Source organism: Desulfosarcina alkanivorans (assembly GCF_009688945.1).
Lineage (GTDB): Bacteria > Desulfobacterota > Desulfobacteria > Desulfobacterales > Desulfosarcinaceae > Desulfosarcina > Desulfosarcina alkanivorans.
The window spans coordinates 343,702-399,840 of record NZ_AP021874.1; the positions used below are offsets into that span (position 1 = coordinate 343,702).

Here is a 56,139-nt window from a genome sequence, read left to right on the forward strand (position 1 = left end):
GTATTCTTCCTGCTCATAGACCACGGTAGGGTAGAATATCCGGTCGACTTTTTTTCCAACAAGGCCGAAAACGTGACCATGGGCAAGCTTGGCGGGAAAACAGATGTTTTCCGACATGACAGTGGCAGATCCCTTTTCGTAAAGCTTGAAACCGGATTCAGAAGAGAGAACCACTCTGAACCCGCACGTGATCAAAAAGGCACACCAAAAGGGAAAGTTTTCATACATGTTCAGGCAGCGGGGAATGCCGTAGGTGAGAATCGGCTCGCCCTCGGGTTCCATGTCTCGTTCAAACAAGAGCTTTATCTGATCATCGATCAGGTTCTTTCCTTTGCGTTGTACATCCGGATTGTTGCTGAAACACCGCTCGCATCGGTTCCCCGTATAAAAATGGTTTCCGTTGTTGAAAGTCAGCTTCAACACAGTACACTTGTTTTCGCAGCCCTTGCAGCGGATCTCCTTTTTTGAAAAATCACTTCCCATCACCAACTTTTCGAGGAACAAACTATTTGCCTCCTGCAACACGATTGGCGTCTCTGAATTCTTAAGTGGTGTTTGATGTAGAGCGGCAGGTTTCACAAGATTCGCACGATGATTTGAAAGGGCTGTCAAGGCCGCACCATATGCTCCCATCAGCTCGGAAATATCCGGCCTTATAACCTCCTTGTTCAGCAGTACCTCCAATGCTCGTAATACGGCTGGATTCCTAAATGTTCCGCCCTGAACCACGATTTTGTTCCCCAGGACATCGACGTCCTTTAGCTTCAGCACCTTGTACATGGCGTTTTTAATAACCGAATACGCCAAACCGGCCGAAATATCGGAGACGGTCGCTCCTTCCCGAAGGGCCTGCTTAACTTTGGAGTTCATGAAGACGGTGCAGCGAGTTCCCAGATCAAAGGGTGCATTGTTATCACATGCAATCTCTGCGAATTCCTGGACACTATACCCAAGCGAACGGGCAAACGTCTCAATAAAGGAACCGCATCCTGATGAACAGGCTTCATTGACCTGAATTTCAGCCACGGCGTGATCATGAATATAGATCGCCTTCATGTCCTGCCCGCCGATATCCAGAATAAAGGAGACATCCGGTTCAAAGCGCCGCGCCGCCCGGTAATGCGCCATGGTCTCAACCACGCCGTCATTCAACCCAAAGGCGGCTCTTATAAGGCTTTCACCATAGCCGGTGGCAGCCGTTCTGACGATCCGCGGGTGAAAGCCGACAGAAACAAACTTTTCCCTGAATTCGGCCAATCCCTTTTTTACCGCCTGAACGGGATCGCCATTGTTGGAGCCGTAATAGCCCAGAACCAGTTTGCCTTCCTCATCGACAAGGACGATCTTGGTGGTGGTTGATCCCGAATCCACACCTAAAAAAAGATCTTTTCCCTTTGCTTCAGGCAGGTCAATCCTGGAAATCTGCTTCCGCGCATGCCTTTTTTGCCATATCTCAAATTCGCATTTGTCCGCAAACAGGGTGGGCAGCCTTTTGGCGATGCTGTTGGTTACACGTCTGATGCCGTTCTCGGACATGGATAAAAAGCTGCTGATCCGGTTTCGGCATGGTTTGCCATTGCGCACCATGGCCGCTCCCATGGCAGGAAGCAGTTCCGGATGATCCGGAATGACCAGGTCATTCGGATCCTCAATGCCAAGCAGATTTGTAAAGGCTTTCCGCAGATTCCGGTTAAAAGTCAGCGGACCACCTCCCATAAGTATTTTTCTTTCCATTTTCCGTCCACGGGACAATGCGGTGATCACCTGAAGGGCAACCGCATGAAATATTGAAGCCGCAATATCTTCTCTGGATACATGACGGCTTAGCAGGGCCTGAATATCGGTTTTGGCAAAAACGCCGCACCGGGATGCAATGGGATAAATATTCGAAGATGTTTCAGCCAGGGCATTCAGTTCCGATACATCGACATCCAGAAGAACCGCCATTTGATCAATGAAAGCGCCGGTGCCCCCGGCGCAACTTCCGTTCATCCGGATATCGGGACGACCAGTATCGTCGAAAAATATGATTTTGGAGTCTTCGCCGCCGATTTCTATAAAAGTTCTGACTCCGGGAAAAAACTTTTCAATGAAGTGCGCAGAGGCCACCACTTCCTGCACAAATGGCAGCCCGAAGACTTCGGCCGCGCCCATCCCGGCAGATCCGGTAACCGCCAAATCAAGTTCCACGTCGCCCAGTTCCTCAAGGGCATCATTGAAAATACGGCGTGTTGTTTCCACGGTTTTGCCCTGATGACGACAGTAGCGGAAAAACACCATGCCGCCTTCTTTATCCAGGACGACCGCCTTGGCCGTTGTTGAACCTATGTCAATCCCGGTAAAATAGAGATTGTTCGCCTTTTCTGTCATCTCTTTTTATCTCCTGATTCCGAACCAACGCAAACGGCGGCTGCCTTTGCGTGTTTGTCTTGTTTCTTCACGCTCAAATAATCTCTTGCAGAGCAAAATGTATCCACCAGTGAAACGACAAGCGACTCCCTATAACGCGGTGGAACAATAGTAAGCGGCCACATGTGTTTTTTGATAATATCCGCTTCTTTTTCGGTAAGGCTGGTAATTTGGCGAGCATTCTTAAGCGCGATATTGTGGTGCCGGAAACCGTGTAACCTTGGTCCTTCATGCAGCCAGTCATAATAGAAAAGATCGTGCAACAGAGCACCCCGGACAATCGCTTCACTGTCCAGGGAAAGTCGTTTGCCCCAGAGAAAGCTCAGGTATGCTACCTCTTTGACATGCTCCAATCTGGTCTTTCCCCTGTGATGTTCATACTGCGACAGTTTGGCAACCTCAGGCAGCTCAAGAAGCGGCCTTGCCGTGTCGATGAATTGTGTCTCCAGCAAGGTTTTCTCTTTCGGTGCCAGGCAGAGGAAATGCCTGATTGCCACCGCCAGGAAATCCATCAACATTATTGAAACCGTCACTCCCGCAAATAAGCCTTTGAAAGCCGGTGAAAACAGGATGAGCATGCTTTGATACGGGGGTAATAAAAGATATTCAAAGGCAAAGGCCAGCAATATCCAGTAGATGGAAAATTTGAGGCAGATGTGCCCCCTATAGTTAAAGCGTTGATCCGAATAGTCCCAAAGACGGGGCTGAGAAAAATATTCTCCAATAAGTCCGCAACCGAGTTCAAGTCCGGTGGTGATGATTAAATAGGCAAGTGCTTTAGTCAACACATAGGAACCCTGCAGCATGGAAACCGCCACCATGAGTATCAGGGCACCCGTACCGTAAAGAGGAAGATACGGTCCCTTCAAGAGGCCGGGGTTGACGAACCGTTTGTCACGCACGGAACGATAGGAGACCTCCAGCATCCATCCAAGAATGGAAAAAAAGGAGAAAGAAAAGAACATGTTTACAACATCGGCCGTCATTTTGCTCTACCTCGGTGAACCAGCGAATACACTAACGGCACCAGAATCAATGTTACAAGGCCACTAACTAATAATCCCCCGATGACCGTGATGCCCAGCGCGTTCCAGATTTCAGAGCCTTCCCCCCTGGAAAGAGCCAATGGGACCATGCCGAATATTGTGGTCAAACTCGTCATGAGCACCGGCCTCAGGCGTGTTCTTCCTCCCATGACCACCGCTTCGTTTAGCGTCATGCCCTGCGCTCTCAGTTGCTTGGTATAGTCCACGAGCACAATGGCGTTCTTTACAACAATGCCCATGAGCATGATCACCCCTATGAAGCTCATCAGGTTGAGCGGGGTGGCCGTAAAAACGAAGGCCCAGATCACTCCGACAAAGGCGAAAGGAACCGAAAACATGATGATGAATGGATCAACGAAATCCTCGAATTCCCCTGCCATGACCATATATACAAGGACTATTCCCAGAATCAAAAGGAGGGTCAGATCACGGAACGCTTTTCGCTGTTCCTCCACCTCCCCGCCCCATTCGGTGGAAACGCCGGGAGGCAGGTCAAGAGAGGCCATCTTTTCTCGAACATCCCGTACCACATCCCCCAGAACCCTCCCCTGGACGCCCGCCTGAACCTTTGTGACGCGGGTCCTGTTTTTCCGGTCGATCTCCACAGGCCCGAAGGTTTCACGAACAGACGCGACGTTTCGGAGCTTAATGGTCTGGCCGGTCAGGGTGGAGATGGGGGTTTCCCCGATTTCACGAATCGTTTCCCGCTGGTCCTTTTTTAGTCGCAACTCAATGTCGAAGTCGTCACCCGCCTCCCGGAACTTCGTATCATCGAATCCATAGTAGTTGGTCCTCAATGCGTCGGCGACAAGCGCCACATTCAATCCCAGCGATGCCGCCTTGTCCCGGTCAAGAAAAAGCCGTACTTCCGGCCGTGGTCTCTTTCTGCTGACAGAGACATCCACTGCGCCGGGTGTGGCTTCCACGATGCGTTGTATTTCTGCGGCGGCTTTGTCGGTCGCTTCGATATCATGGCCCAGAATATCAATGCTGATAGGCCGGCCGCCTCCCAGGAACGCCTTTTGGATGGCGCTTACGGCACTGGCGGAAAATTTCTCAACGTCCGGCAGTTTTATGACCTGCTCACGAAGCTCCGAAGCGATCTCCTTGGCATGGCGACTCCGTTCTTTCTTATCAATGAGACGCCCTCCGATGCGACCGATGCCGGCTCCCTCTTCAAAACCGAGGGCCGTTAAAAAACCTTTCTTGGTCTGACCCGCCAGGGCATAAGTTGCTTCCATTTCCGGAATGGCGTTCACCGCTTTGAGCATTTCTTCCGTGGTTCCGGCCGTGACCTCCACTCGGGTACCCTGCGCCATCTCCAGGACCACCTCCACTTCCCCGGAATCCACTTCCGGAAAAAATTCCGTACCGACCAAAGGAATCAGGGCCAGACTGCCGAAAAACACAATAATTATAAGTGAAAGCAAAACGGTGCGGTGCCTTAGTCCCCATCCCAGGATGTGAGAATATTTGGCTTCGATTTCATTCAGCAAACGCTCGCTCCATACAAATACCAGATTGAGCTTTCTTTGGTCGCGTGAACGGAGCAAACGGGAAGCAGCCATGGGGGTCAACGTCAATGAAATGAAAAGCGAGGCCAGAATCGTGATCAAGATTATGAACGCCAACTGCCCGAAGATGATGCCGGCGATCCCTTTCACCAAGAGAAGAGGGGCGAAGACAGCCACGATGGTCAATGTTGATGCAGCTACCGCCATACCCACTTCTGATGTTCCCTCCACGGCGGCCAACATCGGAGGCTTGCCATCGTCCACATGCCGTACGATGTTTTCAAGCACTACGATGGCATCGTCCACCACCATTCCCACGGCAATGGCAAGGCTCATCAGGGAAATGACATTGATGGTGTATCCCATGATAAAGAGCCCAATAAAGGCAACGATGATGGAGAATGGAATTGCCATTGTGACAACCAGGCTGGTACGAAACCGCCGGAGAAACAGGAAACAGACGACAATAACCAAAAGACCTCCGGCGACGGCGGCTTCGGTCAAACTATTGATCATTGCATAAATATGATCGGAGTTATCCAGAATCCCGTGGATTTCGATGTCCGCCGGCACCTCTGTTTTCAGTGTTTTGAGGCGATTTTTTATGCCTTCGATCACGTTGACGGTGTTGGCGCCGGACTGCTTCTGAATAATCAAGGCAACCGCAGGAAGCTTGCCGGACCGCGCCCACTCCTGCGGCTCCTCGAAGGCATCGGTGACCGTGGCCACATCCCTGAGTCGCACAAGCGCGTCGCCGTTGCTTCCGATCACCGTATTGGCGATCTCCGCTGTATCCCGATAGCGACCCGCCACCCTGATCTGGAGTTCGTTCCTCCCGATCTTGGCGGTGCCCACCGGAAGGTTTAGGTTTTCAGCGGCAAGAACATTTCTGATCTGCTGGACGGAAATGTGATAAGCCTCTATTGCTTCGCGATCGAAATGCACATTGATCTGTCTTTCCTGACCACCGATATAAACGACAGCGCCCACACCAGGCACGCGCTTCAACGGATCGGCGATCTGCTTGTCCACAATCCTGTAAAGATCGGGACTGCTTTCTTCCGCCGTCACCGTCATGACGAGCACCGGCACCATGGAACTGCTGAACTTGAAGATAAAGGGGTCTTTCGCTCCATCGGCAAGGTCCGGCTTGGCGAGATCGATCTTCTCCCGGATATCGTTGACCGCGACATCCAGGTCGGTGCCCCATTCGAATATGCAATTGACGATGGCGATGTTGTCTTTTGACTTTGACTCCAGCCGGTCGAGATTCGGTGTGGTTGAAAGCTGGTCTTCCAGGTATTTGGTCACCTCCGACTCAACATCCGTGGCGGAAGCCCCCGGATAGGGTGTGATTACACTCACCGCTGGTGGTTCGATATCAGGCAATAAGTCAAGGTTGAGTTTGAAAAAGGCGACGCAACCCAGCAATGTAATGGCAGCGAAAACCATAACGGTCGTGACCGGCCGGCGGACGGATATCTCCGGTAATTTCATTTCTGTTCCCCTTGCTTGTCGTCACCGTCAGCTTCAAAAAAGTCGATTTCCATCTCAAGATCCCGAAGGCATTTGCCTTGCTCGTGCGAACATATCCTGGCCCAGGCAATAACGCTGATCCAACCTGCTGCGGTAAGAGAAAGGATAGTGGCGGTTTTTCCATGAAAATGGGTTGTGATGGCCCAGATTGCCAGCGCACCGGCTATGATCGCAACAATCAGCCAGACGAATAAATGACAGTTGCACGGATCACGATCAGGGACCGGAGGAGAGAACCAAATTTGTTCCCCGATTTCAGTTCGTTCGAATTCTGCGTCATCAAGGTTTGTTTCAATTATCCTGTTCTTGAACTTGACAACGACGATCTTCCTTTCGGGCCGACCACCGAATGATTCCATCCTTCTTTTCTCGATCACTTCTCCTTTGACCTTCAGAGAATGCAGACGATCAACGAGGCGTTTCTCTTGTAACGCGCAAATATTAATTCCCATCATCCGTCCTCCCCGAAAAAATATCTCTTGGCAAATCTCTCTTGACAGCACACTTCCATCTTTCTTTGAGTTGCGTCATGGTTTCCCGGTACCCCTCGGCAATGGCCTCCTCGGCCCGATGGAATTCCAGAAAACGGATATCTCCCAGCTTTGGCTGAATCAGCAGATCCGGCGGATCGGTTGCCAATCTTGTTGCGGTTATCTGCACTTCCATGATGTTGATTGCAGTCGTCAACACATCAAAGATGTTCGGCACAGGATCCTTGTGCAGCCACTGGCGCACTTGCGATAACGCGGGCGAACTGAATTCGTTGAACCTGTTGGTCAAATCCTGCAGGATTTTCCATTTTTGGGGAGGGGGTTGATCAACCACATTCTCCAACGATGGATCAACCGGAGCGATGCCGGTCGCACTCCTTTTATCGATAATGTCATGGTTCAAATCAACAGCGATGACGTAATCCGCTCCCATTTTCCTGACAGCGCTCACCGGCACGGGGTTGACCAGCCCCCCATCCACCAGAAATCTACCTTTTTTCTTAACCGGCGTAAAAATGCCTGGAACCGAGATGCTCGCGCGGATTGCATCGATTAGATCCTCTCCGCTTAAAGCGACCTCATTCCCCGTAGTCAAATCGGTGGCGACGGCACAATACGGAATGGTTAGTTCTTCAATGCTTATCTCCCGGACATGGGTACGAAAGAAATCGGTGATTTTTCCTCCATCAATGAGTCCGGACCTCGGGAAAGTCACATCCAGAAAGGAAACGATTTGTTTCCAGTTGAGTTGACGGGCAAAATCTTCCAGTACATCCAATTTGTTAAGGGCATGCGCGGCCCCTACCAAAGAGCCAATACTGGTACCGGCTACGCATTTGGTTTCTACCCCTGCGTCAGCCAATGCCCGTATCACACCGATATGGGCCCATCCTCGCGCGGAGCCGCTGCCCAGCGCCAGGCCGATATTCTTCGGAAAACCGGAGTTATGGCCTGGCATACTCACCACCGATCCACTTGAGAAGTTGTCCGCTGGGGCCTATCCGTTTCATTCTTGTTCCATATCCTTTTCTATTGCCTTCCTGACCCGTTCAACAAGTTTGTCCCTTGTTTCATATGTATATTCATTAACGGGAATGGGCTTATGGATTATCAATTTCATATCGCCCGGTAAGATCCGCAGGCTTTCCTTGGGTAATATCTTTCTTCCTCCCGTCACGGTTACGGGAAGTACCGGCACCCCTGTCTCCAATGCCATAACGAAACCACCTTTTTTAAAACTTTGGAGTTTGCCATCCGGACTCCTCGTGCCTTCGGGGAAGAAGACCACAGAAGAACCGGCCCGTATCTTCTCACTATCTTCTCGCAAGCAATCCCGAATACGGGTATCTTTCTGAGTTCCATCTTCATAACCCATTTCAGCGGCAGGGGCAGATACCCTATCAGTGCGAACACATCATAGTAACTCTGGTGATTCGCCATCGTTATATATGACTGATTTTCATCTATAAATTCATGTCCGCTCACTGACATGGAAACCCCCGACAGCGCGAGATTCAACCTGCCCCAGAATCTGCTTATATGGTCTGCCCCATTCTGAGAATTAAAATACGCGGCAACTGCGGCCATGGTGGAGGCAACGACGGTATTCAATGCAATCAACACGATATTAACCTGGCAATTAAATAGATAAAGATTAAGCAGCATAAGCAATCTTTGGATGCTTAAAGTATTTTTTAACACGGCCAGGGAGTTTTTGAAGTTTTCTCAAATGTGAAATCGCTTTTTGGCTGAGTTCTTTTTTAGTTCTGGCGGGAACACCGGAATGTACGCCAGCTTTCAGGTCACAGTTCAAATATTCATCAGGGTTCAGTTCTGGTGAATACGATGGAAGAAAGAAGAGTTCGATCTCGCTTTCATGTTCTTCGAGCCAGTCTTTAACGATGTAGCTATGATGAACCTTCAAATTATCTACAATCAGAAAGATTTTCCTGTCAGCGCCTTTGATCAACCGCTCCATGAACTTGATCATCGTTTGAGAGTTCATCTTGTTTTTGTAGACCATGAAGCGAACTTTCCCCTGATTGGTGACCGAAGAGATCAAATTGACACGCTGGCATCTTGGATGAAGCTTTATAGCGGGTGTTTCTCCACGAGGAGCATAGCTCCTGCCATGGTAGCTGTCGTTGCACAGGCCGGTTTCGTCTCCCCAATGGATCTCTGCTTTTTCTTTTTTGGCGCGCTTGGCAATTTCTGGATATTCAGTGTCCAGCCACGCTTTTACCGCCTTTGGATTTTGTTTGTACGCTGTTTTCAATGGCTTTTGGGGTGTAAAGCCCCATCTTTTCAAATAATGCCCTACAGTTCGGATCGGCATCTCAACGGCCCAAAGCTGCTTGATGAGTTGCTGAACGGCAATGCGTGTCCACAAAGCAAAGGGCAGTTTCATTTGATCCGGGCACCTATCTCGTATTGCTTTTTGCAGTTCTTTTTCCTGCTCTTGCGTCAATGTGCGGCAGCTGCCCTTGGGGCGGCCTCGCTTTTTTATGGTTACTGCCGATCTGCCGTTTCGAAGATACGCCTTGTACCATTTGCAAACGGTAGTTTCGTGAACACCGGTAATCTCAGCGATTTCGCAGTACTTTCTTCCGGCTTTCCTAAGCCGGATCGCCTGATTCCGGAGCTGTTGCTGGGCCTCTGTGCTAAGTTTTCTCGCATCTGTCTTTTCCATGCAAAACTACATAGCACATTTTACTAATATATTGGAGTATTAATTGGCCGGGTTAATAAGAATCGGGCGATAGGCAGAAAAAGCGAAACGACGCACCTTCTTTTTTGCCTGCTCTCCTGTAAATTTATAAGAGGCAAAATCAATACGCGGCGTGTTACACATCATTATTCTCCTCTTTGAACTCTTTCGGATTGGGGTTCATGTAACGCGCAGTAAGGCCATTGCTGGTGCCGGCTATGCCTTGACTTCTATGCCTGCGTCAGCCAGCGCCCGTATTACGCCGACATGGGCCCATCCCCGTGCAGAGCCGCTGCCCAGCGCCAGGCCGATATTCTTCGGAAAACCGGAGTTATTCCCTGACATACTCACCGCCGATCTACTTGAGAAGTTGTTCCCCTAGATTTATCCGTCTCATTCTTGTTCGGAATATCTTGCACGTTTACCTCCATGCCTGACTGCAAACGCCCCGCTCCGCTGGTAACAACTTTGTCATCCTCAACCAAGCCGTCTGTCACTTCGGCATATTGGTTATCCGTGGCACTAATTTCGACCGTTCGCTTATGGGCCTTATTTCCTTCCACAACAAAAACGTAATAGGTGCCGCTGCCGGGAAGTCGTTGTAAGGCGTCACGGGGGACGGCAAGGGACCTTCTTTTCTCTACCGAAAGCTTCACCCTGGCATACATTCCGTCCACCAACTTCCCGGACGGATTCGGCACCTCGATTCTCACGCGGAAAGTACGCGTCTTTCGGTCCACCATTGGATTGACAACGGTTACTTTTCCTGAATACTCATGCCCCGGGAAAGCGTCTATCGTAATCAGCGCTACAGTTCCAATGGCAAGCCGGCCAATGTCTGCTTCCGGCAAATCGACATCCAAGTTCAGAGATGTTTGGCCCACGATTAGCAGAAGTCGGCTACCGGGGGCGACCGCCTGACCGATTTCCACATTTCTCTCCACTACAGTGCCGCCGATAGGCGATCGGATATCTGCATCCTTGAGATGTTCCAGCGCTGTCTCCAAGGCGGCCTTTGCCCGGTCTCTCTGGGCTTTGGCGTAGAACACCGCTTCCTTGGCGCTTTTGAAGGCCGCTTCTGCCGCGTCAAAGCGACTTTGCGGAATCACCTTTTCTTCCAGCAGTTCGATCGCGCGGCGGTATTCTTTCTCGGCCTGTTCAAACTGGGCATCAGCCTGCGGGATTGCTGCTTGCGCAGCCGCAAGCGCTGCCTGCGCCTGTTTGACGCCAAGATCAAAGTTTGTTCTGTCCAATTTAATAACGACCTCACCGGCTACGACAGGGTCCCCGATATCAACCAGCACCTGGTTTACCGGCCCCGCCACTTTGGGACTTAGCAGACTTGTCTCTCGGGCTTTGAGGGTACCGACGGCGTCGGTATCATCCGTGAATTCGTGCTGGACAACAGCTGCAATTGTGACAGGTATCACTTTGTCGACCGTATCCACGGCCACGTCTTTTTGCCATTGTTTCTTGGAAACCTGGACAACCAGGAGCGCAATAACAGCCGCTGCAATAACAATCGAAACATGTGCTCCCCACCGTTTCATTCGGCAAACTCCTTTTCTTTGATATCAAGCCGTTCCACCATTACAACGACTGCGTTATTAAGGGCAGCCAATGCAATGTTGTAATCAGAAATAGCCTGGGTGTGATTCGCTTCAGCTCGACTTAAGGCCGTACTGGCGTCTAATACATAGGTATTTGTGCCTTCTCCTGCCCGGTATCCGGATCTTGCCTGGCGGTAAGCCTCCATGGCTGACTTGAGTGCACTCTCAGCCGCCTCGATATTTTTTTCCGCTTTCCCAAGATCCAGGAAAGCCCGGCGTATCTCAAGACGAATGTGATCTGTCATTTTATCTCGCTGGATTCTCGTCTGCTCTTGTTGTGATCTCACCTCTCGGGCGGCACTGACTTCGTCAGTAAATTCGTGCGAGGCAACAGCTGCTATTTTGACAGGCAACGTTTTATCGACCGTATCTATGTCCACGCCCTTTTGCCATTGCTTCCTGGAAATCTGGACAACCAGGAGCGCAATAACAGCAGCCGCAATAGCAATCGATATATAGACTCCTCTTCGTTTCATTTAGCAGACTCCTTTTCCTCGCTATCAGGCGGCTCTATCACAATTACGCCCACTGCTCGATGAAGGGCGGCAAGGGCAACGTTGTAATCAAAAAGAGCCTGCGTGTGATTCGCTTCAGCTCGACTTAAGGCCGTGCGGACGTCTAACACGTCGGTGTTTGTGCCTTCTCCTGCCCGGTATCTGGCTCTTGCCTGGCGGTAAGCCTCCTTGGCTGTCTTCAGTGCACTCTCAGCCGCATCGATATTCTTTTCTGCTTTCCCTATGTTCAGGAAAGCCTGGCGTACCTCAAGACGAATGCGATCTGTCGTTTTATCTCGCTGGATACTTACCTGAGCCCGTTGTGATCTCGCCTCTCTGACCTTGGCAGCGGTTTTCCCCCAATTCCAGAGGGGAAGCTGTGCCCCTATTCCGACCGTCCAGTGGTCACCGCCTTCCAGATCCCGAAAATCGCCTTCCATATATTCGTAACGCCCTTCCAAGGCAATTGTAGGCAGGTATTCGCCTTTGGCCGCCTTGAGCGCCTGTTCTGCCGCTGCTACCTTGGAATCGATTGCGGAAAGTTCAGGACGTTGTGAAAGGGCCAACTCGGTGAGAGACGAAAGATCCGCTTCCGGCCTGGGCGACAGCGCCAAGGCTTCCGTGAGCTTGACCGATTCAGTAAGGGGGATGCTCAGCAAATGCTTAAGTGCAGAGTATGCCAAGTCGACAGCGTTGTCAGCGCCATTCAGCTCCTTGCGGGCATTGGCAAGTTCCGTTCGGGTGCGAAGCAGGTCAATTTCCGGATTCGCCCCTTTCTCCACCAGAATCGCCACGTCATGTTCATGCATCTCAAGAAGATCGACGGCCTCCACGGCAACACCTTGAAACGCTTCGGCCAATTGTGCGGTTCGATAAGCGCGTGTGACTTGGAAAACGACTTCCTCTTCAAGCGCTCTGTTTTCTTGAGCTTGAGCGTCTCGTGAATACTGGGACGCCTTGCGCGCCGCATCTAATCGCCCTCCCGTGAAAATGGGCTGCCGGATGACAAGCCCCGCCTTGTATTGGTCACGATCCATGAAGGTCAATGATTGCGGCCCCATTGCAAAGCTCAACTCCTCGTCCAGTCGTGTATAGGAAGCCTCCGCCCCCAAAAATGGGAGCATAGCCGATCTGGCCTGAGTTATCTTTGTATCGGCTTGAGTCAGGACTTCCCGGGTAAGGCGGATATCGTAATTCTGTTGCAACGCTATTTTCAGGCAATCACTTAACGACAGGTGTATGTACCCATCCTTTTCGAGCTTGCGAAGCGCTTCAGCGGGAGCAGAAGGACGGTGGCCTTCTATTTCCTTCGATTGTGCTGCGATTGCATCGGAATAGCCGCGGGGCGGATCGGCGGCAGCACCAATAGAAACACAACCCGCTGTCAGCAGCAATCCACCCCCCGCAAAAAGCATAACGATGGTGCGAACTGTCGTCCTTAAGGCTTTTTTCATTCGGCCATCACCCCTTTGAGAAACATGTCCCCGATCACCGGGGCATTCGCCTCGTATGAATGCCGTTCCGGATCTTCCAGCCAACAGAGGAGAAAAGCGTTGGTGATTCCCTCCAGGGCCACGGCCATATAGTAGGGATTCAGATCGCGAAGCATATTTTTGCGGATACCCTTTTTCAGTGTCGAAGCCAGTTGCTCTATCAATTCGTCATAAAGATTGCGGATGTCCTGGTCGAGACCAGACTTGATGTTGAAACTCGCCCCCCGAGTTTCAGCAAAATAGAGCCGCAACGTGGCAACGTCATCAGCAAAGACACCCGCTTTAGCGGAAATGTAGTCTTTGAGAATAGTCAGAACGTCACCTTCCCGTGAAAGGACACCGCTCAGGGTATGGTGATATTCCGCTGCCTTTTCCATTATGAGGGCCTTGTAGAGGTGCTCCTTGTTTTTGAAGAATTTGTAAAGCGTTCCGATGGCAAACTCTGCTCTCTTTGCAATCTCGTGCATGGATACGTTGTGGTATCCCTTCTCCGAGAAAAGCTCGAGTGCAGCTGCAAGCATCTGGCGACGATACCGAAGTTTTTCCCTTTCACGACGTGTGAGATTCTTGTTTTGCATTACCAGACCTCCGTTTCCTTAGGGGTAGCACAGATAATACGTGACGTCATGATTAGCAATATGACGTCACGTTCACCATGTTAATAGTGAACACGTTGGCTCTTTTTGTCAAGCGGAAAAACCAATAATAATCCGGATAAGGTCGCAAAGGTCTGCTCACGGGCGTAACCACTGGCCACTGGCAACTCTCTCCGCGTAAGACGGGCATGGCATCCAGTAGGTCCAGGCTGGAATCGAGGTGCGCCCGCACAGCACCGCCACCATCACCCGCTGGTACATGCTATGTCCGCCGGGCCGAAATCCTTCCAGCCGGTCGATGGGCGGCAGGTCGCGCTGCGGATCGGTGAAAGTCATCAGTTCCCCATGGATCAGATCCCAGTCGCCGGTCGGGCGGCCGAAGCGCGGCGTGCCGATCTCCTGCTGTCTGCGGGCGTCGGCCAGTGGATCGGCGGTGCCCCGGCCCAGGATCAGGCCCTCTGGCACTTCGAGCGCCGGGAAACCGGCGTGGAGGTGGTAGAGCCTGCCCCAGACCACGGCCGGTTCGATGCTGCGAGCCTGGGCGCAGAAGCGTTGATGGTTCCAGTAGCCCCGTTTCAGGGTGCCGTAGACGAAGAGCCGCAACAATTGCTGATTGGGGATTTCGGATTGAGGATTGATTGAAAATGTCATATGTTGCCTCCATGGATGCTGATGAGTTCAAAAACAGAACCAGAACTTTCGCGATCAGGGTGATCCGGTTGGTGGAAGCGTTGCCGAAAAACCAGACCGCGAAAGTGATTGGAAACCAGTTGCTTCGCTGTGGCACCTCGGTTGGCGCGAACTATCGAGCATCCTGTCGCGCCAAATCCCCAGCCGACTTCATCGCTAAGATGGCCATCGTCGAGGAAGAATGCGATGAATCCATCTACTGGATGGAGCTGATCGCCGAAGCCGGATTAATGAACGAGAAGCGCTTGACCGATCTGAAAAACGAAGCAAATGAAATCCTTTCCATGGTCGTCGCCTCCATAAAAACCGCCCGCTCCCGCAAGTAATCCGCAGTCCGCAATCCGAAATCATCAATCAGCTCGTCCCTTTGCGCTCCTGGGGGATGAAGCGGAACTCGCTGTTTTCGATGGCCCGCACATCCGCGTGGTGGATGGTGAGCATGGTCATGGGCGGCACCTCCAGCTCGCGCCAGCCCTTCTCGTTGTCCACGGCGAAGTCGATGAAAGCGGCCTCCGAGGCGTAGAGCACCACCCGGTGCTGGCGGTGGATGCGCAGGCAGAGTGGCTTGTTGCCCTTGAGCACGGTGATGGTGCCGGGGTCGAGGCGTGAGGTCAGCACGGCGCTCATTTGGCCGCGACAGAGGGCAAGCGCCTTCTTCAGCCCCTCCTGGTCGATGGGGCCTTCTGGCGCGAAGCGGTCGGCCAGGCGGAAGATCAGCTCGCTGTCCACCTCTGCGTAGCGCGGCAGCCTAAGGCGGCGGAACAGATAATCGGCGTTGTAGATGGTGCCGTTGTGAGTGCCGATGACGATCCCGGACCGGATGGGATGGTTGTTGCGGTTGTTGAACTCGTTGCCCCGGGTGCGCCAGCGGGTATGTCCCATGAGGATGGTGGTCTCGTTGTCGACCTGTCCGAGCAGCTCCTGGAACGGCTTCTCGTAGACCAGCTCGTGCGCCCGCATCGGCCGCTTGAAGATGCGGTGGCGGCCGTCGGTCTTGAGCCAGGCCAGACCGGAGGCGTGTGGGCCGCGCTCCTCGCTGTGCAGCAGCATGCGGATAAAGACCTCGCGCAGGTAATCCCGCTCGTCGGGCCGTCTGCGCTTGCGGCCGAAGATGATGCCTACTTGTCCGCACATGGAGCCGGGTCCTCCTTGCCGCCGAAGTTCTTGCCGAGCGGTCTCGTCCCTTCGAGGACAAAGGCCGCGTATTCGCGCCGGTGGTCCGCCAGCCATTCGGCCACCTCCGGGTAACCAATCTCGGCGGTCAACCGGGTCACCTCCGGGTGGTCGAGCATGTTGGTGCGCCCGGAGAGCCGCACCGTCTCCAGGGCTTCGAGGAAGCGTTCCGGCCAGGGATCGCTGGCCTTGTCGTCGGGCAGAAACTCGATCAGGCCGTGCCGGGCCAGACGGGTAAGAAACTCGGCCGCCGCAGCGGCGGCGTTCTCCGGCAACGGCTGGGTCGGCCCACCTTCGATGCCGGAGAGCACCTCGGTCATGTAGTCCCGGGGTGCTCGGCTGGCGGTAAACGGCGTCTGGCCGCGCATCAGCTCGACAACTTCGAGGCAGTCGGCGGCTTGCAGGGTTTCCCCGCTGCCGGGGATCGGCTCGCCGTCCAGCGTGGTGGAGCGGATCAGAATCTTCATTGGGCACCTCCTTAAACAGTGAGGCCGGGAACTTGCCCGGCCTCGTTGGTGAGAGTGGTGGTTGTTTCGTCCGGAAGGACGTCCTGCGGCTTTGGGCGTCCGTTCTTGAAGGCTGCGTCGCCGGGCATGTTGGCCATCAGATGCTTGCGGGCGGTCTTGAACTCGTCGCCGATCAGGCCGAGGTGGAGCAGGAAGACCCGGAAGTCGTACTTGGCGCTCTGGGGATCGAAATCCCGCTTGCGGCTGGAGGCTGCCCGACCGTTGAGCGCCTTGGCGGCGACGGCGAGGCAGAATTGCAGGTAGGCCTTGATCCGCCCCGCGTGGAGGGTCGCCTCGAACCAGCGGAACTCCACCGTGCCCCGGTACCAGACGTTGTGCAGGTTGACCCCGTGGTAGCGGCTGTTGTCGTAGTGCTGGGGCTGGCGGTTGTGGTAGCCGTACCAGATGCGGTTGAGCTGGTCCTTGGTACGAGGGCGATGCTGTTCGATGCGCTGGATCAGCTCGTCGCTGACCGGTCGGGTGTAGCGGTTGAGCCGGTCGCGGCTGATGCCGAGGGCGTGGAGGATCAGCGGCTCCTGCTTGTAGATGATCTTGGCCAGGTTACCCAGGTGCCTGCCGTCGAAGGGCGCGGCGTCGATATGGATGTGGATGCCGCACTGGCTGTTGATCTTGCCACCGGCGCGGCGGACGGCCCGGACCACCTCCTGCAGTTGCGGGATGTCGTCGTAGCCGAGCACCGGACTCACCACCTCGGCCCGCAGATGGGCCGGGACGCTGGTCAGGGAGGCGTCCCCCACCACCTTCCAGACGCGGCCGCGCAGGTCCTCGACCTCCCAGGGGTCATAGCTGCTGGGGATGCCGACATGGCGGACCGTGCCGCCCACCACCGAGTGGATGGCCCAGGCGATCTGCTCCCGGGTGCGTTTTACAGTCTCGATCTCGATCCCGTAGTGGATCTCTTTCAGGTTCATGCGTGCCTCCGTCGTTCGTGGCGCTTATAAGTCGTTGTCTGGCAAGGCTTTTCAGCCTCCGATTACACCATGAATGAATGCTTCTTTCCGGACACAAATCAAGTAGAAGAACAGCCGAAGACGACATTTAACACGTTTTTTTCAATAACTTGCGAGCTTGGACGGATTGGGCGGCGCACAGGCGGCAGAAACCCCGGAACGGGCTGGCCGTATCCGGGGTTTCTGGGTTGGCGGTGGCAGTGAGCCGGTCAGCCGGAGGCGGTATCGGAGGTGATCAGGCTGGCGTGCAGCTCGAGGTTGCGCGACTCATCGGCCCGCATCCGCGCCAGCAGCGCCGTGAAGGCCTCCGCTTCGTCGGTCGGGAGCTTTGATGCCCGTTCCAGCCGCGCCAGGCGCTGGTGCAGATTCTCCAGCAGTCCCAGGGCGTGGTCGCGGATCAGGCCGTCGCGCTTCTCCTGCGGCGTGGGGATGAACTCGGTCAGGCCGCCTTTGCGTCGAACGATCATGGCCGTGCCTCCTTAGCTCAGGGTCGCGCCCAGCGAATGGATGCGCGGGTAGATCAGCGGCGTGCCGGTCATCTCGGCCTTGTAGCGGACCTTGTTGCCGGTGTTGTCCGTGAAGGTTCGCACCAGGGTGTACTCGGTCCAGTTCTCGTCGATGGGCCGGGTGTCCTGGATGGTCATCGCCTCCCAGGTCAGGCCGCCGTCGTTGCTGGCGAACCATTGCAGGGTGGTGCCGCTGGGGATTTGCATCTGCACATAGGCCTTGGTCGATTCCACCCCCTGGGTCAGCTCATTCTCGCGGGTCAGGTAGGCCCCGGTGGTCTTGTTGAGGTAGCCCACCAGGTTGACGTCGCGGAAGTTGATGGCCGGGGTGTCGTTGGAAAGCGAGCTGCTCAGACGCACGCGGATCTGGACCCGGGTGGCGAGGTTGGGCAGCCGTTCCTCCTCGGCGGGAACCATGGCGTCCCAGGTCACGCCGCCGTCGGTGGAGTATTCCCAGTCGAGGCCGGTGCCCTGGGGGATGGCCGAGTATTCGTCGAGGTTGATGTCGGAGAACTGCACGCCGGTGATCGGCTGGAAGCGGATCATCCCCTCGGATTGGAAGTTGTAGCCATAGATCTTCATCGCCAGGTCGGAGCCGTTGAGCGGCGTCCAGGTCTCGGCATTGGAGCTCTCCAGCAGCACACCTTCCATGTAGGTCTGCCGGGTGATGATGCCCCAGCGGCCCATCTTGCCGAGGGTGGCGGTGCGGACCTTGTAATTGGTGCTGTTGGTCAGCAGCACCACGGAATAGCTGGTGTTGGCCTCGGCGTAGAACGGGTCGTCGAAGCGAATGCGGGTCTCGCCGCTCAGGCTGATCTCGTTCGGGGCCAGCACCTTCTCGGCGAACACTACGCCGTTGGGCAGACCGGTGGTGACGCCGCGAATCTGCACGGTGACCGGGATGCTCGGGTCCCTGGCGGTGAACTGCAGCCCGATGCTGGAGATCACCTGGTTTTGGGTGAAACTGAAGGTCTGGGCCAGCGGATCGCGGGGTACGAAGATGGTCTGAGTGCGCCAGACCACCTGCACCACGGGCACGCGGATGATGCGGTTCTCGATGATGCGCTCGATGCGGGTAATGACCAGCGGATCGTTAATCTGCAGGCTGGCCCGGGCCGAGTAGACGCCGTCGGCCATCTCCACGATGCGGTTGCCGTTGCGGGCGTTGGTCGGAATGGTGAAGGAGGCGCTGACCCGACCGGCCTCGTCGCTGATCAGGTTGCTGGCCATCACCTGGCCGTCGCAGCGCAGCACGATGCCGGACTTGCTCGGGGTGAAGTTGATGCCGGTGACGGCGATGCCGGTCTGGCCGCGCCGCCCGAGGTTGGGCGTGATCTGCAGCATGGCCGGGGGCTTGTCGAACACCGCGTAGGGGTTGATGTTGCGCTCCTCGGACCAGTCGTTCTGCTCCACCAGCACGGTCTCGTTGCCCGGCAGCAGCGCCAGGCTGCCGAAGAAGCTCGCGTTGCTGCCCGCCTGATCGACCGAGAGCACGGTGGAGTGCGGAATGCGGTCCGGCGCGACGAAGCGAGCAATCTCGTTCACCCGGGCGTCCCATTCGGCGTGGTAGATGTCCGACTGGGCGGTGTTCGAGAAGTCGTCCGAGTAGATGCCTTTCTTGGTCTGGGCGTCCCGGTTCTGCAGCTCGTTGTTCATCTGGTACTGGGCATCGTTGTATTTCAGGTCCTCGACGTCCTGAATGATGTCGTGGATCTGGTCCATGGTGATGCGGGTCAGGCCGAAGTTGCGGATCTCCATGTCGGTGGAGTTGGGCGGGCAGTCGATGCTGCACAGCCCCAGGGCGTTTTCCGGGACGATGGGCAGCTTCGGGAAATCCGCCGGAGCCCCTTCGAGCCGCTTGATCTCGGTGGTGGTGGCGTAAACGATGTCGCGGCGGCCGAGGTAATAGTCGTAGTCCAGGCTGCAGTTGGAGCCGTTCACCGGTTGGTCGCCGAGGCTGCCTCGGCCGAAGTTGATCACGTTGAGGTTGCCCAGCTCGAGCTGGACCGGCGACATGGTGAGTCCGGCCGTGTTGGTGGCCGGAGGCGAAGCGGTGCCGATCTCCTCGACGCCGTCATCGACATAGGAGAGCGCCTCGCTGCCCAGTTCCATCAGTCGCTTGTAGTCGGTGCGTGCGCCGTTGGTGGCGGCCCGGTAGACGCGATAGCCGGTCGCGCCGCTGACCGGTAGCCAGGAGAGCTTGTTCATCTCCCCGGCGGTGGTGGCCCGGGCAACGACCGCAGCGGCGTTGAAGGCCGTCTCGCCGGTGGCGTTGTAGGCGGTCACCAGATAGAAATAGTTTCCGGCCGCCGGATGGTTGGCCTGTCCGAACCAGCCGCTGTCCACGTAGTCGGTGCCCTTGACCATCTGCTTGGTGTAGGTCCAGCGCACCGTGTAGGTGGTGCCGATGGCCGGTTCGTTACCGGAGCCGAGCCAGTCGACATGGTTGCCCGACTGCTGCCAGTCCACGCCCTCCTGGAAGATGGTCGCTCCCTGGCTGACCTCGAGGATGTCCACTACGGGATTGGGATCGAGCAGGTCTTCGCCGCCGCCCACCGAGCCGCGAGTGACGTTGCGGGTAATCTCGACGATGGCCTCCACCTGGGTCGTCTCCTTGAGCGGGGTGGAGTTGACCGGATAGCGGCGCTTGTTGATATCGAAGGTCTTCTGCTCGCCGCGCACCGACTTGGTGGCGATGGATTTGGGCACCAGGGTCGAGGTGGGCAGATCGCGCTGATGCCGGAAGCCCTGGATGTAGGCGCGTCCGGCGTTGGTGATCGCCTCCACGCTGTCTTCGTCGACGCCGCCGATAAAGGTGTCGAAGCCACGCACCAGGTAGCTTCCGGCCTGGTCGAAGGTGCGCTCGGCCAGGTTCTGAATCAGGGAATTGAGTCCCTCGGCGGCGGCGAAGGAGAGCTGGTCCTCGGTGATCGATGAGACGGTGATCCGGCTGCCCGGCAGCGTGCCCAGCAGATCCCGCAGGTAGAGGTTGGACTTCTCCTGCACCGTGGGCGTGACGTCGGCGCTCTCGCGGTCGAACTTGTAGATCGGGATCACCCGGCGCTCGGCCACGTTGTTGGGCAGCGTCTGGCCGCTGGTGTCCGTCGCCTTGAGGGAGAGCGCCCATTTTTCCCGCTCGGCGGTGGGCTCGCCGGTGGCCGGATTGATCAGGGCCGGGTCCTGGGTGTAGCCGTAGTTGTACTTCAGCAGCTCCACGTAAACGTAATCGGCCCCGCTGGTGGTGGCCGGATCATAGGTCAGAGTCGCGCCGCTCACCTGTTCCAGATGGCCGTCGATGTAGACCACGCCCGGAGCCAGGGTCAGGACGTTGGCGGCCGCGCTGACCTCGAGGCCCATGATGATGGAGCCTTCCTTGAACAGGATGTCGGCGATCTTGCGCCGCTCCAGGTTGATGATGTCCTGCTGCTCGTTGAGTTCGGAATCCAGCAGGTCGCGATCCTGATGGTAGCGGATGCGCTTGTAGTTCTTGGTCGGGTCGAATGTCTCGCGTGAGATGCTCATGATTGAATCCTCCAGTTAGATCTTGATGATCCCGACCAGCTCCACGCGGGTGTCGGAAATCTTGTTGAAGTCGGGAATGTTCTTCACCTCGTACAGGTAGCCCGGACGCAGCACCTCGCCGGTCGGGTTGGTGTCCTGATGGAACACGCCGCCCATGGCGAGATCCCCGGTGGTGCTGGCCACGTACTGCACGTCGCCGCCGAAGAAGCCGTATTCGCGGATGGTGATGCCGTTGGCCTCGGCCTCGTCGAAGCGAAAAAAGATGCCGATGGTGTTGGTCTCCTCGCCGGTTTCGATGTAGCGCACGCCGTTGACCAGCAGCGCCCCCTCGGCGTCCTCCTTGAGGAAGGTCCGCTTGTAGTAGCGCTTGCGGGCGCGTTCGTTTCTGAGGCCGGTCTGGCCTATGTCCGGCGCGGGCGGATTCTGCGGGTCGGTGAAGCTGGCATCCCCGTCGCCGATGGCGCAGTGGGTGATGCCGTCCACGGCCTGGCCGAGGAGGAGTTTGGCCGTCAGTATCCGGCCGGTTTTGACGATGAGTCCCAGTGCCATTGCTGTTCTCCTTTAGGTCTGAATTTCGTGGTCTTGATCGATGAGCACCGCGAACAGGATCTGGCGCGTGTCGGCCAGCAGCCCGGCCGGGATCGCGATGCGCTGAACGGTGTCGAATCGGCTGATGTGTGCGCCGGACGTCCGGACGCTGGTGTCGATACTCCGCAGCCAGGGGCGCGTCACCCGCACCGCCGCGTCAACATCGACGCCCAGACGGCCATGGATGACGAGCCACAGGTCGGCGCTCCGGTTCAGGTGGTTGTTCACGCGAAGCGCGAGGTCGGATCGACGTTCGAGCCGATGGGCGACCCGCACCGCGCTGTCGGCCTGGACCATCACCGTTCGCCTGGCCGGTGCCCCGGAAAACAGCTCGAAAAGCGCTCCGGGTTGCGCCGCTCCAATGGCGAGCAGTTCCGGTCGCCGGATGCCTCTGCGGGTGGTGATTGATGCCAGTTGTCCCTTATGCACGGCCACGGCGAATCCTCCCGCTGAGCTTGAGCGCCTGACCACGGTTCATGGACACAAGCGTTTCCGGACGACGCTGACCGGTGATCCTGGTGACGGCTTTGAGCTTTCCGCTATGCGTTGCCATGGCGTTACTCCTTCACCGCGCACCAGCCGCCGGTGGTCAGGTTGAACACGCGGTAGCTGTCCGTTCCGATCTGAATGGTGTCTTCCGAGGCGACGTTGCCGCCGCCCACGGCGAAGATCTCGATGAGTTCGCCACGCAGTTCCTGGTAGGCGGCGGAGCCTGACATCGAGGCGAGCCAGGGAAAGAGGATGGTGGTGCCGTAGCGCATCTCTGGATCGGTTTCGCCCTGGAGCCCACCGTGGGCCGCGCCGCAGCGGCCCTGCTGGCCGGACGCGGAGGTCCAGCCGTCGAACTTGTTCACGGCGTAGAAGGTGCCCGGCGCGTTGTAGTAGCTGTTGACGACCGGCTGCGGGTCCTCGCCGATCTTGGCTCCCGAGGCGTAATCCCGAACGAGGGTTTCGACGGTGATGGTGTTTGGCGTGACGGCGGTGTCGATGGCGCTTACCCGCACGCGTTCGATGCCCGCGTCGTCCTTGATCACATAGTCCTGTCCGGGCGTGACCACGGTGGCGTCGTTGACCTGAAGCACCACGCCGCTTCCGGCGGTGACCGCCGCCTGCGTGAGCGCGATGGCCCCGGACCAGAACCGTTTCAGCAAGCCGCTGTAATGGCCGTAGTAGGTGGAGACGAGCTTGGTCACCACAAAGACGTGATCCAGGTCGGCGAACAGCCAGAAGATGAAGTCGGCGCTGTCCTCCACCCGCAGGTAGGTGTAGCTGGTGTGCGAAGCCTCGTTGACGCCGGTGTGGGTGGCCGCGTCCCAATACTGGAATGCCGCGACGTGAATCCGCCCGGAGGTGGTGCTGATACGGAACTGCAGATAGACGTCCTCGGCCCCGGATTCCCCGTGAGACTTGAAGACGAAATACGGCTGCGGGTCGGCCGACTGGTCGTCATGCAGGGTCCAGCCGGTGGTGGTCACCAGGAAGGTCCGCAGTTGATTGAGCAGGTCGAGCCGACCGTGGGCGAGTCCTTGAATACTGTGGTATGCCATGGCGGCCTCCTTAGAGAATCGGGTTTTCCGTGCCGGTCAGGCGCAGCTTGATGTCGAGTTTGTTTTGCACTGGGGTGCCCGGGAGCACGGTGCAACGCCGCCAGAAAGACAGCGTCTGCTGGAAGGCCTTGTCACCGAGATTGAGCGGTGCGCCCTGGGTGGCGGTGTCGAGTCCGGCCTGGGTCAGGGCCAGGCGGTACCAGACCGATTCGTCGGTGCCGGTCTCATCAATGGGATCGAGCACCAGCCCGGTGTAGTCGTAGCCGGAATAGACGGTCGTTCCGGCGTCGTGCGCGGCCGGAGCGGTGTTGGCCACGCCCCGCTGCACGGTGAGATTGGCGGTGCCGCCGCCGCTTTCGATGAGCATCTGCTCGCCGTCGATGATGATGAGTTCGCCGTCGGCAAAGCGCGGTTCGGCCAGGGCGATGGCGGTCTGCGCCGCGTCTATGGCCGAGGCGAGGCTCGTCTGCTCGTTGGCGACGTAGAGCTGCCGATCCTTGATGTCGCCGTCGGTGCCGTTGTAGCTCTCGGCCTCGGGGCGGCTGAAATCCCCCTCGGAAATCTGCTGGGTCAGCGCTTCGTCAAGATAGAGGTGAATCGCCATGGGTTCTCCTTCAGGTGGGCCACTGGGTGGCGCGATAGTTATTGGTGGCGGCCTCGAACCCGGCCTGCGTGGGCGCGTGCAGGTCCTGCTGACGGAACAGCCAACGGTAGGACGGCCGCGACCAGCGGAATCCGGCCTGGTTGAGGCGCATGCGGCTGACGCGCATCGGGCGGGTCCGGTCCACGGAGAGGCGCAGGCCGGTGGTGTTGAGCGGGCTCGCGCCCAGCTTCATGGTCTCGACCCGATGGCGCTGGAGAGAGCCCGTGTCCACGTAGACTTCAAGCGAGGCCCGTTCGCCGGTCAGATTCGCATTGCTCAGATACCGGGTGTTCAGGGTGTTCGCGTTGAGCCGGAACACAGGCCCTCTCCGCCGCCATCGGTCGATCCGGTCGACGGCCAGGGTGACGTCCGCGTCGCAGCCAGCGGTGGAGGCGAGCAGCAGATTGCTGATGCCGCCCTGGTTGGCGGTGAGATCGAGACCGTCGTTGAGCCTGGCACGGCCAAGCTGGAAGCAGAGGCGGTGACGAGATTCCAGCGGCAGGCGCAGGTCGTACTTGGCCTCCGCCCGTTCGACCGGTTCCGCTTGCGTGTCGAAAAAGAAGTCCTTCTGCCGAAAGCAGTAGCGCAGCGCGGTCTCGCCATGGGTCAGCGGCTTGCGGTTGAGATGGCTCTCGCCCAGCCCGAAGCCACTTTCCAGCACATCCCCTTCGAAGTCGCGGCCGGTGTAGATGGGCGTGCAGAAGGAAACCCGATCCTCGCCGACACGGGTGTACGGCAGCCGCCAGTCGTTGAGGGCCTTGTGGTTCAGGCGCATCCGGTTCTGGCGGCCGTGAAAACGGGAGACCTTCACGGCGGCCTGGTCGATTTCCGGGACCATTTCCGTGGTACTGGTGAGCTGCAGCAGCTCCCAGGCCCTCTGCTTGTTGGTCAGGTGACGGCAGGAACCGAGCGAGGAGCGGCCAAGGACGAAGGTCTCGTCGAGAAACGCCAGCACGATCCGGCGCACGGCGTTGGCGTGCCCGAAGTCGAGCATTGCGCCGCCTTCGATCCATTCCAGGAGGAACTGGAACCAGAAACAGCGCGTGCCCGCCGGGTGGTGAAATACCAGAGCGTCGCGCAGCCCCTCGGTCTGGTTGAGACAAAGCACGCGAAAAGCGCCGAGGCTGAACACCAGCCCGGGTAGTTTGGCGCTGCTGAGTCGGGAGCGGGCATTGAGACGCAGCGCCGAGCGGAAGGTTTCCTGGAGTTCCCCCTGCCAACCGAGCGCGTTAAAGTCGCGTTCGATGGCCGGAATGGTGCCCTTGCGGCGATAGATTTCGACCGCCTCCCGCACGCGGCGGCGCTGGCAGTCCGGCGAACAGGTGCCGTCCACTTCGAGGCCGACCAGTCTCGCCAGCAGCGGCAGGAAGCGCTCGTCGCAGTGATCGACATCGAAAATGGTCGGGAAGTCGTCGATGGCCTGCTTGAGCTCGTCCAGCGTCCCGGCGGGAAGGCTCAGAAAGGTGCGCAGGTCACCGGCTTCGTCGTTGTGCTCGTAAAGCGGCGGCAGCAGGCCGAGCAGATTGTCCTTGAACCAATCAGACATCAACCGGCCCTCCGCAGATCGAGGTTGACGGTGCCGAGAACCGGGATTTCGCCGTGGCGCAGCTCGATATCCTGCTGCGGCGCGTAGAGATGCATGTGGCTGACGCCGCGCACTCCGTCGATCAGGGCGACGAGGTCGGAGAAGTGAATGGTCTGGCCGAAGGAGACCCGGTCGAAGGAAAAGAAATCGGTGAGCGAGGCTTCGATGCGGCTGCGCACGTTTTCCAGCGGTTCACCGGGCCAGACGTAGACCTCGGCGTCGATGGAAACGGGCCGGTAGATCGGGTCGAACAGGTTGATCTCGACCGTGATGACCTTGCGGCGTTCGAGAAACTCCGCGAGGTCCCGCTTGAGCAGCGCCGAGGGCATGCCGCCGCCATTGGGGGCGATGGCCAGTTGGACGTTGTAATAGCGGATGTTCTGACAGGCATTGGTGTCGAGCACCTTGGCCTTGGCGACGCCGGGGTAGCCCTCGGCGAGGGCCTGGTAATCCTCCAGGGTGACGGCCTTCCAGAGACTGCGCAGCTCCGCCGGTGCCTGTCGGCGGGCGTGTTCGAGTGCTTCCCGCGAAGCGCCACCGGTGGCGGGCACCGGGTTGGTGACGGTCAGGGAGACCTGGCCTCCGTCAAGGTAGATCGGGCTCAGCAGTTGAGTGATCCGGTTCGGACCGAGATTGCCCTGGTCCCCGATGGTCTGCAGATAGCTGACGGCGATGGCGCTTCCCTGAGCGGGTACAGCGCCGCTTTGCCCGTCGCCGAAAATCAGGGTGGAGATGTCGAGGGCGTCCAGGTCGGCCATGAAATGACGGCTGTCGGCCAGGCTGTCCTGAAAATGATCGACCTCGCTCCAGGCGTCGTCCCCCACCGTAACGGTGATGGTGCCCTGGGCGATGACGTCGCCGGTCAGGCGGATGCGCTGGAATGGCAGCCCCGTCGAAGTGAAGGTCTCGGTGCGGCGCACGCCTTGCCGACCTGGGATGTCCACCGAGAGTAGGCCTCGCGGGATCAAGCCGTCCTCGACCGTCTCGAAATCCGCCTCGCCGTCACTCAGCAATGCGCGGCAGGCCGTCCCCGCCGGAATGGTCAGATCCTTGCCAAGCGGGGCGGAGAGCCGGAAGCGCAGCGTGGTGGTGGAGGACACCGGCGAATCCAGCCGGTAGCCGATGAGTTTGCAGAGGTTGATGACGTTCTGGCGCTGGCGGGCCGTGGGCAGAAAGGCCTCCGCCGCCTGGGCGTCCAGGTAATAGGCCAGCATGTCGCCCACGCCGCAGAACAGATCGAGCAGGACGACGCCGAGATCGGAGTGATTGAAATCGGTCCAGCGGTCGGTGAGCTGCGGGATTTTCGCCAACAACTCCTGGCGGATCGATTCATAATCCTTGTTGATGTATCCGATGCTTGCGCGGCCCATGGTTTCTCCGGTTTTCGGCGGTTATGCGAGAGCGCCTGATGCTCTCGCCACGCCGGTTACTTACCGGAAGGGGCCTGGATGTGTCGGAGGCGGGATGCCTCAGAGCGGGCCGCGCAGTTGCCAGACGGGATTGGGCTGTCCGGAGGTGTTGTTGAGGTAGTGGGATTCTTTCTTGCCCTCGAAATAGAACAGACCGATGCGGCCCGGCTCCAACGTGGTGATCCGGTGAACGGTGCCAGCGGCGTTGTCTTCCGCCTGACTCTGTGTGTCGAATCCCAGACCGCTCGCGGCCAGATAGAGGGCGTGCTCGGCCTGGGGCGCTTCGGTTTCGAGCGCTCCCTCAAATGTCAGGTAATGGCCGTGGTTGTCACCTGGATCGCTGACGATCCACTTGCCGTTGCGGTCCTGATAGGCTCCCTCGATGTAGGCGACTTCGTATTCTCCCGCTGGCCAGATGAAGGAATCATCTGGATCAGGGCTCATCTCGGCTGCGTCGAACCAGAGCAGATTGAACAGCGAGCGAACGTCCGGCGACAGGCGCACGCTGCGCACCGGCGGCGGTTCCGGCTCGGGCTCCGGCTGGGGATAGCTGGGTGCGGGATTGTTCGGGTCTTCTCTGTAGAAGGGATAGACCAGGTTGCCGTCCACCTGGCTCTGGATCACCCGGTAGGCGATATGCACCAGCAGCAGGTTGCCGTCGATGTTCAGCGGCCGGTCGTCGAAGCGCACCTCAGTGATGATCACCCGCTTTTCCCAGCGCTTGATGGCGTCGATCACGTAATGGCGCAGCAGGCCCTTGAGCACCTCGTCGTTCTGTTCGAACACCAGATCCTTCAGCCGGGAGCCGAACTCCGGATTCATGAAACGTTCGCCGATCCGGGTGCCGAGGATCTGCAGGATGCTTTCGCGGATATGCTCGTGCTCACGTGAGGTGGCGGTCGAGACCTGGGTGCCGCCGGATAGCGACTGAAACCGGAACGGGTAACGCAACCCCTTGCCTAGAAAGTCGTAGCTCATCAGGCACGCTCCTCGCAGTCGATGCCGCACTGTCCCGAGCAGCCATTTTCCGGTGCGCCGTCGTCGACGGCTTCTCCCAGGAATCGGATCACCAGATCCAGTCCGCTCTTGAGTCCCAGATGGATGGTGCCGTCCGCCTCGATCAGTCCGCCGTGGCCGGACTGGCCGCACTGGAATCCCTTGGCTCCGCCGGAGAGCAGACGGACAGCGATGGTTTCGCCGATGCCCTCGATGCGGCCGATGCCGATGATGTCGATAGGTCCGGCCGGGTTGATCAGGGTGATGAACCGCTCCCGGTGATCGACGTCGAGGCGGATGCCCTCGGGCAGAACCACCGCGAAGCGTTCCGCGCCCATGGCGGTCGGCTCGATCCCGGCAGGCAGTCCGCTGATACCGGCTGCCTCCTGGGTCGAACGCAGATAGGACTCGACCAGGGTGTAAAGGCGTCCCGGGGCGACCTCGATTGCCGTGCCGGGTCCGGGAGTGACGACCTGCTGTTCCCCTGCGTCGATGACGCAGATTCGCTGATCGTCAGTGGTCCGCAGGATCATGCCGTCGGGCAAGGTGAATAGCCGGTTGCCGTCCGGCAGATCACGGGGCTCGGTGCCCGCTGGTAGTTCGACGAAGGGATAGAAATCGGGCTCCGGCTCGACCTGTACCTGATCCAAATACTCCTGGGTCTTGGCCTGCTGGGCTTCCAGATAGGCCTGGGCCTGGCCGCGCATCGCCTCCGAGGCAGCGTGACCGGCCTCCAGCAACGTGCGGATGCCGGAAAGTTCTTCACGGATGCCGGACAGGTGATCGCAGAGCGCTCGCAGCACATACTGCTGTTCGCCGGAATCGGTCTGTTCGATGGTGGCCTGCAAGTCGGCGGGTTCTTCGGAAATCATGGAAAACCTCCATTACATGCCGACATTGGCGGGTTGGGATTGATAGCTCATGGCGTTGACCGGCGTCACTGTCCCGGTCGCGCCGTCGATTTCGAATACGGTCCAGACCGTGCCCGGGGCGTTGGGAACGGTGAAGGTCTGCTCACGGCCATCGCTCAGGAACACTTTCACCGATGCTCCGGACTGCGCCAGGCCGGTGCTCGGATTGGCGTTGCGGTTGGTGTAGTCGTGGACCGCGTAACGGTAGACGCCGGGGATGAGCCGATGGATGGTGATGGTCTCCGGCCCGTAGGAACTGGTGTCGTCCACGTCCAATTCCGCCGCCTCGTTTTCGATGGTGTGGGAATAGAACACATGGAAGCGACTGCCCGATGGCGTCGGTCCGGTGAGATGGGAATCGAGATCCCGGGGGTTCAGGCCCCACTGCAACACGATGCGAGCGACCTGGCCGTCGAGCTCGGGCGAGAGAACGATCTGGATGTCGCCGGAGGTGTTGGGGTCGGCGTTCACCCAGCCATGCCAGGCGATGTATCCCGGCGCGGTGACCTCCACGTAATAGAACCCCTCGGGTACGGACAGCTCGAACCCGCCATAGGCGTTGGCGAAGGTCTGGTACGCAGCCGGGCCGGTTTCCGAGCGGCGGAATTCGATCAGCGCGTTGCCGACACCGCTGGTGTTGAGGGCGTTGACCACCGTGCCACTGAGGAAAACCGATGCTCCGCTGGCAAAGTCCGGGTGGTCGGCGAACCAGGACGGATCGCGGACCTCCACCAGTACATGGCGGAGGCTGTCCAGGACCGAGGATCGCCAGACCATGAGCACGGCGTTGCCGATGGTCCAGCCGCAGCGAATGACGCCATCCGGCCCGATCTCCGCGACCTCCGGATTGCTGGAGGCAAAGACCGGGACGTTCACGTCGCCGCGCAGGGAGAGCGGAATCCGTTGCTCGAACTCGCCAGCGGAGAGGCGGATGGAGCGAGGCTGTGCCTCCCAGTGGCTGAAGGCTGCCGGGGCATCCGTCATGAAGGTACCTCCACCGGTGCGGAGACGCCGCCGCCATAGACCTCGACCTGAACGTGCCGCAGGCTGAGCCGCTCGGGCGAATCCCAGACCAGAATCATGGCCGCTCCGGGAACGAAGCCGCATTCGACATTGCCGTCCTGATCGACACTGGCCACGTCGGGATTGGACGATTCGAACACCGGCGCTTCGGGCAGACCCCGGATCGAGAGCGGAATGCGCTGAACGAATGGGGATCGCGAGACCCGGATCAGTTTCGGGAAAACATCCCAGTAGTGCGGTTCCTGCGGCTGTTCGAGATTGTTCATCGCGTCCCCCTCAGTTGTCGATGGTGTCGGGACTGCCAGTGACGATGATGGCTCCGCAGGCGGTGATGTCGCCGATGCGGGCGTTGGGCAATCCTTCGGTGATGGTGTCGAAGCTACCGGTCACAATGGGCGTCACGCCATGCCCAGGGATGGGACAGACGTGCAGGTCCCCCATGCGGGCCACCGGCATGCCGTTGTCCAGCGTTCGGCTTGCCCCGGTGATGATGACGCCGCCGTGACTGCTGATGTCGCCAAGTCGAGCCTGGGAGCTCATGGGTTCACCTTCAGCAGCAGATGGATCAGAAAGCCGATGAGTCCGCCGATGGTGCTGCCGATGGTCAACACCAGGCCGACGATCTTCCACATGGTCTCGGTCCCCATCTTGGAGCCGACCCGGGCGTGCAGCCGGTCGATCTCCTCGGCGTGCCGGTGCAGATCGGAATAGATCGAGCGGACCAGTAGCTCGACGTTTTCCTTGTCCGATTTCTTCTCGATTTCGCGCTCGATCTTCTCGAGGCGATCCTGGATTTCCCGGCGGTGGTTTTCGAGGATGCTGCGGAATTCCTCCCGCCAATGCTCGAATGTCCGGGCCAGCAATTCCTCGCTGGCCGAGAGTCCGGAGGGCGTTGTTGTTCTTTCTCCCATGCAATGCTTCCTTCAGGTGTTGATCAAGACGGTGTTCGTCGAGCGAATGATGATGTTTCCGGCCACCCCATCCATAAACACGAGGCTGCCGGACTTGTCGGTGGCGCTGATGCTCTCCTGGCCGGGCGCGGCGTTCATGCGCACAACCTGACCGGCCTTGTCGGTGAGCCGGATCTGTTCGGCGGCGGCGGTGGAATCGACGAGGATTTCCTGAGTGCCGTTGAGCCCCCAGATGTGAACCTTCTCCCGGCCCTTGGTGGTGTCGATGAGGATCTTCTGCCAGCGGGAGCGGCCCTTGTCGCACGAGAGGATGTGGACCTTCTCCTTGTCCTGCCAGGCTTCGAGGATCACCTGCTGGCGGCAGAGGTCGGTGAGCTGGATGCGGGCGCGGGAGCCGACGATCTGCGAGGCGATGTCGAGCTGGTCGCCTTTCTCGGCGTTCTTCGTGCCTCGACGCAGGGCGTTGCCGCTCTGCATCTCCGGCTTCACCTTCCCTTCCATGGTGAGGATCTGTCCGGCGCGGTCGATGATCCGCAGCAGCTCGTCGCCGTCGCGGTCATCGGCCAGGATGGTGTGGCCGGTTTCGGTCTTGAGCAGGACCTTCAGGCGCGGGCAGTAATACGGTGGATGGCCGTGGTACTTCTTGTGTTCGAGATCGTCATGCCGGTTGGCCTGATGCTCGACCTTGTCCTCGCAGTCATGGCAGAAGGCATTCGCGCAGGTGCGCTTGGATTCCTCGGGCTGCTCGCCGGGATTGCTCTTGGCCAGCCAGACCCCGGTCCAGATCGGATACTGGACAACGCCGCCCTCGAACTCGGCCCAGACCGAGGCCCCTTCCTCGGGGACCAGGAACATGCCGGTGTCGTCGTTGCCGCCGAAGGGAAAACAGGGCGCGGCCCATTCGGACCAGTTCTCTCGCCCGCTGCCGAGCACGGCGGGGATTTCCAGCCGGACCCGGCCGAGGCGTTCGGGGTCGTTGTTGTCACGCACGAAGGCCCGGTACTTGCCGTACCAGCGGTTGCGGTAGCGCTCTTCGGATTGACGGTCGCGGGTTTCAAGCATGCTCCGTCTCCCGCTTTCGACTGGCGTCCCAGGCCAGCCAGCCGCCCAGCCGAACCGCCCAATACATGATCTGGCGTTTCCACAGAGGCACGCCCAGGGCCGCCATCAGTTCGAGAAAGACGCGGTCGGCCGCAGGCCGCGAGACCTTGCCGGTGTGGTAGAGGTAGTCGTGAACGACGGCCGCCGGGGAATATCTCCCCCAGGGCGGCACCACGCGCCAGAACAGGCGCGGCACCGAGGCGAAGTCGGTCTCGAACCCAGCGGGCACTTCGATGATGCGGCCAGCGCCGGTGCGGACACGGAACGGCTGGGTCAGCCTCGCGGTCATTCCATTGGGCAGGATCTCCACCCGAAGCGGCCCGGAGAGACCCAGCGCGGTGCCGGAAAACAGGGTCTTGGTTTGGGCGCTCATGACCGCCACCTCGCCTTGCCCGACTGGCGCACGTCGAGATGGACCCAGGAGGCGTAGACGCCGATGCCGCCCTCGTGAAAAAGCGGAATCTCCTCGGCGATGACCGCCAGTTCCTCGGGCGAAACGCCTGCCGGACAGCTCACGTCGGCCGCCATGCCCAGCGTGTGGAAACTTTGCTCCGCGCCGCCCACCGCCTTGTTGTGCCGGTTGCAACGGAAGCCGCTGGTGATGGACAGCGGTTTTCCGATGCGGTCGCGCAACGTCTGCAGGGCGTCGACCAGATCGGGATGGACCGCAGCCGAATGGCCGCAGCAGTTTGTGCCCTTGCACGCGAATTCTGAACGGTTGAAATTCTTGCTGAGATCACCCATTGCCGCCTCCTTGTGTGACCGCGCCGGAGTCCGCGTCGATGGTCACCATGGCTGGCGGCTCGTTTTGCGGCGTGGGCGGGGCCTCCTTGTCGTTGGGTTTGCCCTGGGACTCGGCGGACTTGTTGCCCGCGCCCTTGCCGAGGGCGTTCTTCTTGAGTTTGAGTTCGCAGAGATAGCCAGCGCCGCTGATGCTGTGGCGCACCGAGTGGCAGTAGTAGATGCCGGAAAACTTCCGTCCCACGCCCTTGATCTCGACGTTCTTCTTGGCGCGTAGCTGGGGAATGCCGATGGTGGCCGCGTCCGCCTCGACCTGGCGCAGCTCGGCCTCGCGGAATTTGCCTTCGGCGCTGTCCTGGGCGGGCTCCTGGCGCGGCTCTTCGTGAAAGCCTTCGGAACGGTCGAAGCTGGGCACGATCTGCCCCGTCTCCTGTTCCTTGAAGCTGCCTTCGCCGGTGTTGCCGTCGACCAGATAGGTCCGTTTGCCCAGGGCCGTCCGCTCGGGCGTGCTGGCGTTGTTGGCCTTGTGCTCGACCACGTCCTTCTTGCGCGGGTCGATACCGACCGTCTTGGTCTCGACACCCGCGCCCTTGGCTCCCTGGGATTGGGTGCTGGGGCGGAACGAGCGCAGCAGGCCCTTGGTGTCGGTGAAATATTCAAGGGTCAGAAGCGGCGTCTGGTCGAGCTCGCGGGGATGGAAATGGAGTTCGTCGTCCTGGATGTAGAAGACATAGCCGCTCACGCCGTCGCCATCGCGGTCGCGGGCCTTTTCCGCCAGTTCCTTGAGGAATTGGGCGTCCGAGATGTTGCTCTGGGTGACGCGGAGATGGGTTCCCTTGGTGGCCGTGACCACCGGGGTGAGGCCATTGGCGGCGGCGATCTGTTCGGCGATTTCCGAATAGAGGATGCCGGGAGCGGGTTTTTGCCAGACCTTCTGGTTCTCCTTGCCCGCGAGTTTGAAGCCCTTGTCGTAGGCCTTGATGCGGATGGTCGGATCGCCGTTTTCCGGGAAGTCGTAATCGATGTCCTTGATGACCGCCTTCTTGCGCGGAGAGAGGTTTCCCACGTAGCCGAAGCGGGCAACGATCTCGTTGCCTTCCTGGAACAGCGGATCGTCGACGAACTGCAGGTTGCGGTCGGTCACCGACAGTTCGAGGACATCCAGCTCCTCCTCGTTGTCGGTGAAGACGAACGAAGTGATCTCCTGGGTAATGTCCTTCGAGAGGTCTTGCCCCTCGATCTGAATCAGAAATGTCGGCTTGAAGGTATCCAGATCCATGCGTATCTCCGGCGGTTCGCAGTTCCCTGCTTACTTACCGGAAGGCATGGCGAGGTGTCGGACGCTTCAGTCGAGCAGGCGCATTTGGACGTGTTCGCGAGAGGGAATGCGCAGGGCCAGGCCGGGCTCGAGCGCCAACGGGAAAAAGAGGTCGTTGTAATCACAGATGATCCACCAGAGCTTGGCGTCACCCAGATAGCGGTGCGCGAGCAGATCGAGACGGTCGCCCTCGACTACGGTGTGCAGGCGGTCGTCATATCTCGGAGTAGTGTCGATGCGCTGGCGCATGCCGAGGGAGGTACCGTCACTGTCCCGGTAGAGAACGCAGCGGGCGTAGCGGGAATCACGGCCGATCATGAACGTACCTCCGACCAGTTGATGGAACGGTCCACATATTCTTCGAGGACGATGTCCACCTCGGCCCGTTGCGGCAGCAGGTTGTCCCGGTCGAACAGACCGAAGAAACGCGCCTTCACCTGGCGGACGATGCAGGTCACGCCCGGGTAGAGATCGCCGAAGATCAGCAGCACACGGTGCGGCGCGTTCTTGAGCATGGTTCCGGCGTGCTCCGGATATTGCAGCGAGCGGAGCCAGTCGACCTTCTGTTTGACCGGCCCCTTGAACAGCTCGACCTTGAAGGCGATCCGGCGCGGTTCCCCGGCGACGTATTGGTAGCGCGGGTGGCTCATGCCGGGGATCTTGATTGTCGCGTAGTCGGTCGACTTCTCGTCGCTGATGGAGTTGGGGTTGTACTGGAATTCGAGCCGCTCCCCCGTGTCGGCGTCCACCAGATATCCCTTGATGGGCTGTTGATCCCAGGCCATCCTTACACCTCGACAATCTTGATGATTGGCTTGCCCAGTTGCCCGGCCCGGTCGAGTTCCCGCCGCATGCCGTTGGAAATGCCGTTGCCGGTGAACGCCCACACCTCGTCGCAACATTCCATGTAGGCCAGGCCGCAGGCGATGCCCGTCTCCCGCTGCTCGGGAACGCTGTCGTCGGTGAAGGTCGGATACAGCAGATGCGGCGCGAACGGCGCGTGACCGCTTCTCATGACCTGGCGGCAAAGTGCCTCGGCGACCTTGACGTTTCGGGTTATGTCGCCCGCGAACGGGCTGCAGACAAAGATGCGTTTCATCGGTCCTCTCACAGGGTTTCGTAGTTTCTGATCTTCCGCTCCCGCAGGTCCTTGTAGACGGCCTCGGCCACCTTCCGGCCATCGATGTTGGTGGTCACGCTCAGTTCCACCGGCCGGTCGGCCAGGCCATCGAGGCGCGAGAGCAGGGATTCCAGCAGTTCGCGCACTCCCGGACCGGCTTCCTCTCCGCGCATGGATGTCGCGGGAGCGGTGCGGGCCGAAGCGATCAACCGCTCGGAAGGCACCGTCTCGGTGAGTCCGGATTGCAGGGGCTTCACTATCGGAGTCGGCGCGGTTGTCTTGGGCCGCTCGATCCCGGCCGGAGCCAGAGAGACATCTCCGTTTTCCAGTGCCGGTTCCACCGCGAACGGCTGGATATAGCTCTTACTTACCGGCTCGACGGCCGCCGCGACGGTCTGCACGATGCCGTTCATCGGTTGCGGAGGCGGCGCGGCAGTGGCCATGACCGGCTGGAGAATCAGCATGGCGCTCAGGGCCTTGGGCACCAGGCGTTCGTCCAGACGCGGTACGAGACTGAGCACGCTTTCGATGATGCGTTGCCCAATCGATTCGGCGGGCGGCGCGGCTCCGAGTGTTTGCTTCTGCTCGGCCACCTGCGGAATCGGGGTCCGGACTCCCAGCATGGCGCGAGCGGAGGAGAGCAAACCGTTGGCGATCCCGGCACTGCGATCATTGATCGCCTGAATGCCCGCGCTCGCGCCACTGGAAAGCCTCTGCCAGAGGGTTTGCCCCTCGGCACCGGCGTTGGTAAAGATTCGACCGACAGCGCCGGGGACGGCAGACAGCGTGGCAACGATCCGGTCGCGGAGATTGACGGCTCCCGTGGCCAGCGCGTCCCAGGTATTGACCTGGGGCGGCTTGAGCGCCAGTTCGGGCGTGTTGCCAAACAGGGATTGTTTGAGACCGCCGAAAATGGCCCCGGCCTTGGCCGCGACGGTTTGTGCGCTGGAGGTCAGACCGTCCCAGAGTTTTCCAGCCATCCGGAAAGGAGCCGAGGCGGCGTCCATGAGGTTTCCGCCCGCCGTCTTGATCTGCTGCCAGGCTCCCGCAGCGGCCGAGAGAATCCCGCGAGCGGCGAAGCCGAACACTTTCGCGGGCAGCGACTGGGTAAGGCTCATGCCGTCGGCGAGGGTCTTGAGCAGCGCGGAGCCGGAGGCGGTCAGGCTGGCGAGTGGTCCCTCGCGGGCATCGGAGAACGGCAGCAGATTGCGCAGCTTGCCGAGGGCGTTCTTGAGCATGGTGAAGGGATAGGTCACCGCCGACCAGATCCCTTCGCCCAGGGTGATCAGCAGCTTTTTGCCCGCCTCGAAGAAGGTGGTGTTTCCGGCGAAGAAGGAGCGCACGGTGGCAAACAGCTCACGCAGGGTGCTGATAATCGGCAGATTCAGAATCGCCTGGCCGATCTGTCCGGCGGCGTCGGCCACCAGGCGTCCGATGGAGGTGAATATCCCGGAAATGAAATTCCAGACACCGACCACCACATCCCGCGCCCAGCGGAACGGGGTGGCAAGAAAGTCGTAGACCGCGCCGCCAATTGCCTTGAGACCGTCCAGCAGGGAGATGTCGCCGGTCAGCACCTGCCAGACCGCATAGACGATCTTCCCGGCGGCCATGAAGGCCTCGCCGATCATGCGCACGGGCAACAGGAACTTGTAGATGAACTTGGTCGCTCCGATCAGTGATCCGACGATGGCCTTGCCGACCCAGACCACGCTGCGCACCACCACCGCCAGGGCTCGCACGATGAGCGACAGGTTCCAGGCCACGATCTTCAGGGCGAACGCCAACCCCTGCAGAAGCACACCGGCGACGGTGCCGATAACCGTGCCGAAGGTGCGCCAGGACGACCCATCGGTGGCGCTGGCGGCCACGCCGAAGATCTCCACCACCGAAAAGACTGCGCTGGCCAGCGCCGCATAGGCACTCATCAGGGTGCGGACGGTGGGTTCGAGGATGGCGCGGATGCGGCCAAAGGCATGGGAGAACGCGCCCCACAATCCGGCCAGAGCCTCACGAACGCGGTAATAGGCTTTGAAGACGGTGACCACGAAGCCCAGCAGTCCGGCGGATTCGAGCTTCTGGGCCAGTTCGGCCGACATCTGCCCGACGCCGCCGCTGAGCGAACCCGCCAGCTCTCTGATCCCCTGGAAGACCAGCGAGACCTTGTTCCAGGCCCCGGTGATGATCTCCTGAATGCCGCCGAAGTTGGTTTCCCAGGCGCGTTTGAGCAGATATACCGACAAGATCACGCCCGCGATAATCGCGGTGACGGGCAAAAAATAGGTCGCAACCGCCGAACCCACCCCGGCGAGCGCGGCGCTGATGGCCACGAACCCGGCCTTGATGGCTGGAAGCATGAGTCCCACCATGCCCACGGCGGCGGTGACGGCTCCGGCCACGACCAGAATGGTGCCGAGGGCCATGGACAGTCCCAGGACCACCCGGGTCACGCCCGGCATCGATTTGGCCATGCGTTGCAGGAACAGAATGAAGCGGGAGACGCCGTTGATCACAGGCGTCACCACCGGTAGCAGAGTGCGCCCCAGGATTTCGCTGAGGTTGGCCATCTGCTGGCGCAGGAGCAGGAACCGGGCTCCGATGTCCTGGTTCATGGCGTCGGCCATCTGTTCGGTGACCGCCGTGCCGGTCTTCATGGCCCGGCCCACCGACTGGATATTGCCTTCGAGGCTCTCCATGCCCGCCGACATCTGCAGCAGGAACTTGACCGCCTCGTCGGAGCCGAAGGCCTTCTTCAGCTTTACCTGGGCGGCGGCGTTGGAGAGATCGGGGAACTGGCGCTTGATCTCCTGCAGGATGGGAACCACGCCCTTGAGACGGCCGCTGGTGTCGGTGAAGGACAGGCCAAGCTCGTCACCGGCCTCGGCCGCCTTCATGATGAACGCCTTGTACAGCGTGCCCGCCTCGGAGCCGGGCATGGTGGTCTGGAGCTGGCCGAGCACGGCGAGCTGCTCGTTCAGCGGAATATTGCTCGCGGCCGCCACCGCGCCGATGTTCTTGATGGCGTCGGCCATCTGGGTGCCGTTGGTCTTGAACGAGGCCACGGTCTGCGCCATGGCTCCGGAAAAGGCGGTCGCCCATTCCATGTCGTTCATGTCGGCCATGATGGGCTTGAAGATCCCGTAGGCCGTGGTGAAGGTGCCGACCATTTCCTGGGTGGTGGCCTTGGTCGCCTTGGCGGTCATGGCGGCCATGGAGGTGAAGACGCCCACGGCCTCGTCGCTGAGGTTGGACAGGGCCGATTTCACGTCGTAGGTGGCGGTGATGAAGGCGGCCTTGTCGGCACCGGACCATTGGTTGGTGAAGGATTCTGCGGCGTCCTCGATGGCCCGGAGATCCTGCACGCCCAAGGACGCCAGCTCTCCCAGGGCCTTCTGGGTCGCGGCGGTGGAGGCGACCAAGGCGGCGGGCATTGCCATCAGGGCCAGTCCCGCCCCCAGCATCATGGTCCCTTGCTGGATACGGTCCAGGTTGCGAGTCATCCGCTCGCTGGCATCCGCCACGGTGGAATCGAGGTCCATCATGGAACCACGGATGCGCTGCGCGTTCTGCGAGAACGCATCCTTCATCGATACCACTATGCCCAGTCCGAGATCGCCGTTCATCTATCGCCGTTCCGTTTGCTCACGTTCAAAATCAAGCTGCCGCTCGAGGGCCTCGACGAACTGACGCCGGACCCTGAGCGGCAGCGAGCGGGTTTCCGACCAGCCCCAGTGCAGTCCGCCGTAAGCGAGAAAGAATGCGTCGCTTACAAGCGAACTCCGGGGAACAAAAAAGCCGGTTCGGCCTCCAGCCGGGTACGGATCTTGGTGCCGCAGCCATCGCATTCGGTCTCGACCGAGGTGTCGATTCCTGCGTCGACCCGCGACATCTCCTGCCGCAGCGCGTTGCGGTCGCGCATCGACATTTCCGCCAGGCTCTTCTTGGAGGGAGCCTTGCCGTCGATGTCGAGGACGCGGATGAGCATGGCCGAGGTGATGTTGGGCTCGCGCAGGCTAGCCAGACGCTTTTCCTTGTGGCCGTCGAGATATCCGAAGCGCACGGTTTTCTTCGAGCCGGGCAGCTTGAAGGCGAACTCCCGCTCCTCGCCGTAGGGGGTGACCTTGAGATCCTCGAGATTGATGGTCACAAAGTTGCTCATGCGGCAGGCGCTGTTCAGGCAGCTCAGCTCCAGCTCCACCTCGTCGCCGAGGGAAATCTGGCGCAGGCGGACCAGGGCGAACAGCCGGTCACCCGAGAGCAGGTTCATCACCTCGGCGAGATCGGGATCGGTCTTCTCGCCCAGCCGGACGAAACAGTTGCGGAGCACCTGGTTGATCGCCTCTCCGGAACGGATCAGGCGCTGGTTGGTGAGCAGTTCTTCCTCGGCCCCGGTCATTTCCCGAAGCTCGAGTTCAGTGCCGCTTGGCAGTTCAAAGCTGTACATGGTCGATCCTCCGGTTTAGGTCCAGTATTGGAAGCAGATGGTGAGCTTCTCGATGGTGTTCTCGGTGTTGCCGCCTTCGAGCTCGTCGTATTCGAGCGCCTTCACCCAAGCCCCGTGCAGGGTCCAGCGGCGGGTCTCGTTGCCGGTGCGGTCGTAGCGGACAACGTCGATGTCGCGCATGTAGTCGGCCGGAAGGCCGCCGGTGACGGCGTTCACGTCCACCTGTTTCTTGATCCATTCGCGGGCCGCCTCGTCGGAGCCGTCCTGCAGTGTGCCTTTCTCGAGGGTGATGTCCTCGAACTTGACCCGCCCTGCCACCTTTTGGTCGAACATCGAACCGGCCGGGGCAAAGGCCACTTCCTCGAATTCGGTTTTTGGCTCCTGTCCCTTGTGGAACAGGGCCACGTCGAAGCCGTTTACCTCGATGGCGAATTGCCAGTTCTGGTAAAGGCTCTTGGGCATATTTCCGCTTCTCATAGCCGTGTTCTCCCGTTAGATGATTTCTTTGAAGTCCGCGCCGGTGCTGGTCAGGATGAAGTTCAGCTCGATGAACTCCGCCGTCTTGGTCGGCTTGACGAACACGCGGGCCACCATTTCGTTGCGGTCGATGACCGCCGGGGAATTGGTCTCCTCGTCGCACTGGAAGGCGAAGTCGTAGAGGCCGCCCTTGTCCTTGATGTCCTGCAGAAAGGGATTGATCAGGCGGCCGAGGGCACGCCAGGTCTGGGGATGGTTCGGCTCGAATACCACGAAGCGGGAGGATTCCGAGATGGCTTCCTCCATGAACATCATCAGGCGGCGGACGTTGATGCGGTCCACGGCCGAGGGCTGGCTTTGCAGCGTCTTCTGGCCCCAGATGTTGATGCCGGTGTCGGGGAACACGGCGATGACGTTGACCCCTTCCGGATAGAGCACATCGCGCTCGCCACGGCTGGTCTTGTAGGCCAGGGAGAGCGTGTTGAAGATGCGGCCACGGTCGATACCGGCGGGCGCGTTCCAGACGTTGGTCTTCTGGTCGCTGCGGGCGATGCAGCCCGCCACCGCGCCGCAGGGCGGCACCAGTTTCTTGCGCGAGTTGACCGGATCGCTGATCTCCAGCCAGGGGTAGTAGAGCGCCGCGTAGGAGGAGTTGAAAGCCGCGTGGCTGTACATCCCTTGTCCCTTGCGGAAGTCGACCGCTTCGAGCGGCTCCAGGTGCATGGGCGTGTCGGCGATGAACAGCAGGTCCTTGCGCCCCTCGGCATAGGCGATTCCGGCGTTGATCACCGGCACCGTGGTGACGCCGGGGACCATCAGCAGGTTCAGGGCGTCGATCTCGTCAAAGCCATAGAGGCCGGTATGCTGCGAGGGATCGCCGATGAAGTCCGCATCGGCCAGATCGGTCAGACCATTGTCGCCGCCGCTGAGCGTGAACACGCCCAATGCCGGACGGTCGCTGGGCGTTCCCATTGCTGCGGCCAGATCCTGGACCAAGATGAAATCCGAGCGGTCGTTGATCGCCAGCTCCACATGGTTCGGCAGCGTCTCGTCCATGCTCAGATCCTTGAACACCTCGACCACATCGCCTTTGTGCCGGACCACCAGGTTGAAATGGTTGGCCGGGTCAAGGGAACCGTCCTCGATGGAAACGGAGAGCCGGTCGCCCCAGACGCCTTCGTTCACGGCCTCGATCCGCAGGGCGTCGGCGGGCGTCGCCTCCCGGTTCTGCAGCACGATGGAAGACTTCAGCGCCGTCAGGGTGTCCCGGTCGGTGGGATCGGTGAGATGGGCAATACGGGTGACATAGAGGACCGAGCCGCCGTTGTCGAAAAACGCCCGGGCGGCGTAGGCCAGATAGCTTTCATTGATGTAGGAGCCGAAACGGTTGATGAACTGTTCCCAGCTCGTCACCAGCACGGGCTTGTTGATCGGGCCTTTCTCGGCCACTCCGACCATGGCAGCCGACGAGGTCGAGATCTGCTTCACATAGAAACTGAAGTCCGTTTCCCGGGTGTAAATCCCGGGCGATAGATAGGTCGGCATGGTTATTTCCTCCGCTTGCTGGTGGTCTTGGCCTCATCGGCTGCGGCGTCATCGGTTGCCGTGGGCTTTTCCGGTTCCGGTTCCGCGCCGCCGGTCAGGTCGGTGATGCGCACCAGGCCGCGTTTTCCGGCGGTCTTGATCTCGGCGGAGAGGTCCTTGCGGGCGATGCTCTTGCGCTCTCGCGGCCCGAGGTGGAGAGTTCCCTGGCCGGAGAGGTTGAACGTCAGGGGTTGGAACTGCAGGTTTCTGATCTCGATCACGGTAGTTCTCCTTTACGGTTGAATGGTTCGTTGCTCTGTCACGTCGCCGTGAAACTGGAAGGTCCGGTCCCGGATCAGCCGACCGTCGCGCAGGTCGCCGTCGTACACCGGGCAGGATTCGATGCGGATGCGTCCGGAGCTTTGCCGGAGGTTGGAGAGGTTCACCCGGGCCAGGCCGCCCAGAGGAATCAGCTCGGTAAGGTTCAGGCTGCCCTGGTCGGCGATGGCGATCTCCGGGTAAAGCTGGAGAAACCGCGACACCGATTCGTGAAAACCAAGCAGTTCGGCCTCCCGGTCCACGGTCACCACCAGGTCGAAATCGAGGTGATAGAGACGGGGAAACCGGCACTCCTCGAAACTCAGCTCCGCGACATTCTTCTCGAACAGGCGGCTCTGGCTGCGGCGGAAACGGTCTTCCGCCAGCTTCGGCCCCTGGAGGATGACGCTGGGGGTACGCTGGACCTCGAACAGGTCATCCGGGAACACCAGCACGGTGTCCGGGTGGATGGCCTGTTTGGCCAGGCGGATCAGGATTTCTGTGACGGTCTGTATCGTGCTCAAAGGACGCCTCCGTTTTCTGCCTGGTTACTTACCGGAAGCGCTGGCGATGTGTCGGAGGCTCAAAGCGCGGAGCGGATCGCCTCGCGATAGTTCTGGAGGATCTGCTCGCGGTACTTATCCATCACCGGATGCAGAAAGGGTCTGGCGGGGATGATGATGGTCGCGCCGTTCGGATGTTTGATGGTGGCCCCGTACTCCATGACGGCACCGATGTTCACCATGTCTTCCCCGTCCTTGTTAACGGTGCCGCGCAGCAGGCCGACGAACGCCTTGTCGGCCATGATCTTCTGGGTGATGGTGTTGACGAGAAAGCCGGTGTCGATGAGCGCCTTGCTGGAACCTTTGCGCTCGATGGTGCTCTCGGCGAGTTTCACGAAGGCCTGTCCGCCCGGGGCCTGGGAGCGAATCCCCCGCTGGATCTCGCGCACCAGAAAAAGGGCGTTGCGGATCGTGGCCTGACGCAGGGCCGTGGCCAGGCGCGGCCCCATGCCGGTGGTCAGCTTGGCGCGGGCCTTGTCCCAGTCACCGGTCCGCCTAACGCCCATTGAGCTTCACCAGTTGCAGGTTCTTGTGAGTGACGGTGCCGAAGAAGTGTTCTTCTTCCACACTCTGTATGCGATAGGTTTCCCTGTCGGTGGCCAGGCGGTCTTCACCCCGGACATCGGCATCCGGAAGGACACAGGCGAGCGCGTCGATCTTGCCGCTCAGCTCCTCCGGCGGGGTTTCGTTCAGTTCGAGGGGGATGACGGAGATTTCCGTGTATTCGGCATCGTCGGTGCCGTAGAGCCGCTCGCCGGGAACCACGCGCAGGATGCGTGCGGTCTGGCCCGAGGAGAGGATCAGCCGGGCGACATCGGCCACGGCTTCGGCGCGTTCCCGGTCATTCAACAACATCGAGATCGATCCCTTGTTCGTAGATGACCGGCGTAAGGCCGCTCGGGGTCAGGATGTAGGCTTCCTGATCGAGCTGGGTGGCCGGACGCAGCTCGGTGAGCCGCTGCCGGTAGTCGGCGAGCAGATCGGCCTCGAGCTTGGCCCAGTGGCCGGGCTGTCCGGTTTTGTCCACTCTCTTGTCGCCGCTGGAAAAGGAGAAGGCGTTGGCGGTGGCCGAACGCATGACCTGGCAGGCGTGGATCTGCGCCATGATCACCAGGAGCTCGCGGACCTCGCCGGTGGGATCGGGGGTGATCTCTCCGACCGTGATCGTCAGCGATTGGTCGAGGTCACGGCCGACCCGGAAAACGGCTTTCCGGACGCATCTCTCCAGAGTCTGGTCCTCGAAGAGAGATGCGCCCGGATCGGACAGGTCGAGCCGCAGGTCGGCGATCAGGTCACTCAGCAGCACCTTGCAGGCCCTCCAGACGGCTCTTGAGCGCGTCGATCACCGTGCGGCGTTTTTCGGTTTCCATGTAGCCCTTGAGGGTCTCCGGATTGGCCTCCTCGTTGACCTTGGAAATCGCGTCGGTGGCGGAGAGCTTGCTCAGGTCCACCGGTTCCGCGTCCTGGTCTGGCTCTGGAGGGGCGAGCGGTTCCTGCTTCGGTTTGTCGGCCATGGCCAGGCGGCCGTTCTTGAGCGCCGCCTGGATCTGCTTGGTGAGGCGTTCCACCTCGACTACCTGGCCGGGCTTGAGTTTCAGCCCGGCGTCGGGGATCACCAGAACGCCGGGACGGATGTTCTTGATTCGATTCATTTCACGTCACCTCCCGGATTACGGAACCAGTTTGACCTTGGCCATGATGTCAGGGCGGGTAATGCCCTGGCCGATTTCGGACCACACCAGCCAGCCGGTCTTGAAGCGAGTTTTCTGATCGATGGACTCCGTCTTCAGGTTTTCGCGCACCGGCATCTTTCCGACCTCTTCATCCGGGACGATGATGATCTCGTCCAGCGGCATGGAGGCGGTCAGCAGAATGCCGCCGGTTCCGTAGTTCTTGATGACACCCTTCTGGCGCAGCTCGAGCTTGGTCTGGGGATCGAGGTTCCAGCCGCGCATGTCGTTGAACCGGCGGCCGCGCATGACGATGTACTTCACCGACAGCTCCAGGTCCTCGATGATCGAGATGGCCTCGTTCAGCGCCTCTTCGGTGAGCAGGTCGCCGGTGACCTCGATGGTGTTGGTCGCCGGGATGGCCGAGGAGAGCACCGAGATGGTGCGGCGGTCCATCTCCTTGCGGATAGCGTCGGCGGCGCTGGTCTGGATGTCCATCAGCGTGCCGATGTTGCCGTTCTTGAGGACGGACACGTCCACCATCGGATTGGAGTGGATGCGATTGGTTGGGAACTCGACTTCGTCCTTGCCCACCTCCTGCTCCTGGGCGTCGCCGTCCTTGCTGATCCAGTGGGCCTTGACGGTCGGTTTCTTCTGGTAAACCGGACGTTCGCCCTTGGGCAGCGTGTGCTTGGTGAGCAGCAGCGAGGAGATCTCCTTGCGCTTGATCTCCTGTTCGATGGGCGCGGCAATGGCGGCGGCAAGCGCCCGCATGCCTTCGGGCGACTCGAGAGCCTCGCTCATGAGCCGCGCCATGGTTTCCATGTATTCCTGGGAGTGGATCTTCAACTGATTGGTTTTCATGTGCGTTGGCTCCTTGGGTTAGACGAGCAGGCGGAATTTGAGGACGCCGCTCTGTACGGAAATGGCGTGGGCGACGACGTGCTCTCCGGCCGCGACGCCGTTGGTCAGCCGACCGCTCGCCGAAACTTTCAGGTCGTCTCCGGCGACGACGGTCCCTTCGAAGGCGTCAGTCTCGTAAACGCCGCCGTCGCAGTAGATGCCGGGCATTTCGCCACCGGCGTAATCCTTGATCAGGATGCCGAAGGAGCGCTTGGTGGGATCGGTGTTGACGGCGAACAGGTCGTCTCCGACCACGCGGACCGCCTGGCCCAGCTGGCCGTCGCCCTGGATGTGGCCGTCGCCATAGGCGAGGCTGCGGTGACACGGATTGATGAATGACATGGTGTTTCCTCCTTATGCGTTGATTTGCGAGTGTTCGGGAGAGTCCTCGCCGACACGGTTGCGGTAAGCGGCCATGAACCCGTCGCGCAGACGGTCCTCGAGGGACACCTTGCGGTCGTCCACATCGTGGGGCCGGACACCGGCGTCGCTGCGCAGCGGGGTTTCCGTCGATGCCTTGGCGGCGGGCTTGCCGCCCTGGTCGCTGTCAGCGGGTTTCTCTTCCTTGTCCTTGTCCGCCTTGGCCGACTTGGGCAGGCGCTCATAAGCGGCTTCGGTGGCGGCGAAGGCTTCGTCGGACAGTTCAGCCAGGCGTTTCAGCTCGGCTTCCCGGTCCTCATCGGACGCAAAGGAGAGCCCCTGCTTCTCCAGACGGGTGAGCAGCTTCTTGGCCCTGGAGCGGCAGGCGGCCGCCTTTTGTTCGGCTTCCAGTTCCTGGACTCGTTTCTGCAGCTCGGCCACCTGGGCCTTGAGCTGCCGGTTTTCCTTTTCCAGGTCGGTAACGCGGGCAGGATCGCCTTCCTGCTGGGCCGGTTTCTTCTTGGCCGCTTCGACGGCCGGTTCATCTGTAGGTTTGGTTTTGTCTTCCATCGTGGAATCTCCTTCGGGTTGGGATTGGTCGGGCTGGCTCTGAAGGGACGCCACCTGCAGAATCCTGGCGTTCTCGTCCGCGCCTTTGCGGTCGAGCAGTCCCAGTCCGGTGAAAGTGACGCCGTGCAGAATCTCGAAAACGGGTTGGCCGCCCACATCACGGCCCTTGAATTTGCGCAGGTGGGTGCAGTAGTCGGCCTTGTTCTGGAAGCGCTTGTGGCAGACCGAGCATTCGCCTTCCTGGTAGTCGCACTCCATGGAGACCTGGGAGATGATCCCGCGCTTCATCAGCTTGTAGGCCAGCCGGGCGGCCGGGGTGTCGTGGACATACAGCTCGCCGACGCATTCCACGCGGCCGCCGTTGTCGTCCTCCAGGTAGTCGGCGGCGACGATGCCGCCCACGATGTCGTTGAACTCCTGCGAATGCTGCAGATCGACCTTCTTGTTCACGGCCGTCATGTGCCGACCGGACAACTCCTCGGCGGTGAAGTGGTCGCCGTTCTTGTTGGTCCCGGTTCGGCAGAGCACGAAGCTGAACTGGGGGTCGCCCGCCGAACCGACATCCATGGCCTCGGTCGCGAGGCGTTCACCATCGCCCAGCCGGATGTCCACGGGGATGCTGGTGTGGAAGTTCGCGGCGGCGGCCATCGGAACGGGTTTCTCCTCCCGTTCGGCGCTGGCCTTGGCCCCGGGAGCGCAGACGAACAGACGTTCTTTGGCGTTGGAAGCCTCGCCGTGCTTGGAGGTGATGGCGTAGTGGTGATCCTTGGACTTCATCCGGCTCTGTTTGCCGAAGGAGCCGATGATCCGCTTCATCTCCTGCTCGTTGGGATAGGCGTGATCGCGGTAGGAAATCAGCCAGTGCGGAATGTGTTTGGCATTGCCGAGAAAGGTCTGGAAGAATTCGCTGGCGTTGGCCTTGGTGACGGTCTTGTGGTCGGTCTCGTAATACTTGACCTTGGTGTCGGACTTGATTTCGAGCCCTTCCCAATAGGTCATGAGCCCCTCCACGAAGTGGTAGGCCCGCTCGTAGTTGGTAGTCGAAAACTCGGTGGCGTAGGGCGGATCGAAGTAGGCCAGATCCGCCTTGGCTTTCGGCAGCAGGTCGTTGATGTCCTGCCGGTGGGCCTTGTTCTCCTTGTCGTTGTCGAAGACCAGGGCGTTGATGCGCTGCAGGTTCTTGCGCAGACGATCCTTGAATTCGTCTGGGGTGTCCTGGCGGCGGCCATAGTCGGTGGACGACGAGAAGTGGCCGAAGCCGCCCTTGCCGCTCATGCAGGTCTTGCCGAGGCCGAAAAGGGCGATGTCTTTCTTGAAGCCGGAGAGCTTGTCGCAGTTGGCGCGGATGGTGTCGATCAGCGCATGGACGCCCTTGGCGAAGAAGATGCCCTTGAAGTTGTCCTGAACGAAGCTGCCCGCCTTGGCGTTGTCGGCCAGGAGCGCCTCGATCTCGTCCTCGCTCAGGCGAACCGAGTTGTTCTCGATGATCGCCTTGGCGGCGTGGTGGCAGTAGCGGAGCCGGTCGTTGGCGATGACCTGGAGGCCCTTGGTCTTGTACATGTAGGCCACGACCGCAGACCCCGAAAAGGCGTCGAGCACGGTGCCAACGCCTTCCGGGGTATGCTTCCAGATCCAGTCGACGAGCTTCTGCTTACTGCCGATGTAGTTGGTGATGTACTTGGGGCGCTTCTCGGGAGGGAGCTCTTCAGGAGCGGACTGTTCGGCGGCCTCGGTCCCGAGCGCATCGGGATCGAGAGTCAGCGCCGCATCGGTCTCCAGTAGAAACGCCAGCCTTTCCAGGTCTGTGGCGAACAGTTCCATCAACGTCTCCGGTCAGTTTGCTGTGCTCTCCGCGACCTGCGGGGAGCGTTCAGCGGTTACTTACCGGAAGCGTCGGCGATGTGTCGGAGGGTGACGGAGAATTTCAGCGGGTGGGGTTCAGCCGGGCCAGAACGGCCTTGCCGCAGGCGTCGAGGGAGGGGTATTCGTCGCTCTCGGTGATCTCGGAAAAGACCCCGTCATAGGGGGAGCGGGACAGCCGGTGATATTCGAGAAAATTCGCCGGAAGCGAGGTGGCCTCGGCCTCGACCAGACGGTTGACCACCCAGGCGGCCTCGTCCTTGCGGTCGGCAAGCCCGTTCGGCCCCCGGTCGAGGTAGTACATCTCCACATCCAGACCGGGACCCGGCCCCTGAACCCAGACGCCCACGGGCACGTATTCCGGGACGGTGGCTTGCCGGTCGGCCATTATCGAGTCGATCATATAGCGCAGTTTCATGACCAGTCCTCCGCGATCCGGAGATGCTCTGCCAGAAGCTGGGCGTCGATCCGGTGGAATCTTTCGGCGTTTTTTTGTCGGTAGGCGATCCAGCGTTGCCAGTCCGCCGCGAGCTCGGGCTCCGAGACCGGCTCCATCATTTCGACATGGTGAATCCGGCCCAGATCGTCGGTCAGCTCGACAATCAGCCAGCCTTCGGCCTCCTTGCCGTCATGTTCGGCCATCAGGGTGTCTTCGACCCGGACATCGACCACTTTGATGGTGTGGGCGTGCTGGAACCCCTCGTCGTAGCCGAGCGCCTTCCACAACAGCCAGAAATCGGTGCGCAGATGGTTGCCAGCAGCGTCGAAATGGGGGGCGATCCGGGTGACGGTGAAGCTGTCCACCAGGGTGTCCAGAAAGAGATCCCCGGATTCTCTGACCGTCATGCGGCTGCCCCGGCTGTTGAACCAGTGCAGCGATTCCTGCAGCCGCCGTTTCTCCTGTTCGATAAAGTCCTTCATGGTCATTGTTTGCGTTTGCTCCAGCTTTGCGAGGTATGGACGATATCCTCCACCTTGCGCCCGTCGGGTAGTTTCTTGATGCCGCGCCGGGTGAAACTCTGAATGATCTCCCGGCGTTCGTTCTCACTTCTGCTCACGATGAACTCGATGTTGTCCAGCAGCGTCACCGAGTATTTGAAGATGGTCTCGTTGCCGTGGCGCTGCGAGAACCGCTTCCAGTCGTCGATGCTGGCCCCCCGGTTGCGTTGCACGTAGTCGTCGATCACCTTGCCGTAGGCGTCATGGTCGTAGCTGATGGCGTCCATGCGCCGCAGCATCTGTTTCTTGAAGTAGAGCGCCGGTGAAGCATCGCTGGCCGGTTGCTTCTTGATCCGGGTGAAAAAGTAGCTCGCGCCGCCGGTCTGCATGTCGGCCACCGGAGACATGCCGCCCGGAGCCACACCCATGCGCATCTTCTCGACCGTGCTGACCATGGCTCCGTTGTTCTCCATGATCGAGTCGATGAAGCCGGTCATGCTCTCGCCGTTGGTCAGATCATGGACCAGCGAATAGCCTTTCATCTGTTTTTCAAGATCTTCCTCGGTGATATCGAACCGGAACTGGTGCCGGTATCCGCCCTTGGCGTCGCGGTCCAGAAAACCTGCCTGGTATTCGCCCAGCGGGTTGTATCCGGAAAGCTGGGTGATGTCCTGGACGCCAAATTCCTTTTGCCAATAGCCGCGCAGGGCCTGGACCCGCTCGGGGGTGGTGGCGTTGCGGTCGTCGAGAGATTTCTGCAGCCGCTTGTAGTCGGCGCTCTTGTCGGTCTTGCGGATGTAGGCGAGCTTCTCCAGGTACATCTGTTCGGCGTTTTCCGCCGTGGCCACCCGGGTATCGATCCCGAGCTGTTCGAGCTTTTCCAGCATCGCCTCGACCCGTCCGGGGGTGGTGTCGCCGTCCAGGATCATTTCCAGCTCGCCTCGCTGAGCGTAAAGGTTAGTGTCAGTCCAAGGCCGATAGCGGACCCGGGTGCCGTCCTCGAAGGTGACGGTGTACTGGTGCCCGTCCTGCATGCGGGAGTTGTGATTGAACAGCGTCCGGTTGTCGACGTCGTCGGCCTCGACGCTGATGGTGCCGGAACCGATCCTGCGCTTGGTATGGGTCACCTTGCCGCGTTCCACCCTGAACGGCGGTTTCTCCTTGGGTTTCTGCGTATCGAGCTTGGGCAGATACTGCTCGAAAATGCCGTTGGTGGCCCGGTCCCAATCGACGGACTCCTCGATCTCCTTGACCCATTTCAGGTAGTGGTCCGCCATCTCCTTGACCTTGGGGTCGGCGCTCTTTTGCAGGGCTTCCAGTTTCTTGCGCAGGCGCAGGGCCTTGTCGATCTTGGTCCGGTTGTACTTGCCGTCGCCCACGTGGAAATTGACGTTCTTGACGGCGTCCAGAACGGTCTCGAAGAAGCTGTCTTCGTTTAGCGGTTGCCCCTTTTCTCCGGTGGTGGTCTGCACGTACTTGCGCAGCAGCTCGTCGATGCGGCGGTCGGTGTCCGGCCGGATCTTCATCTTGATCGCGGTGCGCTTCTTCCCCTTGAAGGTCTCGGTGAAGATCAGCGCGTTCTGATCTTCCACGTCGCCGCTGTCGAAGGGCAGCGTCTTGCCCTGCCAGCCGAGTTTGCGGGCCTCCTCGACCAGGGCTTCCTCGGCGGAGGAGAGCAGCTTTTTCTTGCCGGTGGCGGCCGTCAGCTTGTCGAAACGGAAGCCCCGATCCCCCAGCACATCGGCGTAATAAGCCTCGAAGTCCCGTCGAAGATTGTGCTTTCGTTCCAGGGCCAGATCGTAGAAATGCCTCAGCCCGGCCGGGTCCTTGGCGAACCGGCCCTCGGCGTAGGGGCGCAGCAGATCGAGATAATCCTCGTCGGCGATCTTTTCGACTTCGTGGATGTAGCGAAGCGTCGCGTTCGGATCGACCCGCACCTTCCCTTCCTTAGCCGTCCGGAATACCTTGTTGTAAAACGGCTCTTCCTCGCCGCACACCCCGTTGGGGTGATAATCGAGCGAGAGTTTGTCCTGTCCCAGGAACTTGAAGGCCTGGCCTTTGTCGATGCCGTAGACGCGACCGTCCCGGGCACGGATGAACTGCTTGGAATGTCCGTCGTGGTTGGCGATCAGCCAGTCGACCACATGCTCGCGCTGGATCTGCTCCAGTTCGATGGTGGTCAGATCCTGGGGCAGGATGTTGCGAAAATCGAAGTCGTCCCGCAGATCGGTGCGCCATTTCTGGATGGAGCCGGTGCGGCCGTTCAATTGGATGGTGCGCACCTCGATGGAATGGGGGTCGATCAGGCGGCCAATCTTGTAGGCTGCTTCCTCTCCGAAGGCGATGAACTCATCGTCCTTGCGGCCAATGGGCTTGAACAGCCATTTGTCGCCGTTTTCGTCGGTCCAGAACTCCTTTTCATGTGCGCCGCCGACAGCGGCCTTGCCGGTTTTCTTGAATTTTGACGGCAGACCTTTCTGCTGCCACGCTGAATCGACTGTGGCGAACTCCGCGCCTTTCTTGCCGATCTTGGCCTCGGGCGGCTTGACCGGGCTCGGCTGTGGAGCCGGTTTCGGCGGATCTTTCTTCGGCGTGGCGGGCTTGGCAGGAGCGGTTTTCTTCTTGCCGCCATGCTTTTCGGCCCATGCGGCGTGCTTGGTGTCGATGCTGGCCTGAACCGCCTTGATTTTCGCCGGGTCGGTCTCGGTGAAGAGCGTGGTCAGCTCGTCTTTGTTGGCCCACTGCCAATACTGGACCTTGGTCTCCTTGGCGAGCGTCTTGAGCTCTGCCGATTTCAGTTTTCCGACCTGATCCTGGAAGAGCTGTTTTTTGAGGGCGATTTCCTTGCTGTGGGCCGCAAGCAGTTCCTGGGGCAGATCGGTGCCGCCGGAAACCGCCTGTTCCGCCTTGGCAATCGCGTCGAGGAAATCCTTGTAGCCGGTCGGCGTGTCGGGAACGACCACGGCCTTGGCGGCGTCTTCGAGGGCCGTTTTCTGTTTCAGGATCAACTTCTGCTTGGCCTCGTCGACCGCCTTTTTCTTGACCGACTCGGCCATGTCGGCACCGGCCTTCTTCTGTAGCGCCTCGACGAGCTGCTGTTTGTTCTTGAGGATGCCGATGCCGTGCTTCTGTTTGGCCGCCGCGAGTTTCTTGCCCATCAGGCCGCTGTGATCCACGCCGGGCTCCAGCTTGTCGAGCAGCTCGATGGTCTCCTGTTTGGTCATATTGAGGGAGATGCCGTTCTCCTTCGCCATCTCCTTGAGCTGCTGGGCGGTCATGCCCTCCAGCCCCTCGGCGGGAGGGATCTTCGCCATCTGGGCGGCGAGCAGCTTGGCCTGTTTGAGTTCCGCCTGCTTCAATCCCAGCAGCTCGACCAGTTCTTCCTTGGTCCGCAGCAGGCCGATCTTGTGTTCCTTGAGCTTGGCGGTGAGCGCCGCTCCGGCCAGGTCGCCGTGATCGATGCCCGGTTCGGCCAGATCGAGCAGCTTGATGAAATCGGCCTTGGTCCGGGCGATGGCCACACCGTTCTGTTTCGCCATGGTCTGGAGCTGTTTGACCGTCAGCGAGCCGAGGTCGGCGATGTCGCCGTTTTCGAAGGCGCTCTTGAGCTTGGCGTTCTCCTTGGCCTGGGTGTCGGCCATACCTTCCAGCACGTGGGGCGGGAGAATGCAGGCATCCCCCTGCGATGCCTGGGCGGCGGCCTTGGTGGCCATCTCGCTGCCGCAAACAGTCATCGGCCATGCCACGACATTGGTGCAGCGGCAGTGCGGATGCGCGGGTTGCTGAGGGAACTTGTCGATGGGAAAGGTCTTGCCGTCCAGCCCGCCGCAGACCGGGCACATGCGCTCGTCTTCCATGGCCAGCCACTCCAGCTTCTGGATGCCGACCCGCTCGTGAAACTTGAGCCTGCCCATATTGTGGGCGCGGAGGACCTCAGTGCGGGCGATCATCTCCATGCGGTACTGGGCCTTGCTGAACACCCGGCTTCCGGCCTGGCGAAAGGAATCCTTGTCGACGATCACCTTGCCCATGTCCCGGACGATGTCGTCGGCTCCCTTGCCCGTGGCGATGCCGTTCAGGATGGTGCGCTTGATGCCGCCTGCGAGTTCACGGTGAACGTCACCGGCGAGCGCGAGGTTGTACTGCGCCATGAAGTCGAGGGCATTGGTGTCGACGATGGTGAACACCTTGGTGGCCAGCTTATCGATGCCTTCTGGCTTGAGGTCGGCGTAGAACGGAAGCGCCGCGTCGGCGAGCTCTCCGATTCCCTGCTGGATGCCGAGCTTGAAGGAGTCCTTGGTCGTCTTGCGAAAGACCAGGGTCTGCTCCCGTCTGAGCCGCTTCATGGTGTCGTCGAGTTCGAGCTGGAGCTTTTCCAGCCCCTTGAGCGCGGCGAGCTTGTTGTCCGGCAGGGAGCCGAGGGAGCGGTACTGGAGAATGGCGCGGGCGACCTCGTCTTCGGCCTGTTTCAGCGCCTGAGTGAGCTGGGCCGTGACCTGGTCGTTGTAGCGGTTGCGGGCCGTCAGGCTTTTCAGGGTGGCCGCCTGGATTCGCTGCTCGAGGTCCGGCGGCATCAGCGGGGCTCCCGGCGGTCGATGAAACGACAGGCCGGGGCGTCGAAGGTGCGCTCGCTGTTGTGGACCCGGCAGTGGTTGGTGTCAGCAATGAAGTGGCTGCACTCGTCGCACACGGCCGCATCGCCGGTGGACTCCAGATCGCCCGACCAGACCAAAGCCGCCTCCGCCGTGGGTTCATCGTCCTCGGCCGGAATCCCGAGCATCTTCCGGGCGCGAGGCACGCTGAGGATGCCGGAGACGACCATATCCACCACCGGCTTCACCTGCTTCTCGTCCATCAGGTCGATCTGCTTACGTTCGGTCTCGCGGTTGGCGGCCTCGATGTCCGGGTCCAGGTCCATCTTGAGTTGAAGGCTGGAGCGGCTGATGAGCTTGCGGTCGTAGAGTTCGATGAGGAGCTTCTTGAAATCGACCGCGTCGCTGGGGTCGAGGTCGTTGAAGATGAACTGGATGCTTTTGTCGCCGTGGCCGTTCAGCTCCATCCAGTCGTCGAACACCCAGTCGAGGAGCTTGCGTGCGGCCTGTTTGATCTCGCGGATCATGACCATCATCTTCTGCATGCTCACCGAGGCGGTGGCGAAATTCGGGCCGTCTCCGGTTACCAGCGAGCGTGACAGCCCCAGGGCCACCACGATGTCTTCCTTCACCTCTTTGACCTTGTCCTCGACGTTGAGGACCTGACCGTCGGTGCCGTGGGTTTCGACGTTGACGTAGAACGGGACCACCAGGCCGCTTTTCATGTCCATCTTGTTGACCATGTCGCGAACCTGTTCGAGCATCCGCTGGTCCGGCATCACCATCTTCTGGCCGAACGCGCCGCCCACCTTGAGCAGGCGAAAGGGCGTGGCCCAGCGCTTGGCGATGGCCTGTTCGGCCCGGCGGTAGTCGCGCAGCAGTTCGATGGCCTGAAAGGCGGGAAGCACGAGGGAGTTACCCCGGGGCGAAAAGGCCGGAGCATCCCATTTGAGGTGGACCACCTGTTCAATCGGTAGGTAGATTTCCTCTCCACCCCCAGGAGTTTCTTCAGGGAATTGCCGGGCCTCGATCAGCTCGCCCTGGGCGTATTTGACTTTGACCGAAACCGGGTTGACGCAGACCAGTTCCTCGATGTCCTGGCCGGACTTGGTGAAGCGCTTGAAGCCGATGGCGTCACCTTTCACCAGGAGCTGAAGAACCATGTCCTTGATGAATTGCGTGATGTTCAACCGCCAGGCGGCCTCCAGTGCCTGCTCCTTGAGGGTCTCGTCATCGCTGGTGATTTTGATCTCGTCGCCCACGGCGAAGGTGCGCCAAGAGTTGACGCAGTTCTTCACCAGCGGCTCCTCGACGTAGTATTCCCAGGCCTTACGGGCGCGTTCTTCCCAGGTGGCCGGAATAGCCTCGGCGGCGTTGACCTTGCTGAAGGCCGCCGAGTCGAGCGCGGCCGCTGCGGCCAGCGGCGCGATGACAAAGCCGGTGGTGTCCAGGCTTTCGAGTTGTTCGTCCTGATGGGCGGTGCTTTCCACGTGATCCTCTCGGTAGTTTCGGCCATGACAGCCGCACATCCGGCCCGTGTGGGCCGAACCCGGCTCGATGCTGGTTACTTACCGGAGCGGGGTGGAAAGCGTCGGAGGACGCGATCAGATGAAGACCGGATTGGTGAGGACCGGCTTGAGCGAAACCACTTCTTCGCCGACCGGGTCGAGGTTGCCTTCCTCCCGGATCAGCATGGCGCAGCGCACCGCGTCGATGATGTGATCGTTGCCCTTGGAATAGATGATCTTGCCGTCCCGCAGGGTGTAGGTGTGGGTGGTGAACTGGTCTTCCACCTCCAGATCGTCCGATGGAAAAATGAGCTGCTTGCGCTGTAATGCCCCGTTGATGAGGCTGGTCATCAGCTCCTTGGTCCGCTTCTTGATTTCCTTGCCGCCCCGCACCGCCAGCCGGGTCATACCGCCGAAGTCGTATCCCTTGAGCCTGCCTTCCAGCTCCAGCCCTTTGTATTTGTCCAGGGTGAGCAATTCTTGAACCACCGCCAGACCGTTTCCGCCGTTGTCCACGCCGATGCCCGCCGGGGTGTAGTAACGCTCCAGCAGCGCGATGATCTGGGCGATGTGCGGATAGGAAACGTGTTCAAGATGCACGCGCAAGATCATCTTCAGCAGCGTCCGCTCGCCGATCTCCATCTCCTGGAATACGACGATCTCGGTGGGGTCGTTGGTGTAGCCCAGGTCGCCGCCGACCCAGAACTGTCCGCTGCGGGGCGTGAGGTTGAGCAGCATCTCCAGCCGGTCATGGGCCGCTTCCTCGGTGTCGCAATCGCGCAGCTCGGAATCGGTGATGACGATCTTCTGATACTCCAGCAGATCCTGCCGACAGAGGTTGAACTGTTCGACATTGAAGGCCCCATAGGAGGGCTTGCCGTGTTCACCGGCCACCTCGTGCTGCCAGCCGGAGCTGTCGCGGCCGCCGTAGAATTCCAGCAGTTCGGCCTCGCGATCCTCGGTCCACAGGGGGTTGAGCCAGGACGGCCAGCGGAACACATGGAACTGCTCCGATGAGGTGAGCCGGTAATAGGTGGTGTCGCGCAGGCCGTTGGGCGTGGAGTAGATGCGTAGCGTCCCCCCGGCCTTGAGGCACTGACGCAGCGCCTTCCAGGCCCGCTCGGTCAGCCAGGCTCCTTCATCGACCCAGACGCGGCCCACGTGCAGGGACCGGAAGGCGTCGCCATAGGCCCCGGCCGGGCGGAAATAGAGCACCGAACCGTTGGTGAACTCCAGCCGGAAGTAGGGTTTGCG

55 protein-coding genes and 3 pseudogenes (2 of these 58 cut by a window edge) are annotated in these 56,139 nt (G+C 60.0%); 1 reads left to right on the forward strand and 57 read right to left on the reverse strand.

All coding sequences use genetic code 11. The features are described 5' to 3' along the window. The 14 genes and pseudogenes from DSCA_RS01550 to DSCA_RS01610 form a co-directional block, all read right to left on the reverse strand. Nucleotides 1-1,371: the 5' end (the start) of an acyl-CoA dehydratase activase-related protein gene (locus DSCA_RS01550; RefSeq protein ID WP_231716581.1), read on the reverse strand. Its footprint begins 2,148 nt before the window's first position; the window shows 1,371 of its 3,519 coding nt (coding positions 1-1,371); the start codon lies at nt 1,369-1,371; its stop codon lies beyond the left edge, outside the window. A gap of 270 nt (nt 1,372-1,641) precedes the next feature. Beyond that, nucleotides 1,642-2,370 (reverse strand): annotated as a pseudogene (locus tag DSCA_RS32370) (acyl-CoA dehydratase activase); the annotation flags it as partial. Continuing rightward, nucleotides 2,367-3,395, reverse strand: coding sequence for a putative ABC transporter permease (locus DSCA_RS01555; protein ID WP_155314770.1), 1,029 nt, complete (start codon nt 3,393-3,395; stop codon nt 2,367-2,369). The pseudogene DSCA_RS32370 and the gene DSCA_RS01555, both read right to left, overlap by 4 nt. Further along, complete coding sequence (locus tag DSCA_RS01560) at nt 3,392-6,466, reverse strand: efflux RND transporter permease subunit (RefSeq protein WP_155314771.1); 3,075 nt, start codon at nt 6,464-6,466, stop codon at nt 3,392-3,394. The genes DSCA_RS01555 and DSCA_RS01560 overlap by 4 nt, the downstream gene beginning before the upstream one ends. Continuing rightward, entirely contained in the window at nt 6,463-6,960 is a 498-nt protein-coding gene (locus DSCA_RS01565) for a hypothetical protein (protein ID WP_231716353.1), read from the reverse strand. The genes DSCA_RS01560 and DSCA_RS01565 overlap by 4 nt, the downstream gene beginning before the upstream one ends. Then, nucleotides 6,947-7,954, reverse strand: coding sequence for a patatin-like phospholipase family protein (locus tag DSCA_RS01570; protein WP_155314772.1), 1,008 nt, complete (start codon nt 7,952-7,954; stop codon nt 6,947-6,949). Before DSCA_RS01570 ends, DSCA_RS01565 begins: the two co-directional genes overlap by 14 nt. A gap of 48 nt (nt 7,955-8,002) precedes the next feature. After that, a pseudogene (locus tag DSCA_RS33100) lies at nt 8,003-8,661 on the reverse strand (lysophospholipid acyltransferase family protein). Further along, the gene (locus tag DSCA_RS01585) at nt 8,651-9,685 is read right to left on the reverse strand and encodes an IS630 family transposase (protein WP_155314775.1); all 1,035 of its coding nucleotides are present in this window, start codon (nt 9,683-9,685) and stop codon (nt 8,651-8,653) included. The pseudogene DSCA_RS33100 and the gene DSCA_RS01585 overlap by 11 nt, the downstream one beginning before the upstream one ends. Nucleotides 9,686-9,724: 39 nt before the next feature. Continuing rightward, nucleotides 9,725-9,850 carry a hypothetical protein gene (locus tag DSCA_RS32830; RefSeq protein ID WP_269434634.1) on the reverse strand — a complete coding sequence of 42 codons (126 nt, stop codon included), beginning with the start codon at nt 9,848-9,850 and terminating at the stop codon, nt 9,725-9,727. A 200-nt stretch (nt 9,851-10,050) separates the two neighbouring features. Then, a complete protein-coding gene (locus DSCA_RS01590) occupies nt 10,051-11,253 on the reverse strand; it encodes an efflux RND transporter periplasmic adaptor subunit (protein WP_155314776.1) in 1,203 nt (400 codons plus the stop codon). Continuing rightward, nucleotides 11,250-11,789: a TolC family protein gene (locus DSCA_RS01595; protein ID WP_155314777.1), complete on the reverse strand. Its 540-nt coding sequence runs from the start codon at nt 11,787-11,789 to the stop codon at nt 11,250-11,252. The genes DSCA_RS01590 and DSCA_RS01595 overlap by 4 nt, the downstream gene beginning before the upstream one ends. Beyond that, complete coding sequence (locus DSCA_RS01600; protein ID WP_155314778.1) at nt 11,786-13,261, reverse strand: TolC family protein; 1,476 nt, start codon at nt 13,259-13,261, stop codon at nt 11,786-11,788. The genes DSCA_RS01595 and DSCA_RS01600 overlap by 4 nt, the downstream gene beginning before the upstream one ends. Next, nucleotides 13,258-13,878, reverse strand: coding sequence for a TetR/AcrR family transcriptional regulator (locus DSCA_RS01605; RefSeq protein WP_155314779.1), 621 nt, complete (start codon nt 13,876-13,878; stop codon nt 13,258-13,260). Before DSCA_RS01605 ends, DSCA_RS01600 begins: the two co-directional genes overlap by 4 nt. 156 nt (nt 13,879-14,034) lie before the next feature. Continuing rightward, on the reverse strand, nt 14,035-14,547 hold the full coding sequence (locus DSCA_RS01610; protein ID WP_155314780.1) for a gamma-glutamylcyclotransferase family protein: 513 nt from the start codon (nt 14,545-14,547) through the stop codon (nt 14,035-14,037). On the opposite strand from DSCA_RS01610, the gene DSCA_RS01615 reads away from it, so the two are divergent. Beyond that, nucleotides 14,541-14,912 (forward strand): four helix bundle protein, encoded by a 372-nt coding sequence (locus DSCA_RS01615; RefSeq protein ID WP_197904713.1) that lies wholly within the window; start codon nt 14,541-14,543, stop codon nt 14,910-14,912. The two genes, DSCA_RS01610 and DSCA_RS01615, sit on opposite strands and share 7 nt — an antisense overlap. 28 nt (nt 14,913-14,940) lie before the next feature. Here DSCA_RS01615 and DSCA_RS01620 read toward each other — a convergent pair whose 3' ends face one another. From DSCA_RS01620 to DSCA_RS01825, 43 genes and pseudogenes are all read right to left on the reverse strand, one after another. Then, the gene (locus DSCA_RS01620) at nt 14,941-15,720 is read right to left on the reverse strand and encodes a class II glutamine amidotransferase (RefSeq protein ID WP_155314781.1); all 780 of its coding nucleotides are present in this window, start codon (nt 15,718-15,720) and stop codon (nt 14,941-14,943) included. Continuing rightward, complete coding sequence (locus DSCA_RS01625) at nt 15,705-16,226, reverse strand: DUF5049 domain-containing protein (RefSeq protein ID WP_155314782.1); 522 nt, start codon at nt 16,224-16,226, stop codon at nt 15,705-15,707. The genes DSCA_RS01620 and DSCA_RS01625 overlap by 16 nt, the downstream gene beginning before the upstream one ends. Nucleotides 16,227-16,237: 11 nt before the next feature. Further along, nucleotides 16,238-17,197, reverse strand: a complete 960-nt coding sequence (locus DSCA_RS01630) for an amidoligase family protein (RefSeq protein WP_011367788.1) — start codon at nt 17,195-17,197, stop codon at nt 16,238-16,240. 248 nt (nt 17,198-17,445) lie between these two features. Beyond that, nucleotides 17,446-17,703: a hypothetical protein gene (locus tag DSCA_RS01635; RefSeq protein ID WP_022993020.1), complete on the reverse strand. Its 258-nt coding sequence runs from the start codon at nt 17,701-17,703 to the stop codon at nt 17,446-17,448. A gap of 12 nt (nt 17,704-17,715) precedes the next feature. Continuing rightward, complete coding sequence (locus tag DSCA_RS01640) at nt 17,716-21,264, reverse strand: DUF4815 domain-containing protein (RefSeq protein ID WP_155314783.1); 3,549 nt, start codon at nt 21,262-21,264, stop codon at nt 17,716-17,718. Nucleotides 21,265-21,279: 15 nt separating this feature from the next. After that, entirely contained in the window at nt 21,280-21,813 is a 534-nt protein-coding gene (locus tag DSCA_RS01645; protein WP_155314784.1) for a hypothetical protein, read from the reverse strand. Between the two features lie 12 nt (nt 21,814-21,825). Next, nucleotides 21,826-22,281: a hypothetical protein gene (locus DSCA_RS01650; RefSeq protein ID WP_197904714.1), complete on the reverse strand. Its 456-nt coding sequence runs from the start codon at nt 22,279-22,281 to the stop codon at nt 21,826-21,828. Continuing rightward, nucleotides 22,274-22,405 (reverse strand): hypothetical protein, encoded by a 132-nt coding sequence (locus DSCA_RS32835; protein ID WP_269434635.1) that lies wholly within the window; start codon nt 22,403-22,405, stop codon nt 22,274-22,276. The genes DSCA_RS01650 and DSCA_RS32835 overlap by 8 nt, the downstream gene beginning before the upstream one ends. A gap of 4 nt (nt 22,406-22,409) precedes the next feature. Next, the gene (locus tag DSCA_RS01655; RefSeq protein WP_155314786.1) at nt 22,410-23,399 is read right to left on the reverse strand and encodes a hypothetical protein; all 990 of its coding nucleotides are present in this window, start codon (nt 23,397-23,399) and stop codon (nt 22,410-22,412) included. Between the two features lie 10 nt (nt 23,400-23,409). Further along, complete coding sequence (locus DSCA_RS01660) at nt 23,410-24,003, reverse strand: hypothetical protein (protein WP_155314787.1); 594 nt, start codon at nt 24,001-24,003, stop codon at nt 23,410-23,412. Between the two features lie 10 nt (nt 24,004-24,013). Beyond that, the gene (locus DSCA_RS01665; RefSeq protein ID WP_155314788.1) at nt 24,014-25,588 is read right to left on the reverse strand and encodes a phage tail protein; all 1,575 of its coding nucleotides are present in this window, start codon (nt 25,586-25,588) and stop codon (nt 24,014-24,016) included. Continuing rightward, nucleotides 25,588-26,997 carry a baseplate J/gp47 family protein gene (locus DSCA_RS01670; protein WP_155314789.1) on the reverse strand — a complete coding sequence of 470 codons (1,410 nt, stop codon included), beginning with the start codon at nt 26,995-26,997 and terminating at the stop codon, nt 25,588-25,590. The genes DSCA_RS01665 and DSCA_RS01670 overlap by 1 nt, the downstream gene beginning before the upstream one ends. 99 nt (nt 26,998-27,096) lie before the next feature. Beyond that, nucleotides 27,097-28,014, reverse strand: coding sequence for a GPW/gp25 family protein (locus DSCA_RS01675; protein ID WP_155314790.1), 918 nt, complete (start codon nt 28,012-28,014; stop codon nt 27,097-27,099). Then, nucleotides 28,014-28,904, reverse strand: a complete 891-nt coding sequence (locus tag DSCA_RS01680) for a hypothetical protein (RefSeq protein ID WP_155314791.1) — start codon at nt 28,902-28,904, stop codon at nt 28,014-28,016. The genes DSCA_RS01675 and DSCA_RS01680 overlap by 1 nt, the downstream gene beginning before the upstream one ends. 12 nt (nt 28,905-28,916) lie before the next feature. After that, the gene (locus DSCA_RS32375; protein WP_155314792.1) at nt 28,917-29,927 is read right to left on the reverse strand and encodes a carboxypeptidase regulatory-like domain-containing protein; all 1,011 of its coding nucleotides are present in this window, start codon (nt 29,925-29,927) and stop codon (nt 28,917-28,919) included. Then, a complete protein-coding gene (locus DSCA_RS01690; protein WP_155314793.1) occupies nt 29,924-30,232 on the reverse strand; it encodes a hypothetical protein in 309 nt (102 codons plus the stop codon). The genes DSCA_RS32375 and DSCA_RS01690 overlap by 4 nt, the downstream gene beginning before the upstream one ends. 10 nt (nt 30,233-30,242) lie before the next feature. Next, nucleotides 30,243-30,506, reverse strand: coding sequence for a PAAR domain-containing protein (locus DSCA_RS01695; RefSeq protein WP_011366988.1), 264 nt, complete (start codon nt 30,504-30,506; stop codon nt 30,243-30,245). Beyond that, nucleotides 30,503-30,877, reverse strand: coding sequence for a hypothetical protein (locus DSCA_RS01700; RefSeq protein WP_155314794.1), 375 nt, complete (start codon nt 30,875-30,877; stop codon nt 30,503-30,505). The genes DSCA_RS01695 and DSCA_RS01700 overlap by 4 nt, the downstream gene beginning before the upstream one ends. 12 nt (nt 30,878-30,889) lie before the next feature. Beyond that, on the reverse strand, nt 30,890-31,939 hold the full coding sequence (locus DSCA_RS01705) for a phage baseplate assembly protein V (protein ID WP_155314795.1): 1,050 nt from the start codon (nt 31,937-31,939) through the stop codon (nt 30,890-30,892). Then, nucleotides 31,932-32,351, reverse strand: a complete 420-nt coding sequence (locus DSCA_RS01710; RefSeq protein WP_155314796.1) for a DUF1353 domain-containing protein — start codon at nt 32,349-32,351, stop codon at nt 31,932-31,934. The genes DSCA_RS01705 and DSCA_RS01710 overlap by 8 nt, the downstream gene beginning before the upstream one ends. Beyond that, complete coding sequence (locus tag DSCA_RS01715) at nt 32,348-32,722, reverse strand: YcbK family protein (RefSeq protein WP_011700609.1); 375 nt, start codon at nt 32,720-32,722, stop codon at nt 32,348-32,350. The genes DSCA_RS01710 and DSCA_RS01715 overlap by 4 nt, the downstream gene beginning before the upstream one ends. Continuing rightward, nucleotides 32,715-33,998, reverse strand: a complete 1,284-nt coding sequence (locus DSCA_RS01720; RefSeq protein WP_155314797.1) for a phage late control D family protein — start codon at nt 33,996-33,998, stop codon at nt 32,715-32,717. Before DSCA_RS01720 ends, DSCA_RS01715 begins: the two co-directional genes overlap by 8 nt. Before the next feature lie 66 nt (nt 33,999-34,064). Beyond that, on the reverse strand, nt 34,065-34,355 hold the full coding sequence (locus DSCA_RS01725; protein ID WP_155314798.1) for a LysM peptidoglycan-binding domain-containing protein: 291 nt from the start codon (nt 34,353-34,355) through the stop codon (nt 34,065-34,067). After that, complete coding sequence (locus DSCA_RS01730) at nt 34,352-34,822, reverse strand: CIS tube protein (RefSeq protein ID WP_011366981.1); 471 nt, start codon at nt 34,820-34,822, stop codon at nt 34,352-34,354. The genes DSCA_RS01725 and DSCA_RS01730 overlap by 4 nt, the downstream gene beginning before the upstream one ends. A 2-nt stretch (nt 34,823-34,824) precedes the next feature. Beyond that, nucleotides 34,825-35,136 carry a DUF7768 domain-containing protein gene (locus DSCA_RS01735; RefSeq protein ID WP_155314799.1) on the reverse strand — a complete coding sequence of 104 codons (312 nt, stop codon included), beginning with the start codon at nt 35,134-35,136 and terminating at the stop codon, nt 34,825-34,827. A 2,444-nt stretch (nt 35,137-37,580) separates the two neighbouring features. Beyond that, a pseudogene (locus DSCA_RS33105) lies at nt 37,581-38,780 on the reverse strand (phage tail tape measure protein); the annotation flags it as partial. 143 nt (nt 38,781-38,923) lie between these two features. Further along, nucleotides 38,924-39,601, reverse strand: a complete 678-nt coding sequence (locus tag DSCA_RS01745) for a T4 family baseplate hub assembly chaperone (protein WP_155314801.1) — start codon at nt 39,599-39,601, stop codon at nt 38,924-38,926. A 15-nt stretch (nt 39,602-39,616) separates the two neighbouring features. Further along, the gene (locus DSCA_RS01750; protein ID WP_015721240.1) at nt 39,617-40,078 is read right to left on the reverse strand and encodes a phage tail protein; all 462 of its coding nucleotides are present in this window, start codon (nt 40,076-40,078) and stop codon (nt 39,617-39,619) included. Between the two features lie 15 nt (nt 40,079-40,093). After that, nucleotides 40,094-41,623 (reverse strand): phage tail sheath C-terminal domain-containing protein, encoded by a 1,530-nt coding sequence (locus tag DSCA_RS01755; RefSeq protein WP_155314802.1) that lies wholly within the window; start codon nt 41,621-41,623, stop codon nt 40,094-40,096. A gap of 2 nt (nt 41,624-41,625) precedes the next feature. Beyond that, nucleotides 41,626-41,883 (reverse strand): hypothetical protein, encoded by a 258-nt coding sequence (locus DSCA_RS01760; RefSeq protein WP_028577512.1) that lies wholly within the window; start codon nt 41,881-41,883, stop codon nt 41,626-41,628. A 12-nt stretch (nt 41,884-41,895) separates the two neighbouring features. Next, nucleotides 41,896-42,444: a hypothetical protein gene (locus tag DSCA_RS01765; RefSeq protein ID WP_155314803.1), complete on the reverse strand. Its 549-nt coding sequence runs from the start codon at nt 42,442-42,444 to the stop codon at nt 41,896-41,898. 59 nt (nt 42,445-42,503) lie between these two features. After that, a complete protein-coding gene (locus DSCA_RS01770; RefSeq protein WP_155314804.1) occupies nt 42,504-42,989 on the reverse strand; it encodes a phage virion morphogenesis protein in 486 nt (161 codons plus the stop codon). After that, the gene (locus DSCA_RS01775) at nt 42,979-43,338 is read right to left on the reverse strand and encodes a hypothetical protein (RefSeq protein ID WP_155314805.1); all 360 of its coding nucleotides are present in this window, start codon (nt 43,336-43,338) and stop codon (nt 42,979-42,981) included. Before DSCA_RS01775 ends, DSCA_RS01770 begins: the two co-directional genes overlap by 11 nt. Further along, nucleotides 43,325-43,789 carry a hypothetical protein gene (locus DSCA_RS01780; protein ID WP_028320579.1) on the reverse strand — a complete coding sequence of 155 codons (465 nt, stop codon included), beginning with the start codon at nt 43,787-43,789 and terminating at the stop codon, nt 43,325-43,327. The genes DSCA_RS01775 and DSCA_RS01780 overlap by 14 nt, the downstream gene beginning before the upstream one ends. Continuing rightward, nucleotides 43,776-44,135: a hypothetical protein gene (locus DSCA_RS01785; RefSeq protein WP_011366970.1), complete on the reverse strand. Its 360-nt coding sequence runs from the start codon at nt 44,133-44,135 to the stop codon at nt 43,776-43,778. Before DSCA_RS01785 ends, DSCA_RS01780 begins: the two co-directional genes overlap by 14 nt. An 18-nt stretch (nt 44,136-44,153) precedes the next feature. Continuing rightward, a complete protein-coding gene (locus DSCA_RS01790) occupies nt 44,154-45,017 on the reverse strand; it encodes an HK97-fold major capsid protein (protein ID WP_011366969.1) in 864 nt (287 codons plus the stop codon). Between the two features lie 18 nt (nt 45,018-45,035). After that, nucleotides 45,036-45,398 carry a hypothetical protein gene (locus DSCA_RS01795; protein WP_155314806.1) on the reverse strand — a complete coding sequence of 121 codons (363 nt, stop codon included), beginning with the start codon at nt 45,396-45,398 and terminating at the stop codon, nt 45,036-45,038. Nucleotides 45,399-45,410: 12 nt separating this feature from the next. Then, on the reverse strand, nt 45,411-47,807 hold the full coding sequence (locus DSCA_RS01800; RefSeq protein WP_155314807.1) for a DNA adenine methylase: 2,397 nt from the start codon (nt 47,805-47,807) through the stop codon (nt 45,411-45,413). Nucleotides 47,808-47,910: 103 nt separating this feature from the next. Beyond that, nucleotides 47,911-48,264 carry a hypothetical protein gene (locus tag DSCA_RS01805; protein ID WP_011366966.1) on the reverse strand — a complete coding sequence of 118 codons (354 nt, stop codon included), beginning with the start codon at nt 48,262-48,264 and terminating at the stop codon, nt 47,911-47,913. Continuing rightward, nucleotides 48,261-48,773, reverse strand: coding sequence for a hypothetical protein (locus tag DSCA_RS01810; RefSeq protein ID WP_155314808.1), 513 nt, complete (start codon nt 48,771-48,773; stop codon nt 48,261-48,263). The genes DSCA_RS01805 and DSCA_RS01810 overlap by 4 nt, the downstream gene beginning before the upstream one ends. Then, nucleotides 48,770-53,359 carry a minor capsid protein gene (locus DSCA_RS01815; RefSeq protein WP_155314809.1) on the reverse strand — a complete coding sequence of 1,530 codons (4,590 nt, stop codon included), beginning with the start codon at nt 53,357-53,359 and terminating at the stop codon, nt 48,770-48,772. Before DSCA_RS01815 ends, DSCA_RS01810 begins: the two co-directional genes overlap by 4 nt. Further along, nucleotides 53,359-54,867 carry a phage portal protein gene (locus DSCA_RS01820; RefSeq protein ID WP_155314810.1) on the reverse strand — a complete coding sequence of 503 codons (1,509 nt, stop codon included), beginning with the start codon at nt 54,865-54,867 and terminating at the stop codon, nt 53,359-53,361. Before DSCA_RS01820 ends, DSCA_RS01815 begins: the two co-directional genes overlap by 1 nt. A gap of 114 nt (nt 54,868-54,981) precedes the next feature. Continuing rightward, on the reverse strand, nt 54,982-56,139 hold the 3' portion of the coding sequence (locus DSCA_RS01825; RefSeq protein ID WP_155314811.1) for a terminase large subunit domain-containing protein. The gene runs 366 nt beyond the window's last position; the window shows 1,158 of its 1,524 coding nt (coding positions 367-1,524); its start codon lies beyond the right edge, outside the window — the gene reads right to left on this strand; the stop codon is at nt 54,982-54,984.

Coding starts and splice junctions, on each gene's coding strand:
- DSCA_RS01555 (WP_155314770.1), bottom strand. CDS start 3,395: ATGACGGCCGATGTTGTAAACATGTTCTTTTCTTTCTCCTTTTTTTCC.
- DSCA_RS01560 (WP_155314771.1), bottom strand. CDS start 6,466: ATGAAATTACCGGAGATATCCGTCCGCCGGCCGGTCACGACCGTTATG.
- DSCA_RS01565 (WP_231716353.1), bottom strand. CDS start 6,960: ATGATGGGAATTAATATTTGCGCGTTACAAGAGAAACGCCTCGTTGAT.
- DSCA_RS01570 (WP_155314772.1), bottom strand. CDS start 7,954: ATGCCAGGCCATAACTCCGGTTTTCCGAAGAATATCGGCCTGGCGCTG.
- DSCA_RS01585 (WP_155314775.1), bottom strand. CDS start 9,685: ATGGAAAAGACAGATGCGAGAAAACTTAGCACAGAGGCCCAGCAACAG.
- DSCA_RS32830 (WP_269434634.1), bottom strand. CDS start 9,850: ATGATGTGTAACACGCCGCGTATTGATTTTGCCTCTTATAAATTTACA.
- DSCA_RS01590 (WP_155314776.1), bottom strand. CDS start 11,253: ATGAAACGGTGGGGAGCACATGTTTCGATTGTTATTGCAGCGGCTGTT.
- DSCA_RS01595 (WP_155314777.1), bottom strand. CDS start 11,789: ATGAAACGAAGAGGAGTCTATATATCGATTGCTATTGCGGCTGCTGTT.
- DSCA_RS01600 (WP_155314778.1), bottom strand. CDS start 13,261: ATGAAAAAAGCCTTAAGGACGACAGTTCGCACCATCGTTATGCTTTTT.
- DSCA_RS01605 (WP_155314779.1), bottom strand. CDS start 13,878: ATGCAAAACAAGAATCTCACACGTCGTGAAAGGGAAAAACTTCGGTAT.
- DSCA_RS01615 (WP_197904713.1), top strand. CDS start 14,541: ATGTCATATGTTGCCTCCATGGATGCTGATGAGTTCAAAAACAGAACC.
- DSCA_RS01610 (WP_155314780.1), bottom strand. CDS start 14,547: ATGACATTTTCAATCAATCCTCAATCCGAAATCCCCAATCAGCAATTG.
- DSCA_RS01620 (WP_155314781.1), bottom strand. CDS start 15,720: ATGTGCGGACAAGTAGGCATCATCTTCGGCCGCAAGCGCAGACGGCCC.
- DSCA_RS01625 (WP_155314782.1), bottom strand. CDS start 16,226: ATGAAGATTCTGATCCGCTCCACCACGCTGGACGGCGAGCCGATCCCC.
- DSCA_RS01630 (WP_011367788.1), bottom strand. CDS start 17,197: ATGAACCTGAAAGAGATCCACTACGGGATCGAGATCGAGACTGTAAAA.
- DSCA_RS01635 (WP_022993020.1), bottom strand. CDS start 17,703: ATGATCGTTCGACGCAAAGGCGGCCTGACCGAGTTCATCCCCACGCCG.
- DSCA_RS01640 (WP_155314783.1), bottom strand. CDS start 21,264: ATGAGCATCTCACGCGAGACATTCGACCCGACCAAGAACTACAAGCGC.
- DSCA_RS01645 (WP_155314784.1), bottom strand. CDS start 21,813: ATGGCACTGGGACTCATCGTCAAAACCGGCCGGATACTGACGGCCAAA.
- DSCA_RS32835 (WP_269434635.1), bottom strand. CDS start 22,405: ATGGCAACGCATAGCGGAAAGCTCAAAGCCGTCACCAGGATCACCGGT.
- DSCA_RS01655 (WP_155314786.1), bottom strand. CDS start 23,399: ATGGCATACCACAGTATTCAAGGACTCGCCCACGGTCGGCTCGACCTG.
- DSCA_RS01660 (WP_155314787.1), bottom strand. CDS start 24,003: ATGGCGATTCACCTCTATCTTGACGAAGCGCTGACCCAGCAGATTTCC.
- DSCA_RS01665 (WP_155314788.1), bottom strand. CDS start 25,588: ATGTCTGATTGGTTCAAGGACAATCTGCTCGGCCTGCTGCCGCCGCTT.
- DSCA_RS01670 (WP_155314789.1), bottom strand. CDS start 26,997: ATGGGCCGCGCAAGCATCGGATACATCAACAAGGATTATGAATCGATC.
- DSCA_RS01675 (WP_155314790.1), bottom strand. CDS start 28,014: ATGAGCTACGACTTTCTAGGCAAGGGGTTGCGTTACCCGTTCCGGTTT.
- DSCA_RS01680 (WP_155314791.1), bottom strand. CDS start 28,904: ATGATTTCCGAAGAACCCGCCGACTTGCAGGCCACCATCGAACAGACC.
- DSCA_RS32375 (WP_155314792.1), bottom strand. CDS start 29,927: ATGACGGATGCCCCGGCAGCCTTCAGCCACTGGGAGGCACAGCCTCGC.
- DSCA_RS01690 (WP_155314793.1), bottom strand. CDS start 30,232: ATGAACAATCTCGAACAGCCGCAGGAACCGCACTACTGGGATGTTTTC.
- DSCA_RS01695 (WP_011366988.1), bottom strand. CDS start 30,506: ATGAGCTCCCAGGCTCGACTTGGCGACATCAGCAGTCACGGCGGCGTC.
- DSCA_RS01700 (WP_155314794.1), bottom strand. CDS start 30,877: ATGGGAGAAAGAACAACAACGCCCTCCGGACTCTCGGCCAGCGAGGAA.
- DSCA_RS01705 (WP_155314795.1), bottom strand. CDS start 31,939: ATGCTTGAAACCCGCGACCGTCAATCCGAAGAGCGCTACCGCAACCGC.
- DSCA_RS01710 (WP_155314796.1), bottom strand. CDS start 32,351: ATGAGCGCCCAAACCAAGACCCTGTTTTCCGGCACCGCGCTGGGTCTC.
- DSCA_RS01715 (WP_011700609.1), bottom strand. CDS start 32,722: ATGGGTGATCTCAGCAAGAATTTCAACCGTTCAGAATTCGCGTGCAAG.
- DSCA_RS01720 (WP_155314797.1), bottom strand. CDS start 33,998: ATGGATCTGGATACCTTCAAGCCGACATTTCTGATTCAGATCGAGGGG.
- DSCA_RS01725 (WP_155314798.1), bottom strand. CDS start 34,355: ATGATCGGCCGTGATTCCCGCTACGCCCGCTGCGTTCTCTACCGGGAC.
- DSCA_RS01730 (WP_011366981.1), bottom strand. CDS start 34,822: ATGGCCTGGGATCAACAGCCCATCAAGGGATATCTGGTGGACGCCGAC.
- DSCA_RS01735 (WP_155314799.1), bottom strand. CDS start 35,136: ATGAAACGCATCTTTGTCTGCAGCCCGTTCGCGGGCGACATAACCCGA.
- DSCA_RS01745 (WP_155314801.1), bottom strand. CDS start 39,601: ATGTACAGCTTTGAACTGCCAAGCGGCACTGAACTCGAGCTTCGGGAA.
- DSCA_RS01750 (WP_015721240.1), bottom strand. CDS start 40,078: ATGAGAAGCGGAAATATGCCCAAGAGCCTTTACCAGAACTGGCAATTC.
- DSCA_RS01755 (WP_155314802.1), bottom strand. CDS start 41,623: ATGCCGACCTATCTATCGCCCGGGATTTACACCCGGGAAACGGACTTC.
- DSCA_RS01770 (WP_155314804.1), bottom strand. CDS start 42,989: ATGGGCGTTAGGCGGACCGGTGACTGGGACAAGGCCCGCGCCAAGCTG.
- DSCA_RS01775 (WP_155314805.1), bottom strand. CDS start 43,338: ATGTTGTTGAATGACCGGGAACGCGCCGAAGCCGTGGCCGATGTCGCC.
- DSCA_RS01785 (WP_011366970.1), bottom strand. CDS start 44,135: ATGAATCGAATCAAGAACATCCGTCCCGGCGTTCTGGTGATCCCCGAC.
- DSCA_RS01790 (WP_011366969.1), bottom strand. CDS start 45,017: ATGAAAACCAATCAGTTGAAGATCCACTCCCAGGAATACATGGAAACC.
- DSCA_RS01795 (WP_155314806.1), bottom strand. CDS start 45,398: ATGTCATTCATCAATCCGTGTCACCGCAGCCTCGCCTATGGCGACGGC.
- DSCA_RS01800 (WP_155314807.1), bottom strand. CDS start 47,807: ATGGAACTGTTCGCCACAGACCTGGAAAGGCTGGCGTTTCTACTGGAG.
- DSCA_RS01805 (WP_011366966.1), bottom strand. CDS start 48,264: ATGAAACTGCGCTATATGATCGACTCGATAATGGCCGACCGGCAAGCC.
- DSCA_RS01810 (WP_155314808.1), bottom strand. CDS start 48,773: ATGACCATGAAGGACTTTATCGAACAGGAGAAACGGCGGCTGCAGGAA.
- DSCA_RS01815 (WP_155314809.1), bottom strand. CDS start 53,359: ATGCCGCCGGACCTCGAGCAGCGAATCCAGGCGGCCACCCTGAAAAGC.